Below are 57001 nucleotides of genomic sequence, written 5' to 3'. Positions count from 1 at the left end.
AAAAGATTATCAACCAATCACTCGATGGTTTGATGACACTCGTAAAAGGCAGGTACAACGAGATGGTTCGCATCGGCGAAACCATTACTGCCGACAAGCTAAAAAACTCGGTCATGGGGCTTGATACCAATGCTATCCGACTGCTGGAGTATTTCGATACCTATAATCAAGACTACGCCCTGACGGTCGGCAAGACTTCTACCCAGAAAACATATAGTCGCTACCTGCTTACCCGAAATAGGTTGGCGGAGTTTATGCGTGAGAAGTATCGTGTCAATGATATTCTTTTGAAAGACCTCTCCCTGCGTTTTATTAAAGACTTTGATATCTGGCTGAAGACGAGTTGCAATCTCGAAAACAACTCTGCCACGAAGTTTGTACAACGCTTCCGCACCATTTACAACCAGGCACGAGCTGAAGGGATTGTGAGTACAGATCCATTCTTGAACCACAAACTTCACTTTGAAGCGGTAGACAGAGGTTATCTGACACAGGCGGAAATCAACTCGATGCTGACTCGAAAGTTCGACAGTCAACGGCTTGAACTCGTGCGTGATATGTTTGTGTTCAGCTGCTATACTGGCCTCAGTTACATCGATGTAAGCGGCTTGACTGTCGATAATATTCAGCAGGATAACGATGGCAACCTATGGGTAATGACAAAGAGACAGAAAACAAAAGTGCCGATCAACATCCGGCTCTTGGAAATCCCTCGCCGTATCATAGAGAAGTATGAAGGCACAGGGCGAGGAGACAAACTCTTCCCGATGCCCTCGAACCAAAAAGTCAATGATTACCTCAAGGAAGTGGCAGCTATATGCGGTATAAATAAGCGAGTTACATTCCATTTAAGTAGGCATTCATTTGCGACAACGGTCACGCTCGGCAATGGAGTGCCGATTGAAACGGTGAGCAAAATGCTTGGTCACACCAACATCAGAACTACGCAAATATACGCGCGTATCACCAATCAGAAACTGAGTCAGGATATGGACGCTTTGGCTCGGAAGATAGACGGAGTCGGTGTAGCGGTATCAATCTGATAGAATCTAAAAGCAGTCAAACCACCTGGAAATGGGTGGTTTGACTATATTGTCTCAACCTTGAGCTACGCCAAGTACGCAATCATCCTTGTGTTCCATCGCCCAGCCTATCAGCCCCTCGACATGGGGCATTAGTGTCTTGCCAACTTCGGTCAGGCGATACTCGACTCTTGGCGGCACTTCCGGGTATATTTTACGTGTAACCAAGCGATGCCCCTCAAGCTCACGCAGCGTTACGGTCAACATCTTTTGTGATACATCAGGAATTGCTTTGGACAACTCACTAAAACGCATCACCTCATTCGTGTGTAACTCAAGCATAGTAAGCACCGACCATTTGTCGCCAATGCGTCCCAAAATATCTCGTACCGGACAAAAACACGGTGCTGCACCATTGGTCAGTTTTGAACGACACTGTTCTGATGATTTTTTTTCATCTTTTTTCATTTCACTTCTCTCTGATAATCAATTATAGTTACTTCAAGGTAAGCACCTTACGATAAAGTGCCGTCTTGTGAATGCAAAACTCTCTTTTTACCTTTGCCTCTACAAAAGTAAGTAACTTTATTATATTCACAAAAAACAGAGATATGAAATCAATCGAAAAAATTTCAGAGGGTGCGGGTTACTCCGCAGTAAGTATTGGTCTGCTATCAAACTTAAGCGATTACACATTGGTATTTTCGCCCGAAGTACAAATTCCGGGGAAGGTATTTGTTGGCACAGAGGTAAAAGCAACCGGAGCAGAAGTGTCATTCCAAGTTTTCGAACCCGGAAGCGGCACTCCATTTCTGCACACGCACAAAACCCACGAGGAACTTTACATTTTTGTTAAAGGAAGCGGAGAGTTTCAAGTAGATGGGCAGATATTTCCTATTGCCGAGGGTAGCGTTGTGCGTGTAGCTCCCAAGAGTAAACGAACACTTCGCAACACAGGCAACGAGCCGTTGACTATGATTTGCGTACAGTATAAAGCAGAATCATTCGGTGCGGACGATGCTCACGATGGGGAGATTCTCAGCGAAGCTATCGTATGGTGAGTATTAATCAATTAAAAATCAAAAGTTATGAACAACGAATCAAAATGCAACTGTGCGGCCGAGGGCTGTACCTGCAATCCATGCACTTGTGAACCTTGTACTTGCGGTCATTGTAACTGCGAGAACTGCACTTGCGATCCTTGCACCTGCCAATAGGTAGTAGCAATTAACCCGAACCGCCCTGCTGATATTGAGTCAGCAGGGCGGTCGCTTTTGGTGGAGTACGCTACAAATTTCCGAGATCGGAATTATATCCTGCATCTGCAGCGGCATCTTCGAATCGACCTGCGTGGCGTTTTTCGATCAGTTCAACCCGGTTGTGGAGTGGTAGCATATAGATTTCGAATATCCTGTTCCCTAATGTTGCACGGAGGTTATACTCCAGAACTCCATCATCAGAGTAGGTAAATTGCAAGGTGTCGGGTTCTACTCCCAACTGATTTTTAAAGTAGTAACCTGCTACTGTTTTCAGTTTTTCTCTATCCATGATATTTTCAATTGGTATAATTTCTATGACGTGTATTTCGGTAAAGAACGATCCTTGGCTCCAACTTTTGCCTCTTGGGAAGCCGTAAGCCATCTCCCACTTGCCGTTGGTCAGCCTGCGGATCTTGCGAGGTTGCATCCTATAATCATCCACATTAATGACCGATGCCTTCTTTCTACTGAGTATGAAAGAAGGCATCGGATAGGTTTCGGACTGCTCTTTACGAAGCACATCGCATTCGTATATGGTTGGCAGCGGCTTATTATTTTCTACGCTCAAGAATTGGAATCGGATGGTTTGCATATTGCCTTGATTATTGAAGTTCGGGGTTGCGGTAAAATGAAAGATTGTCCTCGTGGTGGTATTCTCTTGCCTCAATGGTGTTGTAGACCGCATCCATTACCACCTCTACTTTGAAATGTTGGTTCCAGGCTTTGTTATCTACCCGACAGGTTGCGATGGCTTTTGAACCGCCTGCTTCGGTGTGAACTCTGAAGTCTGATATTGTACCTGAATATTTCTTGCTTAAAAAGAAGTTTGCCATTTCGGTTGCCTCTGCTGTTGTGATTCTCTTTGCCATAATTTGTTATCTATTAGTTGTTTATCTTGAATCTAAGGTAACACAATCATTCCAAACATGCCAGTGAATTCGTGTTTATTTTCGCTCATTATCAACTAATTATGTACTCTATTTCGACTTCTGCCAAAAGAATTACTCCCTCGCAAAAGGGAGTAAGTTTTGGTGTTTGTATGTGGCAAATCACCTAATCTTTGTAATGCCATTGATCGTTTTGGAAGATGTAGAGGTATTGTGCCTCTGTGCTGTGGTTTAGAAAGTGTCCGAAGTTACGGTAGGTGTGCGGTTTGCATTGTTCCCATTCTTCCTTATTATCTTTGCAGTAAGCACAAGTTTCAATGGTGCTTTCAATACTCCGTAAGTTGCCTCCGTCAATCAGCCTACTTGCCAATTCGGGTGTGCCGTAATGTTTTGCAAGGCATTCGCCTGTATAGTCGGGGTAGCCATCACTCCACACCATTATTGCTTTTACAGTTCCGTCCGGATTCATAAATCCGATGATTGCTTTTGTTGCCATAATTATTATGCGCTTGCTATTGCCTTTTTAAGATCGTTCACGAATTTATTGAGCATTTCTATCTTGGTATTGATATATTTCAGTGCCTGCCCATGATTACCTTTGGTAATCAATTCCTTTTGGATTTGCTTGGCATCCTTCAATTCTTCGGTGTATTGCTCCAATAAGTTCTTCATAATATTGTATCGTTTAATTGGTTATTACTACTCCTCTCTGCGGTATCCTGTTTTTTCGTAAAGCTCCTGTTTTAGATCTTTAATGATCTGAGGATCTGAACTGCCGTGTTCAATCGCTTCCACCAGATAATAATATTCGCTTTGTAGCACCTCGATAAAAGTCATCGCCTTTTTCCGTGTCTTGCGTTGTGAGAGTGTTGTCGATTTTGGCTTATTTCCAACCCAATTGCCTTTTGTGTCCAGGCCTCTCTGCTGAAGTTGTTTCTTGGCAAGGGCTATCGGGTCTATTTCGCCATTAGCTATTTTAACCAAAAGATCTACGTGGGTCATATTGAACATCATTTCCGGATTCTGTTCGTCTCTAAGTTCTGTGTTTGGAGTGTTATTTGCTTTCATAATTCGCTCTGCTTTAATTATTTATCTTGTACCAAAGGTAACACAATCATTCCATACATGCCAGTTAAATCGACTCTTTCTGCACTCTAAATCAACGATTTATCTCTATTTCTCGGATGCATCTCAGAATCTCGTAGGCCACTTGCGGAACGATGGCATTTCCACACGCCTTTACTGCTTCGGTTCTCCACTTCTTGTGTGAAAAGGGGTGTCCAGCCAATTGGCAGGGAAGCCCATCATCTCCAGGGTAAATCGGGGGTTGAGTTGGGAAGAGCGACCAATCAACGAACTGTCTTTCTGTTGCGCTACCCCGTGAACATAGTCCTGCAACGCACAACTGAACTGACGGCTCGGATCTGTCCGGGTCGATCCACCGTTGCGGTCGCTCGCCACAGGTGTCGGCAATAGGCCACTCTTGGCAAGATCGTTCAGTGTCAGACTGTACTCCGTTCCACTCGGTCGGATCTTTCGATTTCCCGTCACGAGCTCTCCACCACGGGTCGCGTCCGTAGCTGTCGGTGTTGGAAGCAGATCCCACATCTTGACCAGTCGAGCCAACCCCACGCTGCCGTCCTTGCCATTGCGGTTCACCTTGCGAGGCATTCCCGTGGAGGTTATCCGAAAGGAATCCTCTTTGCCAATCACCGCACCCATTGTCGAGTCCGATGCGAGCGGTGTCGGAAGCAGGTTCGTCTTCATTAAGTCGTGCAACGAACCACACCCGGTCTCGTTTATGGGGTGCGCCGATGCTACAAGCCGGAATAACAATCGGCTGGACGGAATATCCCGCTTGCTCAAGATTCTCGCAGATTCGGTCGATGACAAATCGTTGCTCTTCGGTCTCGATGATTTGATGATCCTCAATTTGCAGAGTGGCTTGCTCTTCCACCGCAGTGACCTCACCGGGGAGTACCATCGAGGCGATTCCAATAACATTCTCACCAATAACCCAAGTGGGTCGCACCGTTTGTATGATGCCAAGCATTGCCGCCCAGAGGTAACGGTTGTCTGCCGCTCCCTTTCGCTTTCCGGCCAGTGAGAAGGGTTGGCAGGGGAATCCTCCGGTAAGAACTGTGATCCGGTCTCGGTATTTTGAAAAATCGGTTGTTGTGATATCTGCATAACTATCTGAGTTTGGAAATTGATGTTCGAGAGCCTGACGGCAGAAGTCGTTGTTGTCCGCATGGAAGATGTTGGTAAAGCCTGCCCATTCTGCCGCCAGGTCGAATCCTCCGATACCACTGAAAAGCGAACCGTGGGTTAATAATTTGTCGTAATCCATTCTTCTTGTTTTCGGCGGTTGGTTTTGGAGGCGGAGATGGTACGCTCAATTTTATGAATCTTCCATTTGTGGGTTTTAGCGAACTCCTCGATTTTCGGATGCGGAAACATCGTGAGCATAAACTTGCCTTTGACCTGGGCGAGTATTTCTAAGAGTCTCGAAAAATCCTCCTCATTAAAAGAACCTGCGTAGTGGCCGCAGTCTGAACCGACATACGGCGGATCGACAAAATGGAAAGCTGTTTCGGTATCGTAGCGGGTAATGACACGGATGCCATCTCCATTTTCGATAGTTACCTTTTTCAGACGGTCGCAGAGCTGCTCGGTAAAGTTATCTTTGGCGTTAAAGAGTTTGAGTGCCGTGGTTCCGGTACGATCGTAACCGAATGTACCGTCCAACATCGAAGCAAACCCCATTTTACTGCATACCCACACTGCCCATGCACGCTCCACTTCGGAGAAAAAGTCGGGATAGGTGTTGATATGGCGTGCGTGAGCATGGCTATCTCGACTGTGAAGTGTTCCCTCTATCTGAGCCTTCAGTTTAGGATACCGAGTCTGGGCGATCCTATAAAAGTTGATTAACTCCCGATTCATGTCGTTGATAACTTCGCAATCGGCAGGCTCTTTGGCAAAGAACACAGCACAGCCGCCACAGAATGCTTCGGTAAATAACGTGTGCTTGGGAATAAGCGGCAGAATATATTTAAGGAGTGTCTGCTTGCCTCCATAATAAGAAATCAGTGTTTTATGTACAGGTTTTACCATAACTTAATGACAATTACGATGATTAATACTAAGACAAGTACGATAACCGCCCACTTGATCCACGATATCGCTGCCGGAGGTTTTTCCACTATTTTCTCGGTAACATTTTCACTAACAGCAGTTTCAATATTATTCTGAACCACGCTATCCCGAATTGCCACACCCTCTGCCTTTGTTTCGACAACGGTTTTGGTGATGCTCTTGATGGGTTGCTTTACAGGACGGTCAAGATAAACGGTATCAATTTGAGGGTAATACTCAATCACGGTCTGCATAACCACCTGTTGTTCTTTTTGGATTATGGTATCCCGAACCGCCACTTTGGTATTGTCCACCACGGTACTCTCTTTGTTTTGAGTGCGTTGTAATTGCTTCAGCGGAGAACAGCCGCATAGCAGCAACAGAAATATTAGTAGGTACTTCATGACCGATGCTGCATATAAAGTTCCCACCCTTGTTGAACCTGCTCCACTACGGCAGCTACTCCGTTTTCCATTTGTGACATTGCTGATACAATGGGTATCATCTCAGCAGGATCGGTGGTGTCAATTTCCACATCGGCAAATATTTTCGCACGTTCTGCCACAAACTTGATGTAGTTCTCAGTGTGGTTTTCAATCGGTGGAGCATAGCGGTTAATCATCTGCCGAATGGTCTTATATCCGTTCTTGCTATAGGTGTGCAGTAGCACGAACATTGCCCGATAGCCCCACGCCATTGTGGAGAACTGTTTGAATGCTTTGTCCTTGGACGGAGTAACCTCTCCCAGGTATTTGACTTTGGAGATACGGATATTTCCGGGGTTACAATTGGATATGCCTCTACTCATGGTTTTGTGGTTTTTGTCGTTGTTCAATTTTTGCTCTCATAATCAGTACGGGGCACTCATCTTGCGGTGTTTTGCATTTGTAGGCTTGGCGGATAATGGTTTGCTTGCGGTCAATTTCAGAATCCTTGCGATCAATGATAACCTCTAACTTATCAACCTTCTCCTCCAACTTCTCGACTCGTCCATCGAGTCGGGTGATATGTTCCGCCTGAATCTTGACCACCTGTTCGGTATTGCTGATCTCAGCAGAATCCGCCTGCGCCACCTCCTGGCGGCGTTTGGCTCGAAAAAACAGCAGCGTCCCCACGAGACCGCTTGCCAATAAAAAATTTAGAATAATGCTTACTGTCTCCATTTATGGTATGTATTTAAAAATTTGCGTTTGTCTGATGATGTATAGTTCTCCGTTGATATAGAATAGACCTTTGATTGGGGAGTCGACTTTCCCTGCCAGGTTCTTGATTGTTCGGGTGGTGTTGGTACGATATGTCCAGATCCGAATCGTGTTTCCCTGCGAGAAAGCCACCTCTCCGAGGGTATGATCCGCAAAGTCAGCACGTCCCGAATGGCTTTTGACAAGGGTACTGTCAAGCAGGGAGTCTCGGCGATATATCTTAAATAGCGTCGGAGAGTTCTGACAGATAAAGTAATCCGACACGCTTTTTACCTCTGTGCCATCTTCCAAAGTGGTCATCAACATATCCATATTGATCCGGCAATCGTGCAGATATGCTTTGGTGGTGGTATTGATGGCGATGGTGGAAAAGGATTTCTCCAGACCGATAACATCTCCTGCAATGGCTGTGTAGTCATAACCATATCCTCGGCGATAGCTCGTATAAACGTATCTGTACTCCGGACGCGATAACGATTTCCCGCCACGGCTTCCCAAACTTGCCACCATATAGATATACTTGTTCATAAAGGTGGCTACCCCCGAATATTCCTGAATGCGTTGCCGGATTACCACGCCACGGTAGTCCACAATACGAACCGATGCCCCGTCGACAATCGCAAAGGCGTTATCGGCAGGATAGATCTGCACAGCCTTGACAAATGAAAAGAGCCTTGTGATGTATCCCGAAACTGTATCATAGGTATAAATAGAGTTGTCGGACGACAGCAGGATAATCTGATTGACACAACGGATTGCTTTAGCGATGCGGAATGGCAATTCGTGTAGCTTTATACAATCGTCTCCAACGGGAGGCAACTCTTTGCGAAGCAGTCCAGGCATCTCCACCAATTCAGAATTATAGCCATCTTGCAGGCAGTTCAGTTCGATGGAGTTGACATAGAATCCGCTCCGCAGGTATTTATCGTCCTGAACAACGGTGTTCATATCGATATGCTTTCCTGTAAACATCTCGCCACCGATCCGTTTGCCCGGAAGTTGTTTGTACCGCAAAGCACACGCTACGATGTGGTTCACAAGCGAATTGTAGTCGTTGCCTCCCTTGCTGCGCCACATCCGTGTGGGCTTGCCTGCCGAGTTGGTGAAGTAGAGCGAATAGATCAGCTGGTCATTGGGGATATTTGGAATATCGGCAATGGGTAACGACACACTCATATCCACGTTATTGGCCGGATTGGAGACTACCTCGTATTTTAGAGAATTTTCATAATCATCGCCCGTGTCTATCTCCATCCGAAGGTCATTCACGTATAAGATTTCGGAATAGACATTGCGGCCATTGCTGTATCCTTTGAGGTTCTGCTTAAAGACCATCACAAAGCGTCCGCTGATCGGGAAGCCGCTTACCTCTATCTTCTTGTTTACATCAACCGAGAGTTTGATCTTATCCTCCATAAACTCCTCCCGTGTAGTCCACGAACCATCGTCCATCAGCCACATCGTCTTATCCGCTCCCACGATCTTGAATCCATACTGCACGATCAGTTCCAAATCGGCAGGACGATAACCTCCCAATGAGGAGTAGCGATTAACTCCGATTTTAAGCGTGTACTCCATCGTCATTTTATAGGAACATTGCTGAATGGGATAGCCTCTGAACTCAGCCACCCAACCCTGCCTGTCAGAATCTCCCGTGAAACGGAGGGAGGATTCGTTGCTCAACATCACAAATTCTTCGGGATCGTTCCAGTTCGACAGGTCGTAGATGCCCATCTGAGATATAATGTTGGTCATCATCTTGTTTTTGACCCCGACCGATACCTTGCGGACGGCAGGAACAATGTCCATCACCGATTCGCCCAACACATTGATGTCGCTCTCCCACATACTCTCAATTCGCTCACGAGTGGACTCGGTGATGATCGGCTCTCCTTCGTGCGTTTCGAGATTACGACCGTCTGCGGTAATGATCCATCCGACCGGAAACTCTTTACCAACACTATAAAAACTCATCGGACGGGTATTGTTGTAGAGCGAAACGGCCCGGCGAATATGCAATGCTCCGTTGCTCTGAAAAATCTGTCCGGCAAAGGGTCTCAGGCAAAGCTCCAACACGTCCCGATAGGTGGGGTCGGAATAGACGGCATAAAACCGCTCCATATCAATATAGACCTGCCGAAGTGGTGAGACGCTTTCGTTCATCCCCTCAGCATAAAGATCCATCCAGTCGGCTACATTGACCTCCAATTCCAACAAGTCGATACAACTCGCCAATAGTTCCCATACCGATTTACGTCCGGTAATGGGTGTGTTGTCGAGGTTCTTGAATGGAATGCTGGAAAGCAGGTTGAACCCATCCACCGCTTTTATGGAGACCTGATACGGTGGTGCGGTAAAGTTCTCGGAATAGAGATCGGCTACGACATAACCCCGCCAATAGAGTTTTGTATTGCGGAATACAGATACCCGAAACTTACGGGGATCGGAAGTAAATAGATTAATGTAGTGGAAATTCCGTGTACAGAGAATATTAATGGTAGCCTCCGATGCCTTAACCGGAACAAAGAACTCATCACCACGCTTCTCCCAGGTGATGGATAGCGGACTACCGCCATCAAAAGACATCTCCTCCGACTTGCCGATAAATCCACGCTCGTGGATCTCGACTCGCCAGAAGACCTCCTTGTGCTTGCTGCGAAGTTCTGAATAATATCTGAGTCCGAATGCCATACCTTTACGATGTTAGTCGGGGTAAAGGTAGAGGCGGCCGAAAATGCTTTATGGAAACTTTGTCTCAAGATTAGTTTGTGCAACTTATTGATCTTTTTTAGACCTATTACTATTCAATGTATTATCTTTGTGAAAAAATAAAATGACTGATAATAATTATATTAATAAAGGTATCTGTATCTGGTGTCAAAAATCGATCCCAGAGATATCTTTCGACAATGAACCTCATATAATTCCTCATGCTCTTGGCTGTGATGATATCGGATTTGATATCTGTGACTCTTGCAATCATTATTTTGGTACAGCAGCAAAAGGAGAATGTAACACCAATTTAGTGTTTTCTGAAGTTTTTAAGACATTTAGTTTGTTTACAAGTAATCGTGATGAAAATTCATGGAAACAATATAGATCGGCATATTTTAAGTATGAACATAAAAAGAATTTAATAACACTTAAACAGCCATTTCGTTTACAATCACTAACAAGGCAATTTAAAAGATCCCTTTACGAGGTGTTTTTGCAAAAATATCACAAAGAAACTGGTCGTGGCTTAGATAAAGAGATGGACGATGTACGTAATTTTGCAAGATATGGCAATGGAAACTTAAGTGTATATTATGTTGCTAACAAAGTATTTCTTGGAGCTCAAGATAAAACAGTTTTTTCACTTGGAAACTTAGAGGAAGTGAAAAACTATGGATACTATATGTTTTGGTTTATGAGTCAAGTATTCTTTATAGAAATAATTCCTTGTAGAGCTATGCTGATGAAAGATAAGTTTCTAAATGAATATGCTCAGAAATTAATAATTAACGTTGACGGTAATCAAGGCATTATAGAACTTGTAGATATAAGACAATTGGATTTTTTCATGCAACGGTGGAGTAGGAAAAACATTGATACAAATAATAATCTACACCAATAGAACCATCCTAAACAGGACTAATTGTCGTTAAAATACTGATTAAAGATTGCCATTCAGTTTTTCTGCCAATGTCTCCATATCGTTGCTGACTTTTTGGTCAGTTATACAAGTATTGCCGGGTGTAGCACATATGTACACAGTATCTCGCCCCTTTTAAGGGCTTCATCTACCGTTTGCAGACTGCCCGATTGCAAACGGGAACCCACCGCCCATTTCGACATCGGATAATCCTGTGCCTGAATCGCCCCCATCCACGAAACAAGTGCTTTCGGATCTTCGAAAGCGGGAAGATGCCAATTGCTGGCTGTGCATACGAATATTTTCTATCATAATGAGTTGCAGTTATCTGTTCGACTACAAATATAGTGAAAGGCGAGTGATAATACAGCGAATTTATTCGCAGACTTATCCGAACCACTTACAATATTCTATAAATATACCTCTCTTTTATCGAACTCTACTTGAAGTGTGAGGGGATTTTGATTAACTTTGAAGCATAATAGTCTGACATACAGCTATGTGGTTTCGGCATTGTTATAATAGTCAATAAGTAAGAACAGATACATAGCTATAAATAGCTATTTCAGACTTGGTATATACTTCCTAATTTTGCACGCTAAAAATAATTGAAAATGAAACAAATAGAGGAAATTGCAGCTAAGAACCAGCAAAAGGCGTGGGAGATTATCAAAGACACCAACGTGATAGGTATTTGGCAAGATGCAGGAGCGACTATTAATCTTGTCGGTTCGCTAAAAACGGGTTTGCTTGTCAAGCATCGGGATATTGATTTTCATATTTATACTGAAAAATTGAGTGTTACCGACAGCTTTTCGGCAATGATGAAATTGGCACAAAACCCACGTATCAAGCGTATTGAATACGGGAATTTATTAGATACAGACGAAAAGTGTATCGAGTGGCACGCTTGGTATGAGGACGATTGTAAGGAACTTTGGCAGTTGGATATGATTCATATTCTGAAAGGCTCTACTTATGATGGCTATTTTGAAAAAGTTGCCGGGCGAATCTCGGAGGTGCTAACCGATGAAACCCGACAGGCAATCCTACGCTTGAAATACGAAACTCCCGACACCGAAAAGATTATGGGTATTATCTATTATCGGGCAGTATTATCAGGAGGGGTTCGCACCTATGCCGAATTAACGGAGTGGATAAAAAACAATCCGACAGACGGAGTACTTGAATGGATGCCCTGATATGGACACATCCTATAAAAGTATTATCCGCATAACGTTTCCGGTACTACTAAGCCTGTTGGTCGAACAAATTATCGGAATTACCGATACCGCATTTCTCGGTCATGTCGGTGAAACAGAGTTAGCAGCTTCGGCAATAGCCGGAGTTTGTTATCTTATCCTGTTTGTGATTGGTTCGGGGTTCGGAGTAGGATTGCAGGTACTTATTGCCCGGCTTAACGGAGAACGGAAGAACGACGAGTTAGTAGCTATATTTTCAACAGGCTTTTACTTCTTGATTCTATTAGCAGTTGTCATTATTTTAGTGGCTCAGGTCGCCATCCCTCCGATGTTACGTCAGATAATCAAATCAGAAGAGGTCTTTTCGGCTGCACTTCTGTATCTCAACTGGCGTGTTTTCGGATTGTTGTTTGCTTTTATCATTGTCGCATTCAGAGCCTATTATATAGGGATAACCAAAACCAAAATACTCACTGTGTGCTCTTTAGTGATGGTTGCGGTGAATATTGTATGCAATTATGCTCTGGTATTTGGGAAATTCGGGTTTCCTGCATTGGGAATTGAGGGGGCTGGTATCGGCTCGTGCATTGCAGAGTTCTCGGCTGCACTCTTATTCGTTCTGTATCATCGACTAACAACACAAGGGCATTGGCTTAAACTCATCAATAATATCAACCGACAATGGCTTGATTTGAAGCGGATTCTAAATCTGTCAGTTTGGACAATGCTACAATCTTTCTTGTCGTTTGCTTCGTGGTTAATCTTCTTTGTAGTTATAGAACATATCGGAGAAACAGCACTGGCGACCTCGAATATTGTGAGAAGTATATCTGCCGTACCGTTTATCCTTGTGCAGGCATTTGCATCGAGCGGAAGTGCATTGGTGAGCAATCTGATTGGTGAAGGTGAGCAAAGTATGGTCTTAGCCTTGTGCCGGAGAATTATAAAGGTCTGTTATTGTTTTTGCATCCCGTTGGTATTGCTCGGATTTATCTATCCCGACCTTTTCATCAGATTATATACCGACAATCCTGCTCTGATTCAACAGTCATTAGAACCGTTGTATGTAATGTTGTCCTCATTTCTGTTTGCCGTTCCTGCATTTGTTTTTTACTGTGCTATATCGGGAACGGGCAACACGTCAATGGCATTAAAAATCGGATTATTGGCTCTTGCAATTTATGTGCTCTACATAAAAGTTTTGGATTATCTTGCTCCCAATGTGTCATTACTATGGACTTCGGAGCATATCTATGCTTTGGCAATATTAATCTTCTCGATGATTTATTTGGTGCGTGGAAAGTGGAAACAGAAACAAATATAATCAGATGATTAGTCCCGTTCTGCGCCCCATATTAATAGCCTCGATAGAATTTTGCACACCTAACTTTCTCAGAAGATTTTGCCTGTGAATATTTATCGTATGAATACTGATACCCAATTTACAGGCAATTTCTTTGCTCAACAGCCCTTGCTTTATCAGATGTAGAATTTCTATCTCTCGACTGGTGAGTTCCGGCTTCGTTTCAGCTAAACTATGGGGAGAAAACATCTCTCCTGTTTTTAGATTCAGTACCGTACATTGCACTCCGTCTAACGGTCGTTGGTCGGAAGCAATGTCCATTACTCCCAATATAAGCCATGCTTTACCGCTTTCGGAAGTTTCTAACACTTGCTGTTTGCTTGTTACATTGATGTATTGTCCTTTAGCATTTTGAACACGATAACTGAAAATATTTTTATAGTTATTTCTATCCTCTATCGGTTGGTTATAAATGAATTCAGACAAACTAATCTGAAGAGATTTCATATTGAATAAATCTTCGGGATGAATACGAGATTCAAGATAATCGTCATCGGACTCTTCAATCATCTCTATTTTTCGAGAGTCGTAACCAAGTAAATCGGTAAAATTTGATGAAGCATAGGTGTACCTACATTTACAGACATCGACAACAAAAGTGCAGCTACGGTTAATCTTTGCCATTTGTTGCAACATGGCTTTATCTCTACTCCAAATAGAATAATCAATTTCTTTTTCATGTAGAGCTTGTTTCGCCCACATATCTTCTCTCGTTATATCTAATGCTTTCATATTCAGTGTAGCTATATATAGCTATTTCGGGCTCTACTTCTATCAACTACCTTTGTACAAAGGTAATACATAGTGACCAAATAATCGATTGTATATCAATCTTCTTTATGTGAATATGGGATGATTTTTAGTAAAGTCGCCTTTTTACAAGTTTAAGAGCATAGAGAGCGTTAGTTTTGTGCGAACTATGTTGAATTACCGACATTAATTGCATTTAGATGTGGAGGCAATTTAGCTATTTCAGAGCACAAAGTCTCTTTTATACAATGCATCTATGCAAGAAATGGATTAATTTTGCGATAATGTAAATGTCGATTAATGAATTGTTATAGTGGAATTTAGAATTACATATCCATCTAAAGTTCTTACCCCATTTGTGAAATACTACTGGGTGTTTGAACAGAACTACCTTGCCCGAACTATCGAGCGAGGTATTCCTATTGGGTGTATGCAATTGGTATTCCACCGGAAAAATCAAGTTTTTTCAACAGCAATTAATGATTATCAACCCAAAGCATTTGTCGATGGACAAATGTCTACCTATTGGGATTTACACTATGAGGGCGAAAATGAAACTGTAGCCGTTACATTCACACCACAAGGAGTACAAACTTTTTTCAATGCTCCAATGGTAGAGTTTTTCAATAAAAATATTTCGGTAGAGTGTCTTGGCGACAGACCGTTTGCTGATTTACAACAAACGGTATTAAATGCCGATGATAAAATGGAGTGTGTCGGAATAATCGAAGATTTTCTATTGAAACGATTAGTGCAGGTGAACCCTGATATTGCGGGTTGTGAATATACAGTTCGACAATTGGAATCCAACGCTAATGTCTCCATAAAAGAACTGTCAAACATGTCGAATATCTGCTATAAGCAGTTTTATCGCAGGTTCATGAGCAATGTTGGGATTAGCCCAAAGCAATTTGCTAAGATTATTCAGTTTCAGAAGACACTGTCTGCTTTGCAGAATGGCTTTAACTCCAACCTCATGGAATTAGCATTTAAGTGTGGATACTACGATGCTTCGCACATCGTGAGAGAATTTAAAGAGTTTTCGGGGTACGCTCCGAACGAATATATCAATATGTACAATCCTTTTTCTGATTATTTTTTGCAGAAAGAGTTAATTCAAAACAGAGCTTATGATAAGACATGCATTGATTGATGAAAAGAGAAAGACATACGAATGGATGTGTTTGTCCGATACCGCTGCTGCCCACATGGGAGGAGCCGATTATGAAGAGAATCCGATACCCTCTTGGGAGGAGTTTCAGGAGGCATTTGAGGATTTTTATTACACGGAGAGCAGAAAAGAATCCGGTGCTGTTATGATTATCCAAAATGGAGACACAGAGGTTGGATGTACTTGTTATGCCTGTTTCCATCTGAATAGCAATATGGCAGAGTTAGATATTTGGTTGAAATCTGAATCAGAATGCGGTAAAGGTATCGGTTCACAAGCATTAAAAGATACTATTGAATATCTACGCAAAAAAATCGGCATTACAAATTTTCTGATACGTCCATCGGAAAAAAATATCAGGGCCATTAAATCATACCAAAAAGCCGGATTTAGCTATCGTACCGATAAAGAAGAAGTCTTACGAAAATATTATAAGCCGGAGCTATTCGACACCTACAAAGATGGAGATTACGGATTCGATATTACAGCCGTACTTACGTTGGAGTAATAAACAATACAATGAGAGAATACATCGACAACATATTACAGGAAATAGAATCGGAGATCAATAGCTTCGACCTATATGGCTATGATATTATCAGTAATTCTCTTAAAATGATAGATATAATCCAAAAGCATATCGATCAGTTGCGAGAACGAGTGATTGTGTATGAGTTTGGCTCTCAAGAGGAGGAAATTATCTTTTTCAAGGAACTTAAGCCTCAAATATTATCCAAACAACTCTATTTTAACAAAATATACTGCATTGAGTCTAAATTCCCTACTGGTAGCAATGAGGCTGCTAAAAAGTATCTGAACGACCAGTTGCATAGTCTGGAATATTATTTTAACCGACATCTCGACTTTCATCAATATTACCGTTCCGGCTCTACGGTATATGACAAATATTACTTTGTTCGGGGAGATGTAGATCCCAAACTATGTACTGACAGCTCCCGCTTCAATAGCGATTTGAAGTTCTCAACGGTGTATGATTTTAAGGTTGCCAAAATCATTGCTAATGAGATGCTGAGAATATATCTCAATCGCAGGCTCAAAATGATTGAAGATCCGGCTCTGTTTACAGAAACTAAAAAAGGCCGCCGAACTTGGACAGGACAGAAAAATGCCCTTATTGAATTAGGGTATTCACTGTATGCATCCGGTGATATTGACCACGGCAACATTGATGTAAAAGAGATAATGGATACCCTTGGAGAAGCGTTCAATGTAGATTTGGGGGAGTATTACCGAACCTACATTGCCTTGCGTAGTCGGAAGAAAGATCAAACGGCATACCTGAATAGCTTGATTGAAAAGTTGAAAAAGAAAATGGATGAAGATGATACAAAATAGATAACAAAGCTATCGGGTGTAAACTCGGTAGCTTTTTGATTTCAGTGAAATAATAACTTAGATAACAATAAAATGATTACTTTTGCATTAGAATAGAAGAATATAGGCTCTATATGAGCTTTTAATATAACATAGCGTTCGCAGAACGTCTCAACACGAAAACTGGTAATTTTCAACTTGAGGAGACAATACTGTGCAATGGCTGTGCTATACAACTGTATAGCGTGGTCTTGCCTGTCTCCTCAAAGGGTATACCAGTGCCTCGTGTTGAAACAGCGTGAGTACCACGCTTCTTTTTGAGGTTTGGCGAATGATTTGAGAAGTAAAAACATTAAAAATCATCCTTATGAGACGGATCATCCTTTACATCGCAACATCCATAGACGGATATATCGCCACCCCGGACGGTGGTGTTGAGTGGCTTAACGAAATTCCCAATCCTACCAATGAAGATCATGGCTATAAAGAGCTATTGGCCTCAATTGATACTGTCTTGATGGGTGGTAAAACCTACCATGAGATTATTGGCTTCGGTATCCCATGGCCGTATAAAGATAAAACATCCTATGTTGTTTCTCGCCGTGACAGCAATGTGACCCCAAATGAGAATGTCCATTTTATTACGGAAGATGTAATTGCCAGAATTTCGGAATTGAAATCTGAGATCGGAAAAGACATTTGGCTTGTCGGTGGTGGAGAGTTGACCGCAATGTTGCTAAATGCCAACCTGATTGACGAGATGCAACTTTGCATCGCTCCAACGATCCTTGGCAATGGCATCCCATTATTCCCCGGTAAGACCAAAGAGTCCCACTGGAAATTGGTTAACAGTAAAGTATTTAGTACGGGGTTACTTCTTTCTACCTATCAAAAATAGCAAATATACATATCATCTTTTGCGAAAACGACCAACTAACGACCAAGGTGGTCGTTTTTGCTTTTTAGGACCCTGCGACATTGGTTTGAGTAATTTTGATGTCAAAACGAAGCCACGCTCCCCTATTCTGACCGGATTTTTACCCCAAATAAATTTCGACCACCTTGGTTGATGGTTGTCTGTTTTAGTGCTGCAAAGTCGAGACCTTTGTGTCTGAATCATAATCATCTGCACTATGGATCGATTGAAGCAGACGCAGTTTTTCAGATACATTGTATCCGGGGAAAACAATAACATAAGTCATAATGAAATCCTTCATGCTTTTGAGCTGTTTACCTTGGCAGTAACCTCAATAGCAGAAGATCCATGTCTGGAATACAAGCAGCATTTCCGAATACTGTCATACCTCCATGCCGTTTTGGTTGCCAACGAATCACACGCCAGTCTTTCTCCATACATTACTGCCGCCATCCACTTTATCAACGCAGAACTTGAACTGCTCAAGTTTCAGTCGAAACCGCCTCTCAAACCTCAAGCACGTCAACAATCCCAATTCAACTGGTCGGAGAAGTGTACCAAGCGAGATCTTATTGAACTGTTGACAGCTTTGGATCAGATTGGGGCTATCGTTGATGTCAATGGCAAGAGAATTAGTTATTCGTTACTGGTAGAGACATTTGAGAAAATGCTCAACCTGGAGTTGTCTAAATCCTACAACATACGCACGGAAGTTCTTTCCCGTAAGATTAAATGTACCGACTTCTTGAGCCGCCTGACCAAAGCGGTCATCGAAAAAAGTCAAAAATAAGTCTCTTGTAAATCAATCTATTACAAAGAAAATCACAGGTACTACCCCCGGTACTGCTTGCATTTGGCTTTCAACTTCTTAGGAACTTTGCAGCAATAAAACATCAAAGTTATGATTGCAGCAAGAGATATGATTATGGAAGACAAGGTTGAAATGATACTTTCTGCCGTTGAATCCCCATTGATGCAAAAACGCATACTTTCCTACGGAGATCTTATACCCAAAAAGTTAGTGACGCTGATTTGTCGCACGACTGACCGCACTCTTGAACGATGGGCATATCGCTACAATATTCAGAGAGTTAAACTGGAGAACGGAACCGTCTTTTATCATATTGACGAGATTGTCCGGATGCTGTTGCTTCGTGGCGAAGGTCAAAGGATGCCCCGTGTCGAGTTGATGTACGGTTATACTGCCACTGACCTGATTGGTCGTGCCACTTCACAGTTATCCCAAATCCGATGAATTATATGACGGAAATAAAACTTTTTTATGACTGGTTAGAAACTCACCAGCTTACCCCTGCCTCAATCTCGCTGTGGCATGGACTAATGTTTATTGCCAATAGGTCGGGTTGGAAGAGTCCGCTCTATATCTCGGCATCTCTGATTGAATTTCGGACTGGCATCACTCGGTCGACATTAAAGCGTGAACGCAAAAAGTTGGTAGAAGCAGGACTGATAACCGTTGAATTTGGCAAAGGAAGAGGTCGTACATCATATCGACTGAGGTCATTAACGGAACACTTTGTGGCTCAAATTGAGCCGCAAAATGAACCACAACAAGAGCCACAACCCATAAATAATGACGAAACGGTACACTTTGCAGTCCACAGTGAGCCACAAAGTGTACCACCTATTATATATAAACTAAACTATACAGAGAGTAATAAAGAAAATATAAAAGAAAGTTTGGGTGAAATGGAGGTCGGAGCAGAAGCTCCTCCAAGTCTATCCCTCGAAAAAAGAGAAAAAGAAAAAAGTTGCGGCAAAAAAGAAAAAGAGAAAAAAGCACCCCACCTGGATACCGAAGCCATTCTGCAAACCATTGAACCGCCGTGGCGGGAAGTGATGCGTACTTGGTTGGAATATAAGCGGCTTCGCAAGGAGAGCTACAAGAGTGAAATCGGTGTCCGCAAGTGCCTAACCATGCTCCGTAATCTGTCGGGTGGTAATCCGCAAACGGCAGCAGCCATCATCGACCAAAGCATCGCCAACAACTGGGCGGGGCTGTTCGAGTTGAAACGGTCGGTCTATACCCCACGGGGACAGCCTGCCACCGGACAACATATCGGGCAGATCAAGCAGCCCGAAACCGAGGAGCAGAAGAACCGCATTCTTGAAAAGTTTGGAAAATCTAAAAAATAGCGATATGAATACATTATCACAAATTATCTCACAGATGGTCAAGGAAAGACGTCTTGACATCCGAGAACCCAACCCGATGTCGTGGGGCGACCACGAACAGTGCCGCCGAGGGTTTATCACCATCTTCCGGGAGGTAGATACCACGTTCGACAACTACCAACACCTGCCGGAGTATGACGAGGTCATAGACTGGATGACCGATACCAAAGATCAAGGTCTGCTTCTGATGGGTGACTGCGGCAGAGGCAAGAGCATCATCATTTCGGGGATTGTTCCCGTATTGCTTCGTCTGAAAAACAGATGGATTAGGGCGGTTCACGCTCAAGACCTGACTAAACCCACGCCATCGGCACAGGTGTATTACTACGGCCAGCGACCTGAAACCAATTTAGATTACCTACTCAAAACTCCCTTCCCGATTATTGATGAATTGGGTGTCGAGAGTCTGGTGAACGATTATGGGGAGAAAACCGAAGGGTTCAACCTGGTGATGAACGTGGCCGAACGATACCACCGCCACATCTTCGTGACTACCAATCTGACCGAAGAACAACTGTTGGAGCGATATGGAGAACGCACTCTTGACCGTTTGAGTCACCTGTGCCGTGTTGTTAAATTCAAAGGCGAGAGCCTGCGGTAAATCGAAACATTATGAAATCAATAGAAATTATCACGCTCTACTATTCAGAGCAAACAAGTGAGTTCTTCCCCAATCCAATGGATAGTAAACGCAGTATCCCTGTGGGAGCAAAAGTGATTGCCCGACAGATCGACAGCCGTGATGCGGAGATCTTTATCAATCGTATGCATTCCAAGTATGTCAAAGGCCGCAAGCGAGGGAAGTTCCCTACGTTGGAGATCGTCCGGTTGGAGTTGGAACTCTTTATCAAGCTCAAAAGTTATCACAGCAAATTAGTATAACCATGAAATATCAACGAGTAATACACCATTTGGAGGATGGCCGCAGGAAATACTCCACGCACAATGGCGAGATTGAGAAGTGGCACGAGTACGAAATAGAGTCGCTCAGGCGTAACCGTGAGCAACATGGCGACTCAGCCTATACCGCCGACTTTGCCAAATACGATGTGGTGGCGGCCAACCTCCGCAAGCGTTACCCCAATGCGAAAATCATTCGGGTAGTCGGTTTCGAGACCGAAGACCACGATCTGCCGTTGCAACCCGATGTAATCTTCTGAGCCTATGCCAAGCATCAAGAAAACGTGCCGCCGTCCGTGGATGACCGAGCGCAAACCTCAAGAAGGGAGAAAGCACAGCAATACCAAGTTTTACCAATCGACAGCCTGGCGAAAGCTCCGGGCCGTAAAGTTGGAGCAACAACCTTTGTGCGAGGAGTGTCTGAGTAAGGGTATCCATACACCTGCCAAGGTTGCCGACCATATCGTACCGATAAATCGTGGCGGAGCTGCGCTCAATATCGAGAATCTGCAAAGCCTGTGCGACCGTTGCCACAATATAAAATCAGCCAAGGAGGGACACGCACGATGAGAACAACATTAAAACTGAATCAGATAATTGATGAGTGGATCATTGAGACCGATGTATCCGTGGAGACCCAGAAAGACTATCGCCGTAAGATTGAGTTGTGGTTCCGGTGGTTCTCGGCACAAGGTATAGATCCACGGACTCCACGCCGGGAACATATTCTTCAGTACAAGCACCACCTCCAAGGAGAAGGCAAAAGTAAGTTTACCTACTTCAGCTATGTAACCGTGGTGAAACTGTTCTATCGTTACTGCGCTTCGCAGAACTACTACGACAATATCGGCTCCGGCATTCATTCGAGTATCAAACAACGGGAGCATTACAAAAACCCATTGTCCTCTGCCGATGCTTATCGGTTGATGGATTCGATTGAAACGAAAACGGTTGTAGGCAAACGGGATAAGCTCATCATCGCTTTGATGCTAACCAATGGACTCAGAACCTGTGAAGTTCAACGAATCAATATCCGAGACTTCGAGAAGATGGGTAACCGAACGGTATTGCGTATCCAACGCAAAGGTCGGTTAGATAAAAATGATTTGCTTGCCGTACCGGAGATGATTGAGGAACTGTTTGAGGATTATATCTCGTGCCGGAATTTTGATGTGTCCGATCCGCTTATACAAAACCATTGCAAGGGGCAAAAGGCAACCCGACTTTCCAAGCAGGCCATCTCTCAAATCGTCAAGCAGCGGCTTCGGGCAATCGGCATCGATGATCCGAAGATCACGGCTCACTCCCTGCGACACACCTGTGGGAGCCTGTTGGTTGAACAGGGTTTGGACATTGAAATGATCAAGGATCTGTTGGGTCATACCAACACGGCGACCACAAGAATTTACATTGAGCAGGCGCAGCGTAGACGCTTGATCGAAGAGAATCCGGGAGCAATTATAGCTGAGTTAATCTCAAAACCCAGAAAAAAGGGAACGATTTGAAATACAGAAGAATGAAAGCATGATTAATTAATCCATTCCACATTTGAGTGTCAAAGAGTTGCAAAAAGAGAATTGATCGGAAAATCGACTCGTAACTCTTTGATAATGGATCGAAAAAAGGCTGAATGAACTACCGGGGAGGGGGCTAAAATTCCTTCCGAAGTCACGAAAAGTAATCGAAGCCTGAGTCTTCTTCACGCACGTGCAGTGAAGCCTGATTTGGGTAAAATATAAAAACGAAGAATATGCCGAGAGGAAAACAGAAACAGTCAAACGAGATAAAAGTGCTTCGGGGAACGGATCAACCGTGCCGGATGACTCCGCAGTCGGATATGACCAAACTCGAATCGCTCCCCAAGGTGAGGCTCAAGGGTACGGCCAAAAAGATTTTTGAATACACCGCAACTGAGTTGTTGCATAAAAAATTATTGGAGGTGGTTGGTGTAGATCTGCTTGTGGCGTATGCTCGTGAGATGGCAATCTACCACGACCTGATGTTGGAGGTCGAGAAAGAGGGATTTACCATCGAGGTCGAAACCAAAAACGGAACGATGACTCAAATCAACCCTAAGCGGAAGATTGCAGAGTCCGCACTTGCCAACGCCAAGTCCCTCGCATCGGAGTTTGGGTTTACTCCGGCAAGTCGTGGCAAAATATCCTCAATGGTTGCCCCTGCGGTAGCTGCGGATGACTTTGCTCAGTTTGAGGAGATAGAATAAAAAAGGGGGCAAATGCCCCCAATATATAGTGATGTGAATTTTCTATGGCGGGATTCGAACCCGCAGCCTAACTCTTAGTTAGAGAGTCGCTCTTTCCAATTGAGCTACATAGCTGGTGCAAAGGTAATGAAATAATGAAAACAAAAAAAACAATAGCAGAGATTTATGCCGAACAGGTTTTGAGCGGCAATATACTGACTTGCGAGTTGGTGCAGCTTGCTGTGCAGAGGTATTTCAGCGATATAGATAACGCCTTGGAACGAGGGTGGTATTTTGACCGCAAGGCAGCATCACGAGCTATCAAGTTTATCGAATCACTCAAGCACACCAAAGGAGAATGGGCCGGACAACGATTCAAACTCGAACCTTGGCAACAGTTTGTGGTGTGGAATATATTTGGTTGGAAGCTGGCAGATGGTACTCGGAGATTTCGGTATGTCTATATTGAGATTGCCCGTAAGAATGGCAAAACAGCTCTATCGGCAGGAATTGGTTTGTATATGCTTTTTGCTGATGGTGAGTCTCGCCCCGAAGTCTACTCGGCAGCCACCGTGAAAGACCAGGCGAAGATTTGCTTTGCCGATGCAGTGGAGATTGTCAAGGCGACTGATCTGAAGAATTATCTCACACCATATCGAAATTCTATTGTCTATGAACTCAAAGGTGGTACATTCAAACCGTTGTCCTCCGATTATGGTACACACGATGGTCTGAACCCAAGCTGCGGAATCATCGATGAGTTCCACGCCCATAAGGATAGTGGAATGTTTGATGTGATCAAATCGGCATTCGGGGCCAGACGGCAGCCTTTGATGTTTATCATCACTACTGCCGGATTCAATAAAGCTGGTGCTTGTTATGCCTATCGGGATAATGTGATCAAGATTCTCCGGGACATCAACCAGGACGATACATTATTCGGAATGATCTATACCCTCGATAAAAACGAAGAGTGGGATATTCCGAAGATGTGGGTGAAATCCAATCCGAACCTTGGCGTGTCGCTCTCAGTCGATTACTTAGCCGACCAAGTTAAAGATGCCAAGAACCGTCCCGAAGCTGTCCGTAACGTAATGACCAAGAATGTAAACCTATGGGTGGATGCGGAGAAGACCTGGATTTTAGACGAGAAGTGGATGCAATGCGTTGGCTCGTCAACGTTTGAAGATTTACGAGGTTGCGACTGTTGGGGAGGGCTCGACCTCTCCAATGTATCCGACATCACTGCATTTGTATTGCTATTCAACGAGAATGACAAATTTCAACTGTTGCCGTTCTTCTGGATTCCAGAGGAGAAGATGCTCGAAAAAGTCCGTAAGGAGAATATCAATTATGATCATTGGGTGCGTGAGGGATTTGTAAAAGTCACTCCCGGCAACGTGACAGATTACGATTTCGTTCAAGCGGATATCCTTCGGATTATAGCTGACTACAATTTGAAGTCAACTGCCTATGACCGTTGGAACTCCTCACAAACTATTATCAATCTGACCGATGAGGGGTTGACTTTTAATCCTTTCGGACAAGGCTATGGTTCAATGTCGGCTCCCACCAAACAGTTCGAGGCATTGGTATTATCTGAGCGAGTCGAGCATTTCGGCAATCCGGTACTGCGATGGATGCTCTCGTCCACCCTTGTCAAGACCGATCCGGCAGGTAATATCAAACCGGACAAAGAGAAATCCACGCAAAAGATTGACGGTATCGTTTCATCCATTATGGCACTCGGCGAATGGATGACTTCACAGGCGGACGATGACTCCAATCCCTACAACGACAGAGGATTATTAACACTATAAAATTCAGCGTATGACAAAGCATAGAAAGAAATTCAGTGACCGCCAATTGGCAGAACGAGCAAAAATAGAATCAGAGCTATCAGCGATTCCATCACTGCACCCGTCCATCCGTAAGATCACTTCCGCAGAGGGTTTTGCGGATTACTACCTGCGGATGCGAGACCTCTACGACACCCAACTTGAAGCCTACGAACGACTCGAAGATTTCCATATCGCCATCACGGGCAAGCGTCGCTACTCGGAGTTTGATTCGTTTAGGAGAATACTCATTCGATTTTTCAAAAATTAATCACAGAAGTTTATCAATATCATCCATCAATTTCAAATACATATTTTCTCGTTCTGTCTCACTCATTCCAGAAAGAGGTTCATTAGTTGGATTTACGGCCTGAAAATCTTTTAACCTTGAATTATTATATCTACATGGTTTAACCACGATAGGAAATATACGATGTGTATTCTTGTTCAGTCCAGCCATAATTCGAGGTAATTCCTCTAATTGGATGAAATCTGAAGCCAGAAAATCTGTCGAAGCTATAAGGATAGCTCCAGAAGCATTGCTTATTGCATTTATGATGCTTTCTTTCCAATTGGTTCCTGTCTCTATTTTTGAATCACTCCATTCACTGATTTTACAATCTCGGTCTTCGTAATTTAATGTTTTTAGATGAGTGATTATTCTGTTTTTATACTCGATGTCTTTATGTGAATAACAGATAAATATACTCTTTGTTGCATTATTTTCGGTGTGAATATTTGAGGTCATATTGATGTTTTTACTAAAGATATTACCTTTATTTTTTGATAGTTCGCTGTAGTCTCTATTTGAAGCAAATGAATAGGATGGGAAAAAGTACAATCTTTTGAATCGCCCACTAAAATAATATTCTTTATCAAATTCAATAACTGGATTACTACCGCCCCATAACGAATCTAAGTTCTCAAATAAGATTCCATCAATCAATTTTTTTAATTCATTTCTACTAATATCCAATTGTCGAAGTTTCCTTAATTTTTGTAGTTCATCTGGCAACTTCGTTAGTTTATTTCCAGACAATCCTAATATCTTAAGGTTTTGCAACTTGATAATTTGTTTTGGTATCAATGATATTTTATTATTGTTCAATATCAATGTTTCCAAATTCACTAAGTTGCAACAACCTGTTTGGATTTGTGATATTTCATTATTCGATAAATTCAGAACTCTAAGTTTTGTGAGTTCTGCAATTTTTATAGGAATTGATTTTATACAGTTATTGCTCAAGTTTAGTTTCTTGAGGTTTTTACACAAAAACACCTCCGCTGGAACTTCTGTCAATCCAGCGTTTGTGAGAGTCAAACTCGTAATTTTATTATAAGGCTTTTTAATAATTTCATTCATATAATAAAAAACACTATCTTTGTAAAAACTCGGACTATGGAAGGTAGCGAGTATAAATAATGGATGCGAAGTGAAAAAATCACTCCGAGTGGAAAAACCACTTTGTAAAGTTGGGGGTTGTTTAGATTAAACCTGTGGGTGATAATTATAGGACCAGATATGGGCATATAATGATAAACCAAAAGGGGTAACTATTTCAAAACTTAATAATACATCTCCACGCTTCGGCAACTTCACAAATCTTTTAATGCAAAGATAATTATTATTTTTGTATTTGGTTTAAGTAGAGACATTGTTTCTATAAACCATAAAATCACCTCATTAAGTTTGCTTAAAAATAAGCAACTGAATGAGGTGGTTTCCTTTTAATATATTTCGAAGTGAACAGAGAGTCGTATCTGCTGAGTTCGAGAATGCCGTAAACAAGGCACTCACAGCCGACACGATTGCTGATGCGACTCGCAAACCTTATATCTCTGAGGAGGGAGCGTTAAACCTCTCGGCAGTATGGGCGTGCGTTCGGATACTCTCGGATACTGTTGGCACGATGCCGATCCATCTTTACAAGCGCACCGAGAAAGGTCGGGAACGACAATATTCTCATCAATGCCATCGCCTGCTTCAAACACCAAACTCCTTTTCCAATCGGTTCGACCTGATGCACCACCTGATGATCTCTTGTGCATTGTGGGGCAATGGGTATGCTCGGATATTCCGAGATAAGAATTACCGACCGATCAGGTTACAACTATTACATCCGGCAACGGTTGAACCAGTGTTGAGTACCAACGAGGAGCTGTTTTATCGACTAAACAATGGCGAATTGCTTCCGAATGATGAGTTGATCCATTTGCGAGGTCTATCCACCAACGGCATCAAGGGAAAAAGTCCGATTGCCGTTCATCGAGACAATCTCTCCCTTACATTGGCCGCACAGGAGTATGGCGAACGATTCTTCAACCAGGGCGGTAATATGTCGGGAGTATTCAAATACCCATCGACTCTCAAACCAGAAGCATACCAACGACTCAAAAAGGATTTAGTTGCTCAGTCAGTCGGACTACACAATGCTCATATTCCTTTGCTATTAGAGGGTGGTATGACTTACGAGCGTATTTCAATTCCTCCAGAAGATGCTCAATTCATAGCCACTCGTAAATTTCAAAAAACGGAGATTGCTACTATCTACGGTATCCCTCCCCATATGATTGCCGACCTGGAACGAGCAACCAACAATAACATCGAGCATCAAGGAATGGAATTCGTTACTTACTGCCTAATGCCATACCTTGTACGACTTGAGGAGGAATTCAACCGCAAGTTACTCCGCTATGATGAGTTTGAGGAGTATTACTTTCTATTCGGTCTGAACGGTCTACTTCGAGGTGATGCCAAAACTCGCTCTGAATATTATAAAAATATGAATCTTGTCGGGGCGATAAATGCTAACGAGATCCGTGCCTTTGAGGATATGAATGCCTACGATGGTGGTGATGAGTATTTCGTGCAAATGAATATGTCAACAGTTAAAAACGCTATAAATGGACAACAAAAGAATAATCCCACAGGAAATAGAAGTTAGATGCCTTGTCTCGGATCTGCACATAGAACAGCGAGAGGCAGAAACAGTCAGCCGCACTATTGCAGGGTATGCAGCTAAGTTTGAATCGTGGAGTGAACCGATTATGGGTTGGTTCAAAGAGAAGATTGCTCGTTCCGCATTCGACGATTGTGATCTGTCGGATGTGATTATGTGCTTCAACCACAATGTAGATGACATCCTGGCTCGAACAATAAGCGGCACGCTTCAGCTCTCGGTGGACGATATCGGACTACGATTCTCATTCGAGGCTCCGAACACGACTCGTGGCAACGATATGTTGGAATTGGTGCTCCGTGGCGATATTAATAAATGTAGCTTCCGCTTTGTGGTGGAGTCGGACGAGTGGATCTATGCCGATGATAAAAACGGTCTTCAATACGATGAACGCACCATTCTAAAATTCGCACTACTTAAGGATGTAGCGTTGGTTGTATTCCCAGTCTATAAAGATACCGAAGCCTCAGTTCGGCATCTGGAGCAACGCAAGGCGGAATTCATTCAGACTAATCAGCCGGAGCAAAAAGAAACCAACCGTTCCATTGCTGAAAGTCGGTCAAGGGAACGGTTGGTTAAATGTATGCAAATTAGGGAATGTAAGGGATCTTAGATAGATTAACTTTAATTTTATCATATCCATTTGATTTGAGCAATAGTTCAATCCCGTGTTTTATTTTCTGACTATATGGAGATTGCCCGACCATAATATCTGTAATGGGTAACAGTTCACTTTTGCATTCAAGTTTCACGTATGGAACTATAAACTTCCCATTATTACGATAAAAAATTGGAAGAACTGAGTCTTTTACGGATTCTCTTGAAGGGTTATAGATTAATCTATGTTCACGTTCTTCTTTAAAAACATTGTCTTTAAAGAAACTCACATAGGGTAGTAATATAGAGGCAATAGCCTCTGGTAATAATTCAACATCTGACTTAGGCAAATTCTGCCTATCTTTATGCACAATATAGGTAAGTAGTATCCCCAAGGTTTCTTCTATAAGTTTTAACTGAGACCGTCTATTGTAATTGACAGGCATATATGGATTATAAAACGCTTCATAAAGAGAGTCCCGATTAAAGCCAATTCTTACACCTGAATTATTTGCATACCCACGCCATTGACTCAAAATATCAGATTCTGTAGTGAAACAAACGATGTAGGTGGCTTTGAAGGTAGTTTTAGATAATTGATTCCTTACTGAGTTTAATAACTCTATTTCTTTATCTCCAAAGTCGAAATAATAAGTTGTTTGAAAATCCTTCTCACTAATTAAATGATTAATAGATTCTATTATTAGCTCTTTGCCATATTGCAACTCAGAAGAATCATTCAAAAACATAGCATCGGATGCATACAAAGTTTTTGTCTGTATTATTCCCAAAAGTCCATCAAGGGTGGTATAATGATATAGTTTTGATGGCTGTTGCTTGTTCTCTAAATCGTAGCCATAATCCTGCTCCGAACGGACTTCCGTATATAGCCATGATGCTAATGATTCCAATCTCGTATCTCTTTTATTCATAAATATTTACGAAGCAATTATTTAGCGCCAAAGGTAATCAATAAATTCCAAACCGAGACAAAGTTTCAGTAAAGCATATCAGTTGAGGGGTAAGTTTGCCTTCGGCTTCACCCTCCTTGCAGGGCATAGTGATTAAATTCCCTCTGTTCCTGCTTCGTTCGGGTGTTGCCATAAAACAATCAAAAAACTGATTAGAAAATGAGCAAATTGAAAACCCTGAGAGAGAAACGGGCAACGGTTTATACCGCCATTGATGAACTCCGCAAGGCTGCCGATGGTCGTGAGATGACTGCCGAGGAGCAGACCCGATGGGATACCCTTTTGTCCGACTATGAAAAAGCCGACAAGTTGGTCGAGCAGGAGGAACGATTCCAGGAGGTGGAACGCCGTCAGGCGGAACAAACTTACGAAAGCCGTCACAAACCCAATGAACAAGATACCAATCAGCCAAATGAGGCGGAGTATCGTTCAGCTTTTATGGACTACCTGATGCTCGGTGCAATGGGCATCACTCCCGAAAGCCGTTCCCTATTTGAGAAACGTGCAGGTATCACGGGACTCAACGGCGGTGTGATCGTTCCGAAAACACTTGCTGACAATATTGAGGTTGCACTCAAGTCTTACGGTGGTATGCTCGAAGCAGGTACGATTATCACTACCTCCACGGGTGGCGACCTGATTATGCCGACCATCAACGACACCACTTCCAAAGCAACGGTCGTTGCCGAGTACAACCAATCCACCAAAAAAGCGCCGAGTTTCGGTTCGGAAACACTCAAAGCCTACACCTATCGCACCCCGATTGTTCCAGTGTCGCAGGAGCTGTTACAGGACAGTAGTTTTGACTTGGAATCTTTACTCAGCGGACTGCTTGCCGAGAGTTTCGGTCGAGGAATCAACGAGGATCTGACCATTGGCAGCGGTACGGGTAAGCCAAAAGGCATTATCAATTGGGCGACAGCTTCCGATGCTGCACCTGCGGCAACCGCCATCAAGTTGGACGATATTATTGATCTGCTGAAATCGGTGGATTCTGCCTACGCTCGTAACGGACGATTCATGTTTAATCGTGAGACGCTGTGGTCGCTTGTCAAAATCAAGGATACCACAGGACGATACATTTGGCAAGAGGGAGCGAAAGATGGTACGCCGCCAACTCTCTTTGGCAAGGGCTATATCCTGAACGATGATGTGGCAAACATCGGTGCGGGTAATGCCTCGATGATGTTCGGAGACTTTTCCAAGTTCAAAATCCGTATGGTCAAGAATTTCCGGGTGATTCGCCTGAACGAACTCTTGGCGGAGTATCTATCCATTGGTCTGTTCGGATTCGCCCGTGTGGACGGTGCGTTGCTTGATGCTGGAACTCATCCGGTTAAGAAATTGGTTCACGCATCGGCATAATGGCAGAGCTACCCATATCACTGGCGTTGGCAAAGGCTCATCTTCGTGTCGGGGACTCCTCGCACGAAGATGAGCTGATCGCCGAAAAGTTAGAGATGGCTTTCGGTGTTGCAGAAGATATTACCAATCGGGATATTCGCACGGGATATACTTCTGAGACCATTCCTCCGGCAATCAAAGCAGCTATCCTTTTAATTCTGGGAACACTCTACGATAACGAGTCCGACAACATTGTCGGGCGTTCTGTTTCGGAGTTGTCACTCACCGCTGAGAAACTATTGCTCCCCTGGCGCATAACACCCTACGGCGATGTTTGATACCCGAATTGAGATATTGGCCTACTCCCAAGAACGGGATAATTACAACGAACGGACAATGGAGCTGATTCCGATGGGTATTTTCTATGCTCAAAAAACTGAAAGCGGCGGACGAGAGAACCTCTACGCCAGCCGGATCGTCCACGAAAACGAGGTGGTATTCACAATTCGGTACTCGGAAAAAATCAAAGCAGGAATGTTCGTGCGATTGGATGAGCTGCTACTCAAAATCACTTCGATACATGAAGAAGGTCGCCGGAAGTATTTACATCTAAAAACCGTCAAGAGCGATGCTGAAGATAAAGGTTAACGGCTACAAGGAGGCCAAAGCGATATTGGATGAACTGCCGAATAATATGCAGAAGCGGATGTTGCTCTCGGCACTCAGAGGTTCAGCCAAACCGATGCTTCAATCTGCTAAGGGCAAAGTGCCTGTCAAAAGCGGCAAACTCAAAAAGATGCTTCGTGTAGTGCGGTTCAAAGATCGCAGAGCAGCCAAGTCGGAAGTGTCGGTAGCGGTAAAGCCTGTCTTTGAGCGAACCAAGAAGAAGGGTGCGATCAATCAATACTACGGCAAGTTTATCCACGAGGGAACATCGGATGTTCGCAAATCACGCAAAGGAAAGATGCTTGTGTTTGAAAACCAGCAGGGGCAGAAGGTATTCGTCAGGCAGACCAAGGGGATTAAACCGAGCCCGTTTCTGGAACAAGCCTATCGGGAGAGTAATGAACGCACGGTTACCATTTTCGGAAACGAACTCGCCACGGCAGTTGAAAAATTTGTGACTAAGAATTTTAAACCAATCAAATGACAGATTTCAAAACAGCACTCATAGCTCTGTTAGAACAGGAAGTTCCAGAGCTAAAGGATAAGATCCAAGCCGGAGCCGTCGATGCCGAGACACCTGTACCTTATGCGGCATACTCTACACCGGAGGAGATTCCAATCCGTACCATCCACGGTATTGCCGGATACACAACCTCTTTTGATGTTTCGGTTTACCACACCAAGGTGTCGGAGGTCGAAAAACTCAAACACAAGGTGATTAAGGCGCTGGAGGGAGCAGAACTCAACAGCAGACGCAGCTACTACAAATCGGGCGAATATGTCTTTTATGCAGACTATAATATTCACGGTTATACACTCACATTCAGAATCATATAAATATGGAAAAGAAAGTAATACAAGGCGAAGACATCATTCTGCTCGTGGACGAAAAGACCACGCTTCACGCCACTACACATACGCTGAAGGTGGACTTGGAGTTGAAAGAGCTTCGCACCAAAGATACTAATGGCAAAGAGAAATCTCCAGGCGATATATCCTGGTCGGTCGATGGTGATGGATTAGTGGTAATTGATGACTGTATCGAAAATGCTCACTCCTCGGAGGATATCCTCGGCATAGTACTGAGTAAAAAGATTGTCGATGTGGTAATAAAATCGCCGATGGGTGGACTGACCAAGACTTATTCAGGCAAGGCGTTTATCACATCATTCTCGCTTGGCGCACCTGCCGGGGATAACGCCACATACAGCTACTCGCTCACAGGTAGCGGAAACCTTACTCCAACCCCAAAAGCACCACAGGCATGAAAGAGATCATCGTAAACGGCAAAGTCCTGCCAATCCATTTCGGATTAAAGGCCATCAATGAGTTTACCAAACTTCAAAACGGTGATTTCCACGATACGGTTACCACGACCAACTCGCTGGGTAATCTGGACTCCATTGTAACTCTCGCTGTTTCGGGACTCAACGAGGGAGCAAGAAGATCCAAGTCAGATATCCGCTATACCGAAAATGAGGTATGGGATCTGTTTGATGAAAACCCGAAACTCATTCTTGAGGTCTCTGAAATATTTATGGAGGCGGTGATTCCGCTGACGGATAAATTGGGGACATTAAACCCAAACGGTCAGCCGACAGCAACGGAGGGCAAGAGCGAGTAACCTACGAAAAGTGGTTTGCCATTGCTGTCGGGCAGATGGGCCTGCGTCCCGATGATTTCAATGCGCTGACTCCTGCCGAGTTTATATATGTGTGGCTGGGATGGAGCGAGCAGCAGCAGAATCTTTACAAACAGGCGTGGGAACGGGAACGTTGGGCGGTGTGGATTATCACCTGCATTCAACTCGACAAAAAGGATCGCCTGCCCATGACGCAGATGTTTCCTTTGCCTTGGGAAGAGGTCTCGGATATTCCACAGGAACTAACGATGGAAGAGAGAAAAGAGAGAATCAATCAGATATTAGGTAATAGATGAGTCGAAGAATAGCCGACCTGCTGATTAAAATTGGTGCAGACTCCTATGAGTTCCAACAAAAGGTACAGCAGGTTGAGAAAGGATTGGGATCACTGACCAAACGGTTGGACAAGGTCGGTAAGGAGATGTCGCTCAAGGTGACAGCTCCTATTGTCGCTTTGGGTGCAGTATCCTTGAAAGCATTTGACGACTCGGCAAAGGCGGCAGCCAAAGTGGAACAAGCTATCAAATCCACAGGTGGTGCAGCTCGTTTGTCGTTCACTCAACTCAGCAAATTCGCCAGTGAGCTACAAGGTAAAACACTTTTCGAGGACGATTTTATTCTCAATAACGCAACTGCCCAACTGCTTACCTTTACCAATATAGCAGGCGAGAACTTTAAGCGGACACAGGCGGTGGCTCTTGACTTGGCAACCGTATTAGACGGAGACCTCAAATCGGCATCCATTCAGTTGGGTAAAGCACTCAACGATCCGGTCAAAAACCTGACAGCACTATCACGTGCAGGGATTCAATTCTCGAAAGAACAAACCGCCACCATTAAACATCTGGCCGAAACCAACCGCCTGGCCGAAGCACAAGGATTGATTCTGCAAGAGTTAGAACGGCAATATGGTGGCCAGGCAGAGGCAGCCGCCAAAGTGGGACTCGGCTCTTTGCAGCAACTCAAAAACAATTGGGGCGATTTTCTTGAACAGATTGGCGCAACCTTAATGCCTGTTGTAAATAAGATTGCCGGGACATTGTCGCAAGTGGTAGCGGTTCTTCAGAATATGAATCCGCAAATGCGAGAAACGATTGTAGTCATCGCAGGTATCGCTGCCGCTATCGGGCCGTTGGCACTCGGCATTGGTGGTATTATCCGAACGCTCCCGATGCTCTCGGCAGGATTTACGGCACTGCTTTCTCCGGTGGGATTGGCGGTGGCTGCTGTATTGGCTCTCGGTGCGGCATTCTTCTATGCCCACCAACGTAAAAAGGAGATGTTAAACGAAATGACCGAGAAGTTTGAGGGGCTATCTATCGGTACGCTCGAAAAACGACTCAAAGAAAACAAGCGACTCCAGGAGGTAAACGAACGGGAATCTCCGTGGCAAGGAAACTCTCCAATTTCCAAACTGACCTACGCCTTGGATAAAGGCAAGCGCAGAGATAAACTCAAAATGGAAGAGGAGGCCTTGACCGAAGCGATCCGTAGAAATACACAAGCCTATGAGGAACGGCAGCGTGTGGAGGCGGAGTCTCAAAGGATTGCCGATGATATGGCTAATGCCCTCAAGGGTGTCAATACCGAAACCACACGTGAAACAGGTCTTATCGCCGATCTGCAAAACAAGATTGAAGATTTAGAAAAGAAAAAACTCCTCCCGAATGCTACCGTGGAGGATATTGCTGCAGCCAATGCCGAGATAGGAAAACTGAAAACGGAACTATCGAACCTGCAAAACATCACTCCCGAACAACTCAACCGTAAACCGCTTGAGCCGATAGCACCCATCGGGGCATCGCTGATTATGCCGAAGTTGGAGGTTAAACTGCCCGATCTCAAACCAATCATCACCAAGGCACAACAGCAGATGATGGAGATCCGTAGGACGGTAACCGAGGGGATTTATGGTTGGGCGGAGGCAACAAGTTCGGGACTGCAATCTTCTATTATGGAGACCGAAGCGATTGTCGGTAAATACACCGAGGCACTGGTGGCCAAGGGGTGGAAGTTCTCTGAGGCTCTTACGTTTGTGTCGGATAAGGTAAGCGAGGTGATGAAAGGATTTGATGAATCATTGAGTAATTTTATTGCAGGGAGCATCGAAGCGGCCGCCGAAGCCATTGGGCAGATCATCGCCGGGGACTTGGGTTTTGATGGATTGATGAAGGCAATCCTCTTACAGTTGGCGAGTTTCCTCAAGCAGATCGGAGTGCAACTGATAGAGTTTGGTGTGATGATTATTGCTTTTAAGATGGCTCTCAAATCGGTGCTTGCCAATCCGTGGGCAGCCATAGCTATTGGAGCGGCAATGGTGGCCGCTGCTGCGGTGATGACGGCACTGATCAACAAAAATGCTCAAAAGAATGCCCCGAAACTTGCCAAGGGCGGTCTTGCCTACGGCCCAACTTATGCAATGGTGGGCGATAATCCTAATGCCCGTATTGACCCAGAGGTAATTGCTCCGCTATCCAAGTTACAGGGAATGATGGCAGGCGGCGGAGGCTCTCAGAATATACAAATCGCCCTCAGCGGTCAATTGACAGCCAAGGGCAGAGATTTGGTATATGTGCTCGGAAAAGAGAATTTTAAGATTGATGTGTTGGGTGGTTAAGAGGTTACTCGTTTTATAGGTTACAAATTATGCAATTTATATTGTTTTATACAGTCGCAGAATGAAATGCAGAATTCTTTCCACGAAGGGTTGCATTTTTTCATAGATGAATAATCAATATTATTTTTCTTCATCCATATCAATAACATATAAATCACAATTGCATAGATACTGTCGTCATTATCATTTAGCTTGCCAAGGTAATTATATAATCTGTCATCTAAATCAGGATGAGTGTCTCCACCAGAAATGTCGGTTTTATGGCAAAAGAAAAGTGAGATAAGAACAGCTATAACACCTACTTTCTGAGATGAAATACTGTCTAAAGTTGTACATTTACTCAAAAGATACTCTATCGCAAAATCATCGGCATCAAATTCTTCTTTTTTTGATATATCTACACTTGGACAATATGTAATATGTCCGTAGTAATGATGTGCAAATTCATGCAATATAATAAAAGAAATACCTGCACAATATACAGAATTAGTTTTCTCAATATCTAATTGGTTGTCGTTAGAATATTTCTCAGGATTAGGTAATTTGAAAAATATCTCCTTATTATATTCATTTATTAAGGATAATCCAGCCTCAAATACAGACATGGATTTTTTTATGATAAATGTATTTGGATTACACGGTTTTCCATTGATTTTTGCATCCATATATTCCAATGTTTCATCAAAAGAAGAACAAATAAAATAGCTAATACACCAAAGTAACTGGTTGTAATTTTCAGACAAAATTACAGTTGATCGAGTATTAATATAAGGTAAATCATTCTCAATATCAATATGAGACTCTCTGCATCGAAAATTCACCACTCCATTGAATTTGTTGTATGTAATTTCACTTTGCAGCATTTCATTTAGCTCTATCGAAACATTTGACAACCATTCTATTACAGCATTATTTAGAGTACTTACAGGCAATATGCCATCGTTGTATTGGTGATAATTAATTTGATGCATAATTAGTTTGTTGTGACAAAGTTTCTACAAAGTTAATGCATTGGGCTGTACTTTCACGCAAGTAATTGATAAATAATGAGTGGAGTACGCATAAAAGACCTACAGAGCGCCAAATCGGTAATCGAACAAGGGTTCGATCAGTTCGAGTTTGTGGTGGATTTGCCCGATCCTGACGCTACGCTCAAAGTGTCGGGGGCGGAGCTGAAAAAGGCTATCGGAACGGAGAAGCACATCCATCCGTTGGAGGAGGTAGATGGTCTGCCGGGTGAGTTGGAGAAGAAATTCGACAGGGCTGGCGGAACAATCACAGGCGATCTGCGTGTGGATGGTAATGCTCGGATGAAGAATCTGAGTATTGACGAATATCTCGAAGTGCCGGAACTCAAATACAACCGCATCACGGCCACAGGAAACGAATTTTGGGTAACCGATGCCGGAGTGATTGACGACGCGTGGGAGGATGGAGACGGGATATTTCTGATTACCCTCAAAAAGAAACCTGGCGAGGTAACCATCAACTTTCAATACAAGGATATTCTACGAGGGATTTTCTATACGCAGGACGAAGACGGAAAACCGACCGGATTTAAAACTGCCTATTTTGAGGTGACGGGTATTATTGACGAGACTCGATTCGACTGTATTCCACTGAACGGCATTGCTCCGGAGCGGTTTATGACATTGGCCCGTCAGGGTAATAAAACCAATCCCGACCGACAAGGCTCGATTTATCTTGATGGTCTGCATAAATTTATCCGTGTTATCGACCAAGTATCGAGCGAGAAGATTGAGCAGAAAAATATCAAAGTTCAGTTGGGCGACCTTTCCCAAATCAACCATCCCGTGTTCGGGCAACTGCAAGGCTATGGGGCTTTATTGGAAAATGCCTATATCTGCGGACGGCTTATTCAACGTAACCCCGACACCGGAGAAGATTGGGTTGTGGGTGCTGTTTCGGTGCAGGGAGAGCAGGTTTTCCGATATAAAGACGACATTCCCGAACCTACGACTATTACACTGACAGCGATTGAACTTGGTATTACCTCTCCTAAAGATGCAAGGGAGTGGCAATTCAAGAATGGTACGGAGTGGATAACAATTCCTAACAGCCAATCGCTCACGTTTGAATTATCTCCCAATGCCGATATATGGTGGGATAAACGAACACTCACCCTGCGTTACTTTGCCTGCGGAGTCTATTACGACATTATCACCATCACCAAAGTGTTTGATGGCGAAGATGCCTATCAAGTGCAAGTGGTCTCCTCTAACGGGTCGAGTTTTATCAACAGCGATATTGCTACGATGCTTCAAGCAAAGGTATTCAAAGGCGTTAGGGAGATTACCGATACGCTCCCCGAGAATGCTTTCTATTGGTTTCGGGTATCAGATAATCCGGAAGGCGATGCCGTTTGGAATCAACTCCACGAAGGTGTCGGACGAACAGTCGTAATCAGCGATGAGGATGTTTATCGCAAGGCTGTGTTTGAATGTGAAGTGAATATTAATGATTAAAATAATTGAAAATGAGAAACAAACTTTTTACCTCTGAGTCCGTATCGGCAGGACATCCCGATAAAGTAGCCGACCAAATCTCCGATGCTATCCTTGATGAATTCTTGCGTCAAGATCTCAATTCAAAAGTAGCCTGCGAAACGCTATGCACTACCGGATTGGTGGTAATTGCTGGAGAAGTCAAGTCTAATGCCTATGTAGATATTCAGCAGACAGTCCGAAGAACCATTGCTGAGATTGGTTATACGAATTCCGAGTATGGATTTGAGGCAAATTCGTGTGGAGTGCTGTCGGCCATTCATGAGCAATCACCGGATATTCGACAAGGTGTAGAGCAAACCGAACAGGGTGCAGGTGACCAAGGTATCATGTTTGGCTATGCCGTCAATGAGACCAAAGAGTTGATGCCTGCCACGCTTGCTTTGTCGCACTTGCTGTTGCAGGAGTTAGATGCTATTCGCTGTAAAGGGCAAGTAATGACCTACCTGCGGCCGGATGCCAAAACTCAGGTAACCATTGAATACAACGAGTATGGCAAGCCGCTACGTATCGATACGATTGTGGTTTCGGCTCAACACGATGACACTGTTTCTGCATACGATATTCTGCAAGACATTTCGGAACACCTGATTCCGAGAGTCAAAGCAAAAGATCCGCAACTTGCCGAACTGTTTCAAGACGACTACCGCCTGCTTGTTAACCCTACGGGTAGATTTGTGATCGGCGGGCCGGCAGGAGATACGGGACTAACCTGACGAAAAATCATCGTGGACACCTATGGTGGTCGTGCGGCACATGGCGGCGGAGCGTTTTCCGGCAAAGACTCCTCGAAAGTGGATCGCTCGGCAGCATATGCGGCACGCCATATTGCCAAGAACCTTGTGGCGGCAGGCATTGCCGATGAAGTGCAGGTGCAGTTGGCTTATGCCATTGGCGTTGCCGAACCTGTCAGTATTTCGGTAAACACATTCGATACGGCAAAGGTCGCCTTAAGTGATACCGAGATTGCAGAGGTAATCTCCGAACTTTTTGATTTGCGTCCGGCAGCTATCGTGGAGCGATTCGGACTCAAGAATCCGATCTATCTCCCGACAGCATCTTATGGACACTTCGGGCGACAACCTTATGTCAAAGATGGCATGGAGTTCTTTGGGTGGGAACGATTGAATATGGTAGATGCGATTCGTGAAACCTTTAATCTCGACTAACAATGGCGGTAATATCAAGAGGACAGATTACGATTGTGGATTTGTCGGATGGTAAGTCCATCAATCTCTATTTGGGTAGTAATGTCGCTACCACGCAGATTTTCAACAAGGAGAATAGCTCCTATGTTCCGAATTGGACTGTCTCACCGTTTTTGGTGATTACTCCCGAAGTCTATGTGACAGGTGTTGCAACCAACCAGGTGGCAAGGTTAAAAGGAGTTCCCGTGTGGAAAATCAATGGTTCAACAACACTCTCAACCTATGGAGCAACGGCAGGGACTACTTCGCCCTATGCCTTGACGATTAAAAACAACATGACTTCGGTCAATCAACTTCAAGTAGAGTGCGAAGTAATCTATGTCGATCCCGACACCTCTGCCGAGACCAAAGCCAAAACGCAGATATCTTATGCCAAGAGCACCAACACAGGACAATTGATTTGTGCCATTGCCTACGCTCCACTTGGTACGGTATTCAAAAATGGGGCATCGGCAACACTTAAAGCTCACTGCGATATGTGGCGGGGTTCTACGATTGACAATACAAACGTAACTTACAAGTGGTTTAAACTCGGTAGCGGAACCTGGACGGAGATAACCTCTGCCAATGCAGGCGGTATCACAGGCTACACAACCAACGAAATCACGATTCCGGAAGCGGCAATTCTCAACTTTGAGTCGTTCAAATGTGAAATTAAGGATACGGATACCGCTTCGGGAACTTATAACACCTCGGTTAGCGATATTATCTCCTTTGCCGACATGAGTGATCCGTACCAGGTGGAGATTACCACTCCGCAGGGAACAACGCTCACAAGTGGTCTGACCTCTACAACCCTCACCACACAGTGTTGGCAGAACGGAGCTTTGCTCGCTGATTCATTCTTTACCGGAGCCACCTGTAAATGGAGAAAGTTTAATAAACTGGGCGTTCAGGATACCGCTTGGGGAACGACAGGAATTAAAACAGGACGCAGCATTACCGTTACCCGTGATGAGGTTTCGGTGGCCGCCACCTTTACAGTAGAAATAGAAAAGTAACTATGGCAGTAATCGCACGAGGACAAATAACGATTCATATTGCCGAAAAAGGCGATCCGGGAGCGTCGGGGAACTGGACATCATACGTGTTCAAATCTTCGGCCAATCAGCCTGCCAAGCCAACAGGAACAGCTGTCACGCCATCCGGTTGGGTGGATGCCCCGACTGCCACAGGCGTTTGGTGGATGAGTAAGGCAACCGTCAACGGATCGAACGGATTGGCAGGTGCATGGAGCGTTCCGGTGCGAATTACGGGTATTGACGGGAGTAATGGAACAAATGGGAGCAACGGTTCAAACGGCACGAATGGTAAAGACGGTCAATACACCGTTTACAATTTCGCAAAAAACACCTCTTTGACAGTTGCTCCCACATCGGGTTGGACTGCGGCTCCTCCGGCACTTACCACTGGGCAATACCTCTGGATGCGAACAGGAGTCGTAGTGCCACCTGACACAGCACCGTCATCCTGGAATGCCGCTGTAAGAATCAGTGGAGCGAAAGGAGATACCGGAGGAAAAGGAGATAAGGGTGAGATTGGCGACTCCATCACGGGCCGGATGCTTTTTCGTGATCCGGAGTTCTTGGTTGGAATGAATAGTTGTAGCACTTATAACAATGCTGGTAATGGAACTGTCACTGTGACCAGAATAGCTCGCCCATCCAATTGCCCCACGACCTCAAATTTCTGTTTACAGATTACTACAAGCGGAACGGCATCGCCGGATCACGGTGGATATATTCAGGCAGTTCAAACTCGTGCCAACGGAGTATTTGTATCCAGAATCATCGCTAAAATACCTGTCGGATACACAATGCGAAACGCCCATAACGCCTATGGTAACGGTGGAACAACCGTTGCGCTGACACCAATGGTGGGAACGGGAAAATACGAAATATATCTTTGGAGAGTAGTCTGTGGGACATCGGGAACGTTCTCTACCATCAACCACTATTACCTTTCTGGCGGCTCGGCTCCTGTGACTTGGTATGTGGGTTCATCGACCGTTTATGATATGAATGATACAGAGAAGTATGATGCTGCCATCTCCAACGCCGCCAAGACGCTGACCTATCGGGGAGTATTCTCATCTACGACCACCTATTTCAATACCGCCAATCAACGAAATGTGGTTAAGTATGGTTCGAGTTATTACATCTACAAGGGGACAAACGGAGTGTCCGGAGCTTGGAATGCTGCCAATTGGGAAACGTTCGGAGGAGAGTTTCAGAGTGTGGCCACAGGGATATTGTTAGCGGAGCTTGCCTACATCGAAAATCTGGGCGTTAAGAATCTCAGGACTGCCACCTCTGGTCAGCGTGTTGAGATTACGCAATATAACAATGCGTTGGCTTTCTATGATGGAAAACAATCTTATCCCGTTGTCGAGATAAAGACTACCTCGGACTCCATTTATATGGGACAGGGATCGGGTGTGATGGTAAAGCATCCGACATCCAATATCTCTATTTACAACGGTATTGTGCAGCAGGGATCTGAAGGAGCAGGTATCTCTGTGCCGATACTCCCCTGGAGTCAGCCCGAAACGATTGCTCAGAATTATATCTATCAATCATACTCCAATAGCTACACAGGCAAATACAAGACCGGACTCTATATTGACATCTCTGCATCGCAAAGCACATCTTCAGGAACAGATAAATTTGCGGCTCTGTTTGCCACCGGAGGAATATTCCTGCAAGGTGGAGCATCTGCACATCGGTCTAATAATGTATTGTGTGGAGTAACAGCGGCCGGACGGGTGTCGTCTTCCGGTTCATTACTAAATAGTTGGGTCATATCATTTATGGGAGGTTATTTAACCTCTTATAGACAGTCGCAGGGCCGATATCGAATATCCTTTTCAAACACAAGTTATCTCTACGGAGCATCTGATTACCATGTTTTTATTCTGCCTGATGCACCGAATGAACAGAATACGGGATCATACGGATGTACGATGGCGCGGACAAGTTCTTATTTTGATGTATGGATGTCGGACGACGCATCAACCAATAACTGTGGATTTACTTTTATTGTATTTCTAATCTCTAAATTCTGGTAATTATGCAACTGGCAAAACTCGACAACGGACAACTCATTACCACCTATGCGGAGGATCAAGACCGCGAACTAATCAATCTGATGGTTGCCGATGGATTTAAGATATATGTAGAAGAAGCACAGCAGCCGTTACCATTATCTGAATTCCAATCACAGCAATTATGCTATCGGGACGAGGGTTTTCAGATTGTCGGATATTATGAGATTGTAGATAATTCTCCCGAAAAAGTGGCGGCAGAGATTGAGCGTCTGAAAACAGAACTGACTTCCACCGACTATCAGATTATTAAATCTTACGAATATACATTAGCTGCACAACCACTACCATATGATCTTGGCAGCCTGCATTCAGAAAGGCAACAGTTAAGAGAGCAAATACAGAAATTAGAAAGAATGAATTAAACCCCTCGAATTCGAGGGGTTTAAAAAGAATATTCAAATCAACAGGATTCTGTTTAATCGTAACCTGAGTGTAACCAATATTCTTACACCTCTAAAATACAGCAATATAAATTGCCTTCGAGGATCTTTTGACAAATCGAACTCAGAATATCGATTGACTATTGATTTAGGACAAATTATTCATAATAGAACATTCTAAATCCCAACTCTCTATCATCAACTAAATTCCCTAACAATATCTCGGAGACCAAGATATCCTTTACGGAGACATTCGTTTGCAATATGTTTTGCAGTCTCTCCATATCCTAACTTAAATAGTTCTTCAACTATTTTTTCAAGTTCAGAGTAAATTGGAATCTTTGATTCAGACAACACTAATGTAAGTAATAACTCACTTACTTGGATAGGGCTTTTTGTGGTGAAATCATTTAATCTTCTTATTACTTGTGAGGCTGCATGGGATTGTAGGTTCTTGGTCGATAATAGCATCCATTCTTTTATTTCATCATCAATATTATCAAAAAATCCCAGCCAACGATAGCTCTCCCCGATAAAGTATTTTGCGACATCACAATCAAGGGCTTTATTTATATCATACATAAATCTCCATAGATCTCTTATTTTTTCAGTAGAAATATGTTTGTTATTTACGTTAAAGAACTGAATGATATTTTCGTAATCCGATGCGTTTCTACTTTTGATTACGGACACAAGTAACGGTGAACTCAAATCAAAATTAATCTTTTCGAAGTAATATGCCACACACATATATTGTACAACAATTTTATGCATTACCGAATCAAACAACTCTCTGTTAGCAAAGAACCTATCGTACTGCCCTGTCTTACAAAAATATTCAAAAACTTGAGTAACGGTATTATGATGAATGTGGAACCCAACCATAAACCCAATCCAGTTATCATTATCCTCTATAGGCAAGACCTTTTCTATCCAAGATTTATCTATCCAGTATAATGAATTATAAGCTTTCCCTAATGCATAGTAAAACAGAGCGTTTTTCTGTTTTTTTGAAAGCTCATCATTTAATATATGTTTTATGTCTCTATCCCAACGAGCCCCAACATTAGCCTTTGACACACAAGAAACCACTACATTATATTCGATTAGTGCATCATATAATTCACCGCTGTAGGAGTTAATATATTTGTTAGTGATGTCTCTGTCGTCTGTAGTTTCGGCATCATGACCGTTCTCATATATTCCCAATATGATGTTTTTAACTATGGGAAGATTCTCTGTCGAGAACATATGCCCATGACAATCAAGACCACAATTCAGCAGACAAAGAACCCTATGCGCAAACCACTTATTCTTATTTCGAGAACTTTCGTCATCAACATAGTCTTTTCTGAAAGACTCACAACTAACTATTCCGTATATCAATTTTAGAACTTCAATAGAGTCAATATAGGTTTTATTTTCGTAACAATATTGCCACAATCCTATAATCCATGAGTATTGAAATCCTATTGAAGCCGAGGCAATACCTTCAATATTGAGGGTGTATTTTGATATGTGATTTTTTATATCTTGCTTAACTACATCGCTTAGACCATCTATCGTGGGATCAGTAATACTTCTATATCGTAACGGTTTTTCTTCATACTTTGCATAAAACTCTATAATTTCCATGACACTCATTTTCTGGACGGATTCATAATTTAGTGGAGAGACATGCCCAAAAACACTCTCCATCCAGCCACTAAATCCCGGATGTTCTATCTCGTAGGGATATAACTCTTCTGCTTTCTTATATTCAACAATTACATCAGGATCTTCTGTTTTTAATAATGCGGTTAGCCACATTTTTTTTGATGGAGATGGATCTGTTTCTCCATTAAACTCAAAATAATCCTCTTCTTCTTTAATCCACTCTAATACTTTGCTAATTTGCTCTTTGGAAAATGTTAGGCTGTGTTTATTTAGCAACTCGAATAGCTCATGATCGTTAAAGACGTTTTTTAATGGATTAAATTTGATACCCCAGAACAGATGGTTCAATTCCTTGTATCGAGAATTAATTATATAGTATGCAATTCGAGGATATATAGTAAGTCTATCTTTATGAAGGTAATCTGATATTATTTGGATTAATCCCTCGTCACAAGGTAGCTTCAATAAGTACTCACGAATAAACCTAACAACTTGATGTGAGAAATTATCTAAATTTTGTCCATTTTGATAATGGTCCTCGATAGCGTTAATGCTATACCAGTGTTCTTTTTCAACTTTCTTCAGAGTCTTTTCTACCACTTTGAATCCATCTAATCCGCATATGCGAATGACATCTTCGTTTTTTTTGTCAATAAACTCATATACGAAATACCTATCCAATAGGGAGCGATATGATTCAAAGCGACCTCTTCCTTTCTTGTGTAGCAGTATGACAGACAAGCACCTTAATAAATTTTTCTTATCATTGACTGCAATAAATTTGTCTATAAACCTTTTCTGGAAATCATCGCTATATTGGCTGCCGTTCTCAGACTTGATAATTGCAGTTAAGTACTTGAAATGTTTTTGCTTGATCTCTTGTGTGGGAAGTATTGAAATAAGAAAAATAATTGCTGAATCTGTATTGTGATTAGTAATTCGTTTTCTATTGGCATTCTTGTATAAACATATATTATCAATAATTTTTAGTATAATGGAAAAATCAGCATCTTGATTTTGAGACAACTGCCATGCTGCATTTTGGATATATCCCAATTCTACCCAATTGGGCACTTTATATTCATTAGTTGTTTCGTCAAAAACAGGTGTAGGATTATTTGCTCCGGAAAAATACCCTTTGTTATACAATGGTTCTAACCAACTTGTACGTAAGAGTTTATTCCAGAAATATTTTTTTAAATGTTCCTCTCGAAAAAGATTTGGCAACTGTTTAATTATTAATTCTGTTGGCGTTTGATGCGATAACAAAGAATCCACCCTGTCATATATGTGGTAATGTGTTAATAATTGCAATAAAACATTTTCAAACTTACGCCAGATTAGCAAAATATCATGTGGATCTCGTGGAGCTTGCGTATTTTCATCGCTTCTATGAGCATATCTATTGAACCAAACAGCAACTTTAATGTATTCCTTAATTAATTGAGAATCCATCGACAATTCAAATGAGGCTGCAATAGAAGAAATATGCCCAGAATAGTCTTTGATATCCTGGGGAGTTACTTTATTGAGATAAATGAAGTTTTCATAATCCGATTTGTACTCTTCAAATAGAGACTCTATATATTCCTTGGTTATAGCAGTTTTTAATGTTTTTTTCTTAACAGGATCTTCAAATATAGCTCGAAGCCCACCATCTATTTCACGAAGTAAATGAGCTAATAAATTGGACTTTGATTGGATTGCACTATCTTTTATCAACAATCCATCTTTATAATATACAGCTATTTCAGGTCTGAAATATTTTAAGCCATCATATATGGACAACTCTTTATCTGACATTTTTCGATTGATTATGTCCGTATTACAGATTTGAGGCTGCGGGTTAATAGTTAAATTTTGTTTCTCTTGAATTTCCTCTGGCATATTTCTCTTATTTATCATTCTGGAAAACCAATAAGGCATTATTTTTTAATTATTTTTGCGTTCAATCAATTCATCTCAACTTGAATTTTAACATCTTCCTTGAAATGCATTTTTCTGTCAACTCTTCGATTATCTGAGTTGCGTATTGCTTTGACAGTCCTATCTCGGCGGCCAAAGCGATAACATCGGCAAGAGCAGGCTCTCCTTTACCATTTATGGTCGTTGTGTGATAACCGTTAAATCCGCTACTTGGCAAGAGGTCGTATGCAGGCGAAAGTTTCCATGCGCCATCAACCCATTGGAACGAGAAATTTTTAGCATGATCGTCTCGATTTGAAATAAAAATATTAAATACCATCAAACGAAACATCTCTGCAACCTGCGCCATATCTTTAGTAAGATTCAGTGTCAGCTTTAATAGTAGAGCGTAATCAAGACTTGGTATCCGATAATTAGCGTGTAGCAATCCGGCTGCACTAATAGTGTGAACTTTGCCTTGAGGGGTTCTGTCAAATCGTTCGACTCCAAAATAGCGGCCATCAAACAAGCGAGTTTCTGCCATTCGTATTCCACACTCTTTAGCAAGTAGCGAGTAGTTGTATTCTATTTCTCCTACATTGCCAGGATCGCTTGTTGCCTTAAACTTCACCAGCCACTCACGACTATCTATCTTAGTAAAAACTTTCGGTCGAGTCCCTCCGGATGAACCTCCATATTTATAGAGCAGATCCACAGAACCATCACCCTCCTTACTTTCAAGTATCTTTTCAGCCTCTTTAGACAAACGGTCAAAATCAAGAAACTCATCGTCTGTTACTACGCTTTTATCAGGTCGATATTCCAATGCTCCACGCCCGGTAGAGCCAATGAGCGACAGCCGTTCTAAAATATTGAGTTTATATGGATCTATTCCTTTTTCCTGTAGATAACGGTCAAGCAGAAGATTACCCCAACCGTCAGGCAAGCTATCATCGAACACTCCGAAGTTTCCGCCGAACGGATCTCGTTTGGCCATTATCAGTCCCGATTTCAACGGCAGATAGAATGGAGAGATGGAAAATCCTGTCTGCACCCAATCTGCATCGTATTCAAAACCACATAACCCTTCCGGAGTGATAGCCATTCGACCAACACGCCTGTCAGACATGAAAGCCTCTATTACTGAAATATTACTCATTCCGTTTCCCTCTCTTTCTTTGTTTTGGTTGCTCCGCTTTTATTATATCATCAATACTTTGATATGCCTTTCTGCTGAAAAGATTTTCAAATTCATCCGTCATCTCCAGTGCAAAAGCAAGCATTACTAATGAACGCAGAGATATCTCTCCAGATGACTCAAAACGCCTGTAAGAAGCCAAGGAAACCCCGGCTTTTGTTGCAAGCATATTTTGCGTCCATCCCTTTTCCAGCCGCCTTTGTTTAACACGCTTAGCAATACCCGACATTAAGGAGTCGGGTGTTTTGTCTATAAGCGTCAATATATTATCATCTATCATATATTTATTGATTTTACTGCTAAAATATAAGCACTTACAAAGTTAATCAAAGTTTCGCAATTATCAAACCAATGAGGCAAGAATAATCATTTTATAATGCTGATGACTTGTGTAACCTATCACGTAACCAAAGTTATAACCTGAGTGTTCCTGCAAATAAGCAATCGACAAATTATCTGCAACTTACCACCATTTACAGGGGTTCTTGAGGGTGTTCTTGCAAAGTCCCTTTTTTATGCAGAAAGAACGGAATTAACTCGGAACTATGGGATATAGTGTTTATGTTTGCAGTGTCATAGATTCGATAGAAGCACCTGACTAACAGTTCTTTGAAATAGTGAAAACGAAATTTTGAGCCTTTAATACCGACCATACGACACTAAATCGTAACCTGTGTGTAACCTTAATAAAAAACGGCTGGCTATATCTTTGATAATTAGCCGTTTATATTTTACCATTGATTACCCAGGCGGATCACTGAAAACAAAAGAAAAATCAAGCAAATCCCTGATAATCAAGCATTATCGGGGATTTCTTTTTTCTAGCAGGTAGCAGAAAATAACCGTTTCAAACATATTATCGGTGGATAAATCGTGGGACTAAAATTTAATCGAAAAAAGTCCCACGAATTTGCATCTTTATCGCTGATTCATAGCATTTTGCGTAGCACTACTTTGGAAGAGAATACATAGTTTTGTAACTCTAAAAACGATGTAAAAATGGCTCGTAAATCATTTTCTGTTTTGTTCTTCATCAAGAAAGGCAAACTATTAAAGAACGGTGAAGCACCCGTGTGCATGAGAATCACTGTAAACGGTTGTATGGTAGATATTTCGATCAAAAGAAGCTGCCCTGTAAACCTATGGAATCAGGCAAAAGAGAATTCAAAAGGCAAAGACCGTATGTCGGTGGAACTGAACCACTACTTAGAAATCACACGTTCACGCATACACCAAATTTATAGGGAATTGGAAACTTCCGACAAGGTTATCAATGTCGATCTGGTGAGAAAGTTATTTTATGGTGTGGATGAAGATAACAAAACGCTATTGCAGGTATTCAGGGAACATAATGAGCAAAGCCGTAAGTTAATTGGCAAAGACTTTGTTAGTAAGACAGTGCAACGGTATGAAACCACTACCCGATATTTAGAGGAATTCATCAAAAAAGAATATCAGCTATCGGATATTCCCCTGAATAACTTAAAAGCTAATTTCATTTCTAAGTTTGACGCTTTCTTGAAGATTGAAAAAGGTTGTGCGCAGAACTCCGCTATCACCCGATTGAAGAACTTGAAGAAGATTATCCGTATTGCTTTGGAAAACGACTGGATTAAGAAAGATCCATTCGCTTACTACCGCTTCAAGTTAGAAGAAACCGATCCTGAATTCCTGACAATGGACGAGATTAAAATCATTCTCGCCAAAGAGTTTACTATTAAGCGAGTAGAACAGGTACGGGATATTTTTGTATTTTGCACTTTCACTGGCTTAGCGTTCAGCGATGTGAAAGATTTATCTCCTGAACATTTAGTAAGAGATAACAAAGGGGAGCTTTGGATAAGGAAGAACCGCCAAAAGACAAAAATCATGTGTAATATTCCTGTGTTACCTGTGGCAGCTTCTATACTTGAAAAGTATAAAAATGTGGTAGAATGTACCGGAAAACTATTGCCAGTATTGAGCAATCAACGCATGAACAGTTATTTGAAAGAGATTGCAGATGTATGCGGATTACAGAAAAATCTGTGCACACATTCAGCCCGACACTCCTATGCCACTACTATATGCTCACAAATTATATTTCTGAAAAACAATTAGTTATGAAGCGCATAATCAAAAAGGGTAATGGTTTAGCAACGTGCTATCTACTTTAAAATTCTTAGAATTACATCATTTCAATAACCTATTACAAAGGTAATGCTAAATCTGATAAAAACAAAAAATAGATTACCTTTCTATTCATACAGTTTTTTGTGTTCTCAAATATTATACTGATATTTGTTGCATATTATAGTCTCCGGGGATATTTCCTTATACAACAAAGAAAAAGGGATATAATATAATTTACCTCCACTTATTAAACTTTTAAATATCAGATAATTAATGGATGAAATAAATGCAAAACTCATAGAAATTAAAGATACACGTCAATTTCATGATGTAATTTCTAATATATGGGCATTAGAACAAAATGCGAATAATGAGGAATCTGATATTCTTTCTATTGAACGAAGAGTATTATTTCACTTTTATGATCATCTTACAGGAGAATTAAAAACAAATGGACAGTTACAGAATAAATATGACGAACCATTATGCTCAGACTTAAATCATAATGAATTAGAATACTTAAAGACAAGGTCTTCCAACGCTTTGGTGCATGGATTTTACTCTCATGTAATTTGGAAATATTCTCATCATAGAAATTTTGCTTTATTTGCGATAAGAGACTATTTGAAAATAATAAGAACGAAGAATTATAAACTGTCTACTTATTTAGACCTAGTTCGCTCAATAGCATTTTTGTCTAAAGAAACCAAATTATTATATGACGATGTAAAAAATGAGATATACAATTTGTTGAATGGTGATTATATTTCTGTCTGGGCTAAATGCAGTATTATTTCCAGTCTTTACGAATCTAAATTCTTCAAATCAGAAGATTTGCGTGCATATTTAGAAGTATCAAAAGCTTGGGTTAAAGAGATCGATAATAGTTATTCTCATAATGAAAAACTATTGCTCACAATGATAAAAGTGTCTCAATCTCTTAATTATGATAACAAATCCTATTTCAAATTATTAGCAGAAAATGAAGACTGTATAATTGAACAGCACGAAGGAGATTTTATATTGCCACAATATTTATTTAAAAAAGCATCATATTATAAAAAAGGAGGTTTTGAACAAGAATTTAGAGATACAATGATACTGTATAATCAAGCCAAAACAAAAATGAAATTTTCCAATATTAAACAAGAACTAGATGAAGATCAAAGCAAACTCATAAATGATTATATTAAAAACTGTGTTGAAGAAATTCTGTCAATAAAAGATCCGATTGAAATATTACAATACATAGGGGTCTATATACAATGGTTTCCTTCAAACTCTGATTTAGAGATTATGACTAAAAACTTAAATATGAATTCAATCCGACAATTTGCCACTGTTGTGTATTTCGATATAAATGGTAATCCAACAATTCAAAATAAAGATCGTAAAGAAAAAGAACATACTACCACATCATTCACATTTTATTATACTATAATGTGTCAATCAGTTGTGATGAAGGTGCTAATAAAAGCTATTGAAGAAAAACTATTCTCTTTTGACTATTTAATTGAATATTTAAACAACACATGGCTACATAAGCGTTACACAATAGCAAATCGAAAAGAACATGAAAACGAATCTTGGATTAATATAATGAAACCAGGATTAAAAGAATTATGTGATCAGTTTATATTAGCTTCAAAGTCTGATTCTTTTCATAAATGTAATTTCATTTTATGCATAGATTCTTTGGTTCCCAAATTGGAAGGAGCTATAAGAGACTTAATTCGCCTTTTGGGAGGAAATACTACTATTGAAAAAAACAATGAGGTTTTAGAAAAGACTTTAGAACAGTTACTAAATGAAGAATATTTACTGAAGATATTAGATAAAAAAGAGATTGCATTTTTCAAATACGTATTAACAAGAGATGGCTTAAATATACGCAACAATATTGCACATGGATTTACATTTTCCACAAATTACTCCTATCAAATGGCTATTAATATTTTTTTATGCATAATAAAATTGGCTTCAATAGATATTTCATGGGATACCATCTTTAAAACGAACAATAATTGAAGTAAAATATTTAACGCTATAGTTTTCTTTTTAAATCTCGGAAACTTTCTCTTCTTAGAAGTTGGTCTTTTTTCTTTGGAAATATCCGAACACTTGTAGGGGTATATTTCTAGAGGAACAAGAGACATTAATAAATTTGTCATTAGATTATTTCCCTGATTGAAAGATAGATTAGTAGAAATATTGCTTTCTTGTTTATTAGCAATATGTTTATCAGTATCGAAATCTTGCCTACTTACTCTCTTGTTTTCAAGATTGAAAGAAAGCAAGTTTTCTTGACCGCTTTCATTATTAGTTGCTATCTCTCTTTCACCATATTGCATTTCTTGTTCCTGAACTTTAATTTGTTTGACTATAGAGTCATTCTTCATCGTGTTGGCATACTCAAAGGATTCAGATAATTGGCGGTTATAACCGAACAGCTTATCGAATCCTTGTTCTACCTGCTGGAATAGGTTCACATGGTCAAAACCGCCTGTTACCGTCCCTTTTGGGTGTTCTTGTGATTGGTAAGCGATGACAGCTTCTTTTTATTGGCTTGGTCTTTTCGGCTCACAATCAAATGACAGTGCATATTCAGTTCGTTGTCAGAACGACTACGGTCGAAATGAATTTTGCCGTAAAACTTTATATCTGTTTCGGATAGCCCTTTATTGAAATTCTTGGCATATTCGGGAATGAATACTTCCCTGATATAGCGTTTCATCGCTTCGGCTTTCTCCTGTTCGGTGTTCCCCATTGCCCTAAGTTCGCTTTCCGATGGGCTGACATGGATAGCGAAAAACTTTGCATCTATTTTCAGGAGTTGCCCGATATTGGTGTCTATGTTCTTAATAACCTTTGATTTGTATATATTATCATCCGTCAGGTCAAAAAAGCCATCGGTATAGATTCCTTTCTCCATCCGCTCCAAATCCTCATGTTCACAATATGAGACTAATTGTCGGCTACTTCCTGCATTGTTATATGTTCCGCCCGATGGTGAGGCAAAATCTATGTGCATGGTTTTCTATGTATTTATTAGGTTGGTAATTTCAGCCTTTAGGCTCTCTTTCTTCTTGCTATCCATTACACCGCAAGCGGAGAGTTCCGAATACAGTTGTATGAGTTGAAGTAACCTTTTGTAATCCCGTTGGTGTATCTGATAGAGTGCAGAGAGTTGTTTCCCCTGCTGGTTGATTACATCGGCGTGCTTGCCGAACTGTTCACTTACCTTTTGCAGTACGGCTGTTTGTTTGCCCTGACTGGATTCCAATTGAGAAAGGATAAGTGTTTCCAATGTCTTACCAATACCATCAAACCGAACTGCAATAGAATTAGCGGTTCGTATCATGGGGTTTAGTTGTTCCTCCTCATAGTGTCGGATGAAGCGGATAATATCATCCTGCCGTTTGTTTATCTTCGCCAGTTCCGATTTTACAGATTCCGGTGCTTCCGATGGGTTGATACACGCTTTATCAATATAGACAAATGCCAACCTGACTATTTCACCCTTTTTCAGCGAATAGCGTTTGCAGAGCTTATCTATTAGCTTTCCTGTCTGTCGGTCTATCCCGATGGTGGTGAGAGTGGATATATTACTGGTCTTATCCATGATTATAACTTTTTTATAAAGAAAGTAAGATTCATTTGGTTGATTATAAGCGGAATACGTTTCAGACTTATAACCACTGTTATAAACGGTTACGAATGTAATCTATTAAAGCCGAAGGCTTTGCCCCGCAGGGCAAGAGGGAGAACAGGACAAAGTCCAGTTCCCTCTTGCTTCATTTAGCAAAACGAGCCGAGCCACTGGGCGAGGCGGTTTCTGCTAAATGGGAAGTGGTGGCACTTCATCAGGCAGTAACATTACCCACCCTATTTTGCTTCGGCTTGCGTATCTAGCTGATTTTCCTTTTTGAACCGTTCATAGGTCTTGCAATCGGCATTTTCCTGTACAAATGCCCGAATGTCCGATGCTCGGTAGTAGGTCTTATGACTTATTGTAAAGTAAGGAAGTTTGCCACTTGCCCGATAGCGTTGCAGAGTTCGGAAAGACACTTTCAGCAGAAATGCCAAGTCCTGATTATCTAACAACTTGTCGTTGGGGTCTAATACGTTGTCGGTATTGATTAGGGATTTCAGGTCTTGCCCGATTTCGGAGAGCTTCTTAGACAGTCGTTCCATCCACTTGTCGAAGTTTTCATTGTCTATATACATTTTGCTTCATTTTTAAATTAAACATTAAGATTACCAATCAATTGATGAAGCAAAGTTCGGCAAATGGACGCAAATAAGTTAGGGGTGTACCAGTGGTACACCCCTATAAATAGTTGATAAGTTGTTGATTTACAAATATCCTTTATTCTTACTTTCTTCGGCAATGGCTTTGCGAAGTGTATCTAAAAACTCGGTTACTTTGGATGGCTTACGCTTAATAACACTCTCATGCTTCTTGTGAATATCACCCAGTTTGATATTAAAGAGGTGTTCAAACGCTCTTCCGATTTCTGTTAGTGGTGATTCTGTTCCGTTGTGGGTAACTACTCGTTTAGATAAGAACAGTCCGCTCACCATCTCCATAATTTCAATGAGATAGGTTTCGTCAGTTAGATGAAGCGGTGAGAGTGGGAATTTGTTCTTCCGACTCTGGAACTGAACCGGATATTTGATTCGCATATTGAGTATGCGGATTTCTGTATTTACAAGTCCTATCGCTTCATCAATAAGCAATAGCAAAGCATTTTTCCCCCTGCTCAAATTGCACTCGATGCGATTTAAGCCTGTTTAGTCCAAAAGAGAGATAGCGTAACAATACAGCATAGTCCTGTTCATTTATAGCAACGTTTGCCAAATGCTTGGCAAGTTCTTGCAATGCAGTCGTAAAATCATTTACGACAAACTCTTTCTGTGAGTATTCCGACAATAGCCGGAAAAATCTCTGTTCAGATAGTTCATTCATGCTTCATACAATTAAAGATGTCTTTTAATTTTTATATTCTGTTTTTTGTTAATGGTATCATGATATAAACTCCCGTCAAACTCCTTATATCGAGCGTCTTTGTAGATTCCAACCAGTTTTTTGCTATAATCCTGAATCATCGAATTGGATTTTTGGGATAGGTTGGTCGCTAAAATTCCACTTCCCAATATGCCCGGATTACAGACTATTGTATCTTTCTTTATGGCGTTCATAATCAGTTCTGAACACGCATAATCTTTAATACCTGCCTTGTCTAACTTCTCCGACACGGATTTATTGAGTGCCTGTTTATCGTTAATGGTCATAAATCCGTACCACAACAAACACTTCATTCCCAATTTGGTAGCACCGATTAATACATCAAGATAAGTATGCCCGTTGCTATTGGGTTTATCTATTTCGTAAGGGTCAATATGTAGAAACGTGGATTTGGGTAATGATGGCAATAGTTTTAATACTCCATCAGTCGAATCACAATTGAATGTTCTAATTGGTGGTGCAACTGCTTGGTGTCTTGCAAATGATTTGATATTATCCAATGCCCTTTTTTCTAAATCAAAGAATAGACACCCCTTAACGTCATTATTCAATACTTTCATGGCTAATGCTGGAGAACCTAAATAGTTTCCGCTTGCCATGCTTTCATTCTCCAATTGATAATAAAGGGAGTTTTGAAATGTAGCATCTTCGTTCGCCTCGTTCAAGAAATGATAAATACCATATTTCTGTTCGGGGGTATGTACCATTGTATAGATGGCACACGCTGAATTTGTTTCTACATATATCTGCGGTTTCTCAATTTGAAGAACCTCGCAGAGAACAAGATGTTTGAGAACATCGGGTTGTTTGCCGAAGTGAGTGTAAGTTACCATAATAATTCTGTTTATCATTTATGGTGGCAATATTAAGCAGTAGAAAGCAAAAAAGCCTTGACGAAAGTCAAGACCTCTATTTTTGCTGTTGTTTTTTGCGGATTCTGCTTAGTGTTTCAGGAGTTACACCGAGAAATAGTGCTATTTCTTTTAGGGATATTCGTTCTTGTAAATCGGGACAGCGTTTCATTAATGCCTGATAGCGTTGTTCGGGCGTATCGCAATAGAACCCTAATAAGCGTTGGTATATCTCGGCAAACATGGTTTCGGCAATTCGTCTGCCTAAACGCTGTGTTTCCATATCGGTTTCCCAAAATTGGTTGAGTTCGCTTAATGGGAGTAAATAAACCTCGCAATCAGTTGTTGCCTGTATACTAACCGTTGCACCAATTCTATTGATTAAAGATGGATAATCACATACGAAATCATTCTCAAAACTATAACCAACAATCCATTCGTTCCCGTTTGTATCTATGCGAGTAAGTCGAAATATACCTGAAGTAACAAAGCCTATATGATTCGTCTTATCGTTTTGACGAACCATATATTCATTTTTTCTAAGTATTTTCGGTGTGCCACTTTCAAGAAATAGTTTCTCTAATCTCGTGGCATCTACACTCTCACTCGCATTGAATCTATCCATGTTAAATGCTTTATAATTGCAAAGATACGAGAATGATAGCTATGTTGGATAATAATCTAGATAAATTGGCAACTTCTCTATCGGCAAACTCAAACAATACATTTTTTCCGAAACGGATTAATAACATTAACTCTATCAGTGTAGCATCCAGTCTGTGCAAGTCTTAAGTTGAAAATACAACCCGAAGCGTAGCGCAGGTGTGGAGATTTTCAGCTTAACCCGTAGGGCTTGGACTTGAACGGACTGGATGCGGAGCTTACCTTTGTTAATGTTTTAGTCTACTTTGGAAAAGATTATCAAACTATCCCCTCTTTATTCTTCGGATATATTTCATTGATTTTTTTCCAATGAGAAAAGTTCTTGTGTGCAACCTCGGAAGTAATGTCACTTTCAGCCACTTGATATTTACCACTTACTTTCGTAAATAGCTGTTTCATATCTTCATTTACTTTCTGATTGGTGATTTGTAGGCTCGGCAGATGGCGCCTTGCCACCTTGCAGTGGTAGGTTTCCATCAGCCTGCCCCCGAACCGTACTTACACGTCTCCATGTATACGGCTCTCCATCTATAATATCATTTTTTTTTATCACAG

Annotated in this window: 63 protein-coding genes and 5 pseudogenes (1 of these 68 cut by a window edge); 40 read left to right on the top strand and 28 right to left on the bottom strand. The window is 42.0% G+C overall.

The genetic code is table 11. The features are described from left to right. Nucleotides 1-92, top strand: a pseudogene (locus PHO71_RS16915) (Arm DNA-binding domain-containing protein); its annotated part reaches 184 nt to the left of the window's first position; the annotation flags it as partial. 21 nt (nt 93-113) lie between these two features. Continuing rightward, complete coding sequence (locus PHO71_RS16910) at nt 114-1043, top strand: site-specific integrase (protein WP_300205590.1); 930 nt, start codon at nt 114-116, stop codon at nt 1041-1043. 54 nt (nt 1044-1097) lie between these two features. On the opposite strand, the gene PHO71_RS16905 is transcribed toward PHO71_RS16910, so the two are convergent. After that, entirely contained in the window at nt 1098-1490 is a 393-nt protein-coding gene (locus PHO71_RS16905; protein ID WP_300205561.1) for a helix-turn-helix domain-containing protein, read from the bottom strand. 143 nt (nt 1491-1633) lie between these two features. On the opposite strand from PHO71_RS16905, the gene PHO71_RS16900 reads away from it, so the two are divergent. After that, nucleotides 1634-2083: a cupin domain-containing protein gene (locus PHO71_RS16900; RefSeq protein ID WP_300205559.1), complete on the top strand. Its 450-nt coding sequence runs from the start codon at nt 1634-1636 to the stop codon at nt 2081-2083. Nucleotides 2084-2309: 226 nt separating this feature from the next. Here the strand turns inward: PHO71_RS16900 and PHO71_RS16895 are convergent, their stop codons facing one another. From PHO71_RS16895 to PHO71_RS16845, 11 genes are all read right to left on the bottom strand, one after another. Then, entirely contained in the window at nt 2310-2873 is a 564-nt protein-coding gene (locus PHO71_RS16895) for a hypothetical protein (protein ID WP_300205557.1), read from the bottom strand. Between the two features lie 10 nt (nt 2874-2883). Further along, the gene (locus PHO71_RS16890) at nt 2884-3150 is read right to left on the bottom strand and encodes a hypothetical protein (RefSeq protein WP_300205555.1); all 267 of its coding nucleotides are present in this window, start codon (nt 3148-3150) and stop codon (nt 2884-2886) included. 184 nt (nt 3151-3334) lie between these two features. After that, nucleotides 3335-3664, bottom strand: a complete 330-nt coding sequence (locus PHO71_RS16885; protein WP_300205553.1) for a hypothetical protein — start codon at nt 3662-3664, stop codon at nt 3335-3337. Nucleotides 3665-3669: 5 nt separating this feature from the next. Next, entirely contained in the window at nt 3670-3840 is a 171-nt protein-coding gene (locus tag PHO71_RS16880; protein WP_300205551.1) for a hypothetical protein, read from the bottom strand. A 27-nt stretch (nt 3841-3867) separates the two neighbouring features. Continuing rightward, nucleotides 3868-4236, bottom strand: a complete 369-nt coding sequence (locus tag PHO71_RS16875) for a hypothetical protein (protein ID WP_300205549.1) — start codon at nt 4234-4236, stop codon at nt 3868-3870. 91 nt (nt 4237-4327) lie between these two features. Then, nucleotides 4328-5518, bottom strand: coding sequence for a DNA cytosine methyltransferase (locus PHO71_RS16870; RefSeq protein ID WP_300205547.1), 1191 nt, complete (start codon nt 5516-5518; stop codon nt 4328-4330). Beyond that, nucleotides 5497-6285, bottom strand: a complete 789-nt coding sequence (locus tag PHO71_RS16865) for a DNA adenine methylase (protein WP_300205545.1) — start codon at nt 6283-6285, stop codon at nt 5497-5499. The genes PHO71_RS16870 and PHO71_RS16865 overlap by 22 nt, the downstream gene beginning before the upstream one ends. After that, nucleotides 6279-6710, bottom strand: coding sequence for a hypothetical protein (locus PHO71_RS16860; protein ID WP_300205543.1), 432 nt, complete (start codon nt 6708-6710; stop codon nt 6279-6281). The genes PHO71_RS16865 and PHO71_RS16860 overlap by 7 nt, the downstream gene beginning before the upstream one ends. After that, nucleotides 6707-7114, bottom strand: a complete 408-nt coding sequence (locus PHO71_RS16855) for a structural protein P5 (RefSeq protein WP_300205541.1) — start codon at nt 7112-7114, stop codon at nt 6707-6709. Before PHO71_RS16855 ends, PHO71_RS16860 begins: the two co-directional genes overlap by 4 nt. Further along, nucleotides 7107-7469, bottom strand: coding sequence for a hypothetical protein (locus PHO71_RS16850; RefSeq protein ID WP_300205539.1), 363 nt, complete (start codon nt 7467-7469; stop codon nt 7107-7109). Before PHO71_RS16850 ends, PHO71_RS16855 begins: the two co-directional genes overlap by 8 nt. Continuing rightward, on the bottom strand, nt 7470-9266 hold the full coding sequence (locus tag PHO71_RS16845) for a hypothetical protein (RefSeq protein WP_300205537.1): 1797 nt from the start codon (nt 9264-9266) through the stop codon (nt 7470-7472). Between the two features lie 138 nt (nt 9267-9404). Between PHO71_RS16845 and PHO71_RS16840 the strand changes: the two genes are divergently transcribed. Beyond that, nucleotides 9405-9656 (top strand): hypothetical protein, encoded by a 252-nt coding sequence (locus tag PHO71_RS16840; protein WP_300205535.1) that lies wholly within the window; start codon nt 9405-9407, stop codon nt 9654-9656. A 685-nt stretch (nt 9657-10341) separates the two neighbouring features. Then, entirely contained in the window at nt 10342-11124 is a 783-nt protein-coding gene (locus tag PHO71_RS16835; RefSeq protein WP_300205533.1) for an HNH endonuclease, read from the top strand. Between the two features lie 116 nt (nt 11125-11240). On the opposite strand, the pseudogene PHO71_RS16830 reads toward PHO71_RS16835, so the two are convergent. Then, nucleotides 11241-11454, bottom strand: a pseudogene (locus tag PHO71_RS16830) (crosslink repair DNA glycosylase YcaQ family protein); the annotation flags it as partial. A gap of 302 nt (nt 11455-11756) precedes the next feature. Here PHO71_RS16830 and PHO71_RS16825 point away from each other — a divergent pair. Both PHO71_RS16825 and PHO71_RS16820 read left to right on the top strand, forming a co-directional pair. Then, a complete protein-coding gene (locus tag PHO71_RS16825) occupies nt 11757-12344 on the top strand; it encodes a phosphoglycerate mutase family protein (RefSeq protein WP_300205531.1) in 588 nt (195 codons plus the stop codon). Between the two features lies 1 nt (nt 12345). Then, on the top strand, nt 12346-13668 hold the full coding sequence (locus PHO71_RS16820; RefSeq protein ID WP_300205530.1) for an MATE family efflux transporter: 1323 nt from the start codon (nt 12346-12348) through the stop codon (nt 13666-13668). Here PHO71_RS16820 and PHO71_RS16815 read toward each other — a convergent pair whose 3' ends face one another. Beyond that, entirely contained in the window at nt 13669-14439 is a 771-nt protein-coding gene (locus PHO71_RS16815) for a LuxR C-terminal-related transcriptional regulator (protein ID WP_300205528.1), read from the bottom strand. Nucleotides 14440-14770: 331 nt separating this feature from the next. Between PHO71_RS16815 and PHO71_RS16810 the strand changes: the two genes are divergently transcribed. From PHO71_RS16810 to PHO71_RS16745, 15 genes are all read left to right on the top strand, one after another. Then, a complete protein-coding gene (locus PHO71_RS16810; RefSeq protein ID WP_300205526.1) occupies nt 14771-15610 on the top strand; it encodes an AraC family transcriptional regulator in 840 nt (279 codons plus the stop codon). Continuing rightward, nucleotides 15588-16136 (top strand): GNAT family N-acetyltransferase, encoded by a 549-nt coding sequence (locus PHO71_RS16805; RefSeq protein WP_300205524.1) that lies wholly within the window; start codon nt 15588-15590, stop codon nt 16134-16136. The genes PHO71_RS16810 and PHO71_RS16805 overlap by 23 nt, the downstream gene beginning before the upstream one ends. A gap of 11 nt (nt 16137-16147) precedes the next feature. Further along, the gene (locus tag PHO71_RS16800; RefSeq protein ID WP_300205522.1) at nt 16148-16984 is read left to right on the top strand and encodes an RteC domain-containing protein; all 837 of its coding nucleotides are present in this window, start codon (nt 16148-16150) and stop codon (nt 16982-16984) included. A gap of 346 nt (nt 16985-17330) precedes the next feature. After that, nucleotides 17331-17861, top strand: coding sequence for a dihydrofolate reductase family protein (locus PHO71_RS16795; protein ID WP_300205520.1), 531 nt, complete (start codon nt 17331-17333; stop codon nt 17859-17861). Nucleotides 17862-18096: 235 nt separating this feature from the next. After that, nucleotides 18097-18669, top strand: a complete 573-nt coding sequence (locus PHO71_RS16790; RefSeq protein ID WP_300205518.1) for an RteC domain-containing protein — start codon at nt 18097-18099, stop codon at nt 18667-18669. A gap of 111 nt (nt 18670-18780) precedes the next feature. Further along, complete coding sequence (locus PHO71_RS16785) at nt 18781-19134, top strand: hypothetical protein (RefSeq protein ID WP_300205515.1); 354 nt, start codon at nt 18781-18783, stop codon at nt 19132-19134. Nucleotides 19135-19418: 284 nt separating this feature from the next. Beyond that, nucleotides 19419-20036: a hypothetical protein gene (locus PHO71_RS16780; protein ID WP_300205513.1), complete on the top strand. Its 618-nt coding sequence runs from the start codon at nt 19419-19421 to the stop codon at nt 20034-20036. 4 nt (nt 20037-20040) lie between these two features. After that, the gene (locus PHO71_RS16775; RefSeq protein ID WP_300205511.1) at nt 20041-20676 is read left to right on the top strand and encodes an ATP-binding protein; all 636 of its coding nucleotides are present in this window, start codon (nt 20041-20043) and stop codon (nt 20674-20676) included. Between the two features lie 11 nt (nt 20677-20687). Then, nucleotides 20688-20957, top strand: a complete 270-nt coding sequence (locus PHO71_RS16770; RefSeq protein ID WP_300205509.1) for a hypothetical protein — start codon at nt 20688-20690, stop codon at nt 20955-20957. A 2-nt stretch (nt 20958-20959) separates the two neighbouring features. Next, complete coding sequence (locus PHO71_RS16765; RefSeq protein WP_300205507.1) at nt 20960-21235, top strand: hypothetical protein; 276 nt, start codon at nt 20960-20962, stop codon at nt 21233-21235. Nucleotides 21236-21239: 4 nt separating this feature from the next. Further along, nucleotides 21240-21545, top strand: coding sequence for an HNH endonuclease (locus tag PHO71_RS26260; RefSeq protein WP_367279913.1), 306 nt, complete (start codon nt 21240-21242; stop codon nt 21543-21545). After that, nucleotides 21494-22480 carry a tyrosine-type recombinase/integrase gene (locus PHO71_RS16760; protein WP_300205506.1) on the top strand — a complete coding sequence of 329 codons (987 nt, stop codon included), beginning with the start codon at nt 21494-21496 and terminating at the stop codon, nt 22478-22480. Before PHO71_RS26260 ends, PHO71_RS16760 begins: the two co-directional genes overlap by 52 nt. Before the next feature lie 245 nt (nt 22481-22725). After that, nucleotides 22726-23199 (top strand): phage terminase small subunit P27 family, encoded by a 474-nt coding sequence (locus tag PHO71_RS16755; protein ID WP_300205504.1) that lies wholly within the window; start codon nt 22726-22728, stop codon nt 23197-23199. A gap of 134 nt (nt 23200-23333) precedes the next feature. Continuing rightward, on the top strand, nt 23334-24998 hold the full coding sequence (locus PHO71_RS16750; RefSeq protein WP_300205502.1) for a terminase TerL endonuclease subunit: 1665 nt from the start codon (nt 23334-23336) through the stop codon (nt 24996-24998). Nucleotides 24999-25008: 10 nt separating this feature from the next. Beyond that, the gene (locus tag PHO71_RS16745; protein WP_300205500.1) at nt 25009-25287 is read left to right on the top strand and encodes a hypothetical protein; all 279 of its coding nucleotides are present in this window, start codon (nt 25009-25011) and stop codon (nt 25285-25287) included. Here PHO71_RS16745 and PHO71_RS16740 read toward each other — a convergent pair whose 3' ends face one another. Next, nucleotides 25288-26379, bottom strand: coding sequence for a leucine-rich repeat domain-containing protein (locus PHO71_RS16740; protein ID WP_300205498.1), 1092 nt, complete (start codon nt 26377-26379; stop codon nt 25288-25290). It lies immediately after the preceding gene. A 349-nt stretch (nt 26380-26728) separates the two neighbouring features. Between PHO71_RS16740 and PHO71_RS16735 the strand changes: the two genes are divergently transcribed. Both PHO71_RS16735 and PHO71_RS16730 read left to right on the top strand, forming a co-directional pair. Then, nucleotides 26729-27961 (top strand): phage portal protein, encoded by a 1233-nt coding sequence (locus PHO71_RS16735; RefSeq protein ID WP_300205496.1) that lies wholly within the window; start codon nt 26729-26731, stop codon nt 27959-27961. Then, nucleotides 27921-28589, top strand: coding sequence for an HK97 family phage prohead protease (locus PHO71_RS16730; RefSeq protein WP_300205494.1), 669 nt, complete (start codon nt 27921-27923; stop codon nt 28587-28589). Before PHO71_RS16735 ends, PHO71_RS16730 begins: the two co-directional genes overlap by 41 nt. Here the strand turns inward: PHO71_RS16730 and PHO71_RS16725 are convergent. Continuing rightward, the gene (locus tag PHO71_RS16725) at nt 28567-29484 is read right to left on the bottom strand and encodes a DUF2971 domain-containing protein (RefSeq protein ID WP_300205492.1); all 918 of its coding nucleotides are present in this window, start codon (nt 29482-29484) and stop codon (nt 28567-28569) included. The genes PHO71_RS16730 and PHO71_RS16725 overlap by 23 nt on opposite strands. Before the next feature lie 219 nt (nt 29485-29703). On the opposite strand from PHO71_RS16725, the gene PHO71_RS16720 reads away from it, so the two are divergent. The 9 genes from PHO71_RS16720 to PHO71_RS16680 are packed head-to-tail and all read left to right on the top strand — an operon-like array spanning nt 29704 to nt 35813. Then, a complete protein-coding gene (locus tag PHO71_RS16720) occupies nt 29704-30909 on the top strand; it encodes a phage major capsid protein (protein ID WP_300205490.1) in 1206 nt (401 codons plus the stop codon). Next, nucleotides 30909-31226, top strand: coding sequence for a head-tail connector protein (locus PHO71_RS16715; protein WP_300205489.1), 318 nt, complete (start codon nt 30909-30911; stop codon nt 31224-31226). The genes PHO71_RS16720 and PHO71_RS16715 overlap by 1 nt, the downstream gene beginning before the upstream one ends. Further along, nucleotides 31219-31536 carry a phage head closure protein gene (locus PHO71_RS16710; RefSeq protein ID WP_300205487.1) on the top strand — a complete coding sequence of 106 codons (318 nt, stop codon included), beginning with the start codon at nt 31219-31221 and terminating at the stop codon, nt 31534-31536. Before PHO71_RS16715 ends, PHO71_RS16710 begins: the two co-directional genes overlap by 8 nt. Continuing rightward, a complete protein-coding gene (locus PHO71_RS16705) occupies nt 31517-32038 on the top strand; it encodes an HK97-gp10 family putative phage morphogenesis protein (RefSeq protein ID WP_300205482.1) in 522 nt (173 codons plus the stop codon). The genes PHO71_RS16710 and PHO71_RS16705 overlap by 20 nt, the downstream gene beginning before the upstream one ends. Further along, complete coding sequence (locus PHO71_RS16700; RefSeq protein ID WP_300205480.1) at nt 32035-32391, top strand: hypothetical protein; 357 nt, start codon at nt 32035-32037, stop codon at nt 32389-32391. Before PHO71_RS16705 ends, PHO71_RS16700 begins: the two co-directional genes overlap by 4 nt. A gap of 2 nt (nt 32392-32393) precedes the next feature. Beyond that, on the top strand, nt 32394-32822 hold the full coding sequence (locus PHO71_RS16695; RefSeq protein WP_300205479.1) for a phage major tail protein, TP901-1 family: 429 nt from the start codon (nt 32394-32396) through the stop codon (nt 32820-32822). Beyond that, the gene (locus PHO71_RS16690) at nt 32819-33178 is read left to right on the top strand and encodes a hypothetical protein (RefSeq protein WP_300205477.1); all 360 of its coding nucleotides are present in this window, start codon (nt 32819-32821) and stop codon (nt 33176-33178) included. The genes PHO71_RS16695 and PHO71_RS16690 overlap by 4 nt, the downstream gene beginning before the upstream one ends. A 35-nt stretch (nt 33179-33213) precedes the next feature. Continuing rightward, a complete protein-coding gene (locus PHO71_RS16685) occupies nt 33214-33492 on the top strand; it encodes a hypothetical protein (RefSeq protein WP_300205476.1) in 279 nt (92 codons plus the stop codon). After that, nucleotides 33489-35813, top strand: a complete 2325-nt coding sequence (locus tag PHO71_RS16680) for a hypothetical protein (protein ID WP_300205474.1) — start codon at nt 33489-33491, stop codon at nt 35811-35813. Before PHO71_RS16685 ends, PHO71_RS16680 begins: the two co-directional genes overlap by 4 nt. A gap of 20 nt (nt 35814-35833) precedes the next feature. Here PHO71_RS16680 and PHO71_RS16675 read toward each other — a convergent pair whose 3' ends face one another. After that, nucleotides 35834-36784 carry a phage exclusion protein Lit family protein gene (locus PHO71_RS16675; protein WP_300205472.1) on the bottom strand — a complete coding sequence of 317 codons (951 nt, stop codon included), beginning with the start codon at nt 36782-36784 and terminating at the stop codon, nt 35834-35836. 75 nt (nt 36785-36859) lie between these two features. Between PHO71_RS16675 and PHO71_RS16670 the strand changes: the two genes are divergently transcribed. The 5 genes and pseudogenes from PHO71_RS16670 to PHO71_RS16650 all read left to right on the top strand — a co-directional run bounded on the left by PHO71_RS16670 (nt 36860) and on the right by PHO71_RS16650 (nt 43014). Next, a complete protein-coding gene (locus PHO71_RS16670) occupies nt 36860-38299 on the top strand; it encodes a hypothetical protein (protein ID WP_300205470.1) in 1440 nt (479 codons plus the stop codon). 11 nt (nt 38300-38310) lie between these two features. Further along, nucleotides 38311-39507, top strand: a pseudogene (gene metK / locus PHO71_RS16665) (methionine adenosyltransferase). A 2-nt stretch (nt 39508-39509) separates the two neighbouring features. Next, nucleotides 39510-40547, top strand: coding sequence for a hypothetical protein (locus PHO71_RS16660; RefSeq protein ID WP_300205468.1), 1038 nt, complete (start codon nt 39510-39512; stop codon nt 40545-40547). 2 nt (nt 40548-40549) lie between these two features. Next, nucleotides 40550-42613: a hypothetical protein gene (locus PHO71_RS16655; protein WP_300205466.1), complete on the top strand. Its 2064-nt coding sequence runs from the start codon at nt 40550-40552 to the stop codon at nt 42611-42613. Nucleotides 42614-42615: 2 nt separating this feature from the next. Further along, the gene (locus tag PHO71_RS16650; protein WP_300205464.1) at nt 42616-43014 is read left to right on the top strand and encodes a hypothetical protein; all 399 of its coding nucleotides are present in this window, start codon (nt 42616-42618) and stop codon (nt 43012-43014) included. A gap of 216 nt (nt 43015-43230) precedes the next feature. Here the strand turns inward: PHO71_RS16650 and PHO71_RS16645 are convergent, their stop codons facing one another. The 3 genes from PHO71_RS16645 to PHO71_RS16635 form a co-directional block, all read right to left on the bottom strand. Next, nucleotides 43231-46575, bottom strand: coding sequence for a hypothetical protein (locus tag PHO71_RS16645; protein WP_300205462.1), 3345 nt, complete (start codon nt 46573-46575; stop codon nt 43231-43233). 70 nt (nt 46576-46645) lie between these two features. Continuing rightward, on the bottom strand, nt 46646-47752 hold the full coding sequence (locus PHO71_RS16640; RefSeq protein WP_300205460.1) for a type II toxin-antitoxin system HipA family toxin: 1107 nt from the start codon (nt 47750-47752) through the stop codon (nt 46646-46648). Beyond that, nucleotides 47745-48071 (bottom strand): helix-turn-helix transcriptional regulator, encoded by a 327-nt coding sequence (locus tag PHO71_RS16635; RefSeq protein ID WP_300205458.1) that lies wholly within the window; start codon nt 48069-48071, stop codon nt 47745-47747. The genes PHO71_RS16640 and PHO71_RS16635 overlap by 8 nt, the downstream gene beginning before the upstream one ends. Before the next feature lie 719 nt (nt 48072-48790). On the opposite strand from PHO71_RS16635, the pseudogene PHO71_RS16630 reads away from it, so the two are divergent. Together PHO71_RS16630 and PHO71_RS16625 are read left to right on the top strand one after the other, a co-directional pair. Continuing rightward, a pseudogene (locus tag PHO71_RS16630) lies at nt 48791-49861 on the top strand (site-specific integrase); the annotation flags it as partial. Nucleotides 49862-50176: 315 nt separating this feature from the next. Next, entirely contained in the window at nt 50177-51931 is a 1755-nt protein-coding gene (locus PHO71_RS16625) for a DUF4209 domain-containing protein (protein WP_300205456.1), read from the top strand. Between the two features lie 239 nt (nt 51932-52170). Here PHO71_RS16625 and PHO71_RS16620 read toward each other — a convergent pair. The 8 genes and pseudogenes from PHO71_RS16620 to PHO71_RS16585 form a co-directional block, all read right to left on the bottom strand. After that, a pseudogene (locus tag PHO71_RS16620) lies at nt 52171-52934 on the bottom strand (DUF5712 family protein); the annotation flags it as partial. A 6-nt stretch (nt 52935-52940) separates the two neighbouring features. Continuing rightward, on the bottom strand, nt 52941-53525 hold the full coding sequence (locus tag PHO71_RS16615; protein WP_300205454.1) for a BfmA/BtgA family mobilization protein: 585 nt from the start codon (nt 53523-53525) through the stop codon (nt 52941-52943). Nucleotides 53526-53788: 263 nt separating this feature from the next. After that, on the bottom strand, nt 53789-54130 hold the full coding sequence (locus tag PHO71_RS16610; RefSeq protein ID WP_300205452.1) for a helix-turn-helix domain-containing protein: 342 nt from the start codon (nt 54128-54130) through the stop codon (nt 53789-53791). Nucleotides 54131-54259: 129 nt separating this feature from the next. After that, nucleotides 54260-54670, bottom strand: a complete 411-nt coding sequence (locus tag PHO71_RS16605; protein WP_300205450.1) for an RteC domain-containing protein — start codon at nt 54668-54670, stop codon at nt 54260-54262. Further along, nucleotides 54633-54872 carry a hypothetical protein gene (locus PHO71_RS16600; RefSeq protein ID WP_300205448.1) on the bottom strand — a complete coding sequence of 80 codons (240 nt, stop codon included), beginning with the start codon at nt 54870-54872 and terminating at the stop codon, nt 54633-54635. The genes PHO71_RS16605 and PHO71_RS16600 overlap by 38 nt, the downstream gene beginning before the upstream one ends. Nucleotides 54873-54883: 11 nt before the next feature. Next, nucleotides 54884-55765, bottom strand: coding sequence for a hypothetical protein (locus tag PHO71_RS16595; protein WP_300205446.1), 882 nt, complete (start codon nt 55763-55765; stop codon nt 54884-54886). Between the two features lie 76 nt (nt 55766-55841). Continuing rightward, complete coding sequence (locus PHO71_RS16590) at nt 55842-56408, bottom strand: Crp/Fnr family transcriptional regulator (RefSeq protein ID WP_300205444.1); 567 nt, start codon at nt 56406-56408, stop codon at nt 55842-55844. 296 nt (nt 56409-56704) lie between these two features. Beyond that, complete coding sequence (locus PHO71_RS16585; protein ID WP_300205442.1) at nt 56705-56845, bottom strand: hypothetical protein; 141 nt, start codon at nt 56843-56845, stop codon at nt 56705-56707. Between the last annotated feature and the right edge of the window lie 156 nt (nt 56846-57001).

The sequence above is a fragment of the Bacteroides sp. genome (genome assembly GCF_028690125.1).
Lineage (GTDB): Bacteria > Bacteroidota > Bacteroidia > Bacteroidales > Bacteroidaceae > Bacteroides.
Note: the sequence above shows the minus strand (reverse complement) of the source record. Positions and strands in the feature narration are given on the sequence as shown.

Coding starts and splice junctions, on each gene's coding strand:
- PHO71_RS16880 (WP_300205551.1), bottom strand. CDS start 3,840: ATGAAGAACTTATTGGAGCAATACACCGAAGAATTGAAGGATGCCAAG.
- PHO71_RS16670 (WP_300205470.1), top strand. CDS start 36,860: ATGAGTGGAGTACGCATAAAAGACCTACAGAGCGCCAAATCGGTAATC.
- PHO71_RS16710 (WP_300205487.1), top strand. CDS start 31,219: ATGTTTGATACCCGAATTGAGATATTGGCCTACTCCCAAGAACGGGAT.
- PHO71_RS16695 (WP_300205479.1), top strand. CDS start 32,394: ATGGAAAAGAAAGTAATACAAGGCGAAGACATCATTCTGCTCGTGGAC.
- PHO71_RS16885 (WP_300205553.1), bottom strand. CDS start 3,664: ATGGCAACAAAAGCAATCATCGGATTTATGAATCCGGACGGAACTGTA.
- PHO71_RS16910 (WP_300205590.1), top strand. CDS start 114: ATGGGGCTTGATACCAATGCTATCCGACTGCTGGAGTATTTCGATACC.
- PHO71_RS26260 (WP_367279913.1), top strand. CDS start 21,240: ATGCCAAGCATCAAGAAAACGTGCCGCCGTCCGTGGATGACCGAGCGC.
- PHO71_RS16805 (WP_300205524.1), top strand. CDS start 15,588: ATGATAAGACATGCATTGATTGATGAAAAGAGAAAGACATACGAATGG.
- PHO71_RS16860 (WP_300205543.1), bottom strand. CDS start 6,710: ATGAAGTACCTACTAATATTTCTGTTGCTGCTATGCGGCTGTTCTCCG.
- PHO71_RS16745 (WP_300205500.1), top strand. CDS start 25,009: ATGACAAAGCATAGAAAGAAATTCAGTGACCGCCAATTGGCAGAACGA.
- PHO71_RS16895 (WP_300205557.1), bottom strand. CDS start 2,873: ATGCAAACCATCCGATTCCAATTCTTGAGCGTAGAAAATAATAAGCCG.
- PHO71_RS16795 (WP_300205520.1), top strand. CDS start 17,331: ATGAGACGGATCATCCTTTACATCGCAACATCCATAGACGGATATATC.
- PHO71_RS16800 (WP_300205522.1), top strand. CDS start 16,148: ATGAGAGAATACATCGACAACATATTACAGGAAATAGAATCGGAGATC.
- PHO71_RS16835 (WP_300205533.1), top strand. CDS start 10,342: ATGACTGATAATAATTATATTAATAAAGGTATCTGTATCTGGTGTCAA.
- PHO71_RS16655 (WP_300205466.1), top strand. CDS start 40,550: ATGGCAGTAATCGCACGAGGACAAATAACGATTCATATTGCCGAAAAA.
- PHO71_RS16775 (WP_300205511.1), top strand. CDS start 20,041: ATGAATACATTATCACAAATTATCTCACAGATGGTCAAGGAAAGACGT.
- PHO71_RS16635 (WP_300205458.1), bottom strand. CDS start 48,071: ATGATAGATGATAATATATTGACGCTTATAGACAAAACACCCGACTCC.
- PHO71_RS16685 (WP_300205476.1), top strand. CDS start 33,214: ATGGGCCTGCGTCCCGATGATTTCAATGCGCTGACTCCTGCCGAGTTT.
- PHO71_RS16820 (WP_300205530.1), top strand. CDS start 12,346: ATGGACACATCCTATAAAAGTATTATCCGCATAACGTTTCCGGTACTA.
- PHO71_RS16595 (WP_300205446.1), bottom strand. CDS start 55,765: ATGGTAACTTACACTCACTTCGGCAAACAACCCGATGTTCTCAAACAT.
- PHO71_RS16680 (WP_300205474.1), top strand. CDS start 33,489: ATGAGTCGAAGAATAGCCGACCTGCTGATTAAAATTGGTGCAGACTCC.
- PHO71_RS16590 (WP_300205444.1), bottom strand. CDS start 56,408: ATGGATAGATTCAATGCGAGTGAGAGTGTAGATGCCACGAGATTAGAG.
- PHO71_RS16650 (WP_300205464.1), top strand. CDS start 42,616: ATGCAACTGGCAAAACTCGACAACGGACAACTCATTACCACCTATGCG.
- PHO71_RS16600 (WP_300205448.1), bottom strand. CDS start 54,872: ATGAATGAACTATCTGAACAGAGATTTTTCCGGCTATTGTCGGAATAC.
- PHO71_RS16790 (WP_300205518.1), top strand. CDS start 18,097: ATGGATCGATTGAAGCAGACGCAGTTTTTCAGATACATTGTATCCGGG.
- PHO71_RS16690 (WP_300205477.1), top strand. CDS start 32,819: ATGAAAGAGATCATCGTAAACGGCAAAGTCCTGCCAATCCATTTCGGA.
- PHO71_RS16615 (WP_300205454.1), bottom strand. CDS start 53,525: ATGGATAAGACCAGTAATATATCCACTCTCACCACCATCGGGATAGAC.
- PHO71_RS16730 (WP_300205494.1), top strand. CDS start 27,921: ATGGACAACAAAAGAATAATCCCACAGGAAATAGAAGTTAGATGCCTT.
- PHO71_RS16625 (WP_300205456.1), top strand. CDS start 50,177: ATGGATGAAATAAATGCAAAACTCATAGAAATTAAAGATACACGTCAA.
- PHO71_RS16765 (WP_300205507.1), top strand. CDS start 20,960: ATGAAATATCAACGAGTAATACACCATTTGGAGGATGGCCGCAGGAAA.
- PHO71_RS16875 (WP_300205549.1), bottom strand. CDS start 4,236: ATGAAAGCAAATAACACTCCAAACACAGAACTTAGAGACGAACAGAAT.
- PHO71_RS16675 (WP_300205472.1), bottom strand. CDS start 36,784: ATGCATCAAATTAATTATCACCAATACAACGATGGCATATTGCCTGTA.
- PHO71_RS16715 (WP_300205489.1), top strand. CDS start 30,909: ATGGCAGAGCTACCCATATCACTGGCGTTGGCAAAGGCTCATCTTCGT.
- PHO71_RS16825 (WP_300205531.1), top strand. CDS start 11,757: ATGAAACAAATAGAGGAAATTGCAGCTAAGAACCAGCAAAAGGCGTGG.
- PHO71_RS16845 (WP_300205537.1), bottom strand. CDS start 9,266: ATGATGACCAACATTATATCTCAGATGGGCATCTACGACCTGTCGAAC.
- PHO71_RS16705 (WP_300205482.1), top strand. CDS start 31,517: ATGCTGAAGATAAAGGTTAACGGCTACAAGGAGGCCAAAGCGATATTG.
- PHO71_RS16750 (WP_300205502.1), top strand. CDS start 23,334: ATGAAAACAAAAAAAACAATAGCAGAGATTTATGCCGAACAGGTTTTG.
- PHO71_RS16610 (WP_300205452.1), bottom strand. CDS start 54,130: ATGTATATAGACAATGAAAACTTCGACAAGTGGATGGAACGACTGTCT.
- PHO71_RS16905 (WP_300205561.1), bottom strand. CDS start 1,490: ATGAAAAAAGATGAAAAAAAATCATCAGAACAGTGTCGTTCAAAACTG.
- PHO71_RS16815 (WP_300205528.1), bottom strand. CDS start 14,439: ATGAAAGCATTAGATATAACGAGAGAAGATATGTGGGCGAAACAAGCT.
- PHO71_RS16735 (WP_300205496.1), top strand. CDS start 26,729: ATGAGGTGGTTTCCTTTTAATATATTTCGAAGTGAACAGAGAGTCGTA.
- PHO71_RS16865 (WP_300205545.1), bottom strand. CDS start 6,285: ATGGTAAAACCTGTACATAAAACACTGATTTCTTATTATGGAGGCAAG.
- PHO71_RS16870 (WP_300205547.1), bottom strand. CDS start 5,518: ATGGATTACGACAAATTATTAACCCACGGTTCGCTTTTCAGTGGTATC.
- PHO71_RS16785 (WP_300205515.1), top strand. CDS start 18,781: ATGATTGCAGCAAGAGATATGATTATGGAAGACAAGGTTGAAATGATA.
- PHO71_RS16850 (WP_300205539.1), bottom strand. CDS start 7,469: ATGGAGACAGTAAGCATTATTCTAAATTTTTTATTGGCAAGCGGTCTC.
- PHO71_RS16755 (WP_300205504.1), top strand. CDS start 22,726: ATGCCGAGAGGAAAACAGAAACAGTCAAACGAGATAAAAGTGCTTCGG.
- PHO71_RS16740 (WP_300205498.1), bottom strand. CDS start 26,379: ATGAATGAAATTATTAAAAAGCCTTATAATAAAATTACGAGTTTGACT.
- PHO71_RS16770 (WP_300205509.1), top strand. CDS start 20,688: ATGAAATCAATAGAAATTATCACGCTCTACTATTCAGAGCAAACAAGT.
- PHO71_RS16640 (WP_300205460.1), bottom strand. CDS start 47,752: ATGAGTAATATTTCAGTAATAGAGGCTTTCATGTCTGACAGGCGTGTT.
- PHO71_RS16585 (WP_300205442.1), bottom strand. CDS start 56,845: ATGAAACAGCTATTTACGAAAGTAAGTGGTAAATATCAAGTGGCTGAA.
- PHO71_RS16890 (WP_300205555.1), bottom strand. CDS start 3,150: ATGGCAAAGAGAATCACAACAGCAGAGGCAACCGAAATGGCAAACTTC.
- PHO71_RS16700 (WP_300205480.1), top strand. CDS start 32,035: ATGACAGATTTCAAAACAGCACTCATAGCTCTGTTAGAACAGGAAGTT.
- PHO71_RS16720 (WP_300205490.1), top strand. CDS start 29,704: ATGAGCAAATTGAAAACCCTGAGAGAGAAACGGGCAACGGTTTATACC.
- PHO71_RS16900 (WP_300205559.1), top strand. CDS start 1,634: ATGAAATCAATCGAAAAAATTTCAGAGGGTGCGGGTTACTCCGCAGTA.
- PHO71_RS16660 (WP_300205468.1), top strand. CDS start 39,510: ATGGCGGTAATATCAAGAGGACAGATTACGATTGTGGATTTGTCGGAT.
- PHO71_RS16645 (WP_300205462.1), bottom strand. CDS start 46,575: ATGCCAGAGGAAATTCAAGAGAAACAAAATTTAACTATTAACCCGCAG.
- PHO71_RS16855 (WP_300205541.1), bottom strand. CDS start 7,114: ATGAGTAGAGGCATATCCAATTGTAACCCCGGAAATATCCGTATCTCC.